The sequence below is a fragment of the Pedobacter sp. NEAU-ZC8 genome (assembly GCF_059278965.1).
In genome coordinates this window covers 1-57671 of the sequence record NZ_JCAJXC010000019.1, presented here as the reverse complement: position 1 = coordinate 57671, position 57671 = coordinate 1, and the positions used below count along the sequence as shown (strand labels likewise).

At 45.2% G+C, this 57671-nt stretch carries 52 protein-coding genes (1 of these 52 running past the window's edge); 27 read left to right on the top strand and 25 right to left on the bottom strand.

The window, feature by feature from the left end:
• A protein-coding gene (locus AC5WJX_RS14795) for a Do family serine endopeptidase (protein ID WP_440428480.1) crosses the window boundary here: on the bottom strand, positions 1-391 show its 5' end (the start). It extends 1133 nt beyond the left edge of the window; 391 of the gene's 1524 nt are visible here — the first part of the coding sequence; it begins with the start codon at positions 389-391; its stop codon lies beyond the left edge, outside the window.
• A 103-nt stretch (positions 392-494) separates the two neighbouring features.
• Here AC5WJX_RS14795 and dapF point away from each other — a divergent pair, with 103 nt between their 5' ends.
• Complete coding sequence (gene dapF, locus AC5WJX_RS14790) at positions 495-1304, top strand: diaminopimelate epimerase (protein ID WP_494485131.1); 810 nt, start codon at positions 495-497, stop codon at positions 1302-1304.
• A gap of 73 nt (positions 1305-1377) precedes the next feature.
• Here the strand turns inward: dapF and AC5WJX_RS14785 are convergent, their stop codons facing one another.
• The 5 genes from AC5WJX_RS14785 to AC5WJX_RS14765 all read right to left on the bottom strand — a co-directional run bounded on the left by AC5WJX_RS14785 (position 1378) and on the right by AC5WJX_RS14765 (position 8643).
• Positions 1378-3666, bottom strand: a complete 2289-nt coding sequence (locus AC5WJX_RS14785; protein ID WP_494485130.1) for a helix-turn-helix domain-containing protein — start codon at positions 3664-3666, stop codon at positions 1378-1380.
• Between the two features lie 88 nt (positions 3667-3754).
• Positions 3755-5539 (bottom strand): DUF4153 domain-containing protein, encoded by a 1785-nt coding sequence (locus AC5WJX_RS14780; RefSeq protein ID WP_494485129.1) that lies wholly within the window; start codon positions 5537-5539, stop codon positions 3755-3757.
• A gap of 35 nt (positions 5540-5574) precedes the next feature.
• Positions 5575-6270 (bottom strand): response regulator transcription factor, encoded by a 696-nt coding sequence (locus AC5WJX_RS14775; RefSeq protein WP_440428486.1) that lies wholly within the window; start codon positions 6268-6270, stop codon positions 5575-5577.
• 57 nt (positions 6271-6327) lie between these two features.
• Positions 6328-8154, bottom strand: coding sequence for a sensor histidine kinase (locus tag AC5WJX_RS14770; protein WP_494485128.1), 1827 nt, complete (start codon positions 8152-8154; stop codon positions 6328-6330).
• Between the two features lie 120 nt (positions 8155-8274).
• Positions 8275-8643: a DUF3127 domain-containing protein gene (locus AC5WJX_RS14765; RefSeq protein ID WP_440428488.1), complete on the bottom strand. Its 369-nt coding sequence runs from the start codon at positions 8641-8643 to the stop codon at positions 8275-8277.
• A gap of 71 nt (positions 8644-8714) precedes the next feature.
• Between AC5WJX_RS14765 and AC5WJX_RS14760 the strand changes: the two genes are divergently transcribed.
• The 10 genes from AC5WJX_RS14760 to AC5WJX_RS14715 all read left to right on the top strand — a co-directional run bounded on the left by AC5WJX_RS14760 (position 8715) and on the right by AC5WJX_RS14715 (position 18430).
• On the top strand, positions 8715-9902 hold the full coding sequence (locus AC5WJX_RS14760) for a THUMP domain-containing class I SAM-dependent RNA methyltransferase (RefSeq protein ID WP_494485127.1): 1188 nt from the start codon (positions 8715-8717) through the stop codon (positions 9900-9902).
• A gap of 15 nt (positions 9903-9917) precedes the next feature.
• Positions 9918-10571 (top strand): HD domain-containing protein, encoded by a 654-nt coding sequence (locus AC5WJX_RS14755; RefSeq protein ID WP_494485126.1) that lies wholly within the window; start codon positions 9918-9920, stop codon positions 10569-10571.
• A gap of 54 nt (positions 10572-10625) precedes the next feature.
• Positions 10626-11882, top strand: coding sequence for a putative DNA modification/repair radical SAM protein (locus AC5WJX_RS14750; protein ID WP_494485125.1), 1257 nt, complete (start codon positions 10626-10628; stop codon positions 11880-11882).
• Entirely contained in the window at positions 11882-12646 is a 765-nt protein-coding gene (locus AC5WJX_RS14745) for a TIGR03915 family putative DNA repair protein (protein WP_494485124.1), read from the top strand. The genes AC5WJX_RS14750 and AC5WJX_RS14745 overlap by 1 nt, the downstream gene beginning before the upstream one ends.
• A gap of 62 nt (positions 12647-12708) precedes the next feature.
• On the top strand, positions 12709-13734 hold the full coding sequence (locus tag AC5WJX_RS14740) for a sensor histidine kinase (protein ID WP_494485123.1): 1026 nt from the start codon (positions 12709-12711) through the stop codon (positions 13732-13734).
• A gap of 127 nt (positions 13735-13861) precedes the next feature.
• A complete protein-coding gene (locus AC5WJX_RS14735; protein ID WP_494485122.1) occupies positions 13862-14464 on the top strand; it encodes a hypothetical protein in 603 nt (200 codons plus the stop codon).
• Between the two features lie 222 nt (positions 14465-14686).
• Entirely contained in the window at positions 14687-15241 is a 555-nt protein-coding gene (locus AC5WJX_RS14730) for a dihydrofolate reductase family protein (protein ID WP_494485121.1), read from the top strand.
• 80 nt (positions 15242-15321) lie between these two features.
• Complete coding sequence (locus AC5WJX_RS14725) at positions 15322-16533, top strand: alpha/beta hydrolase-fold protein (RefSeq protein WP_494485120.1); 1212 nt, start codon at positions 15322-15324, stop codon at positions 16531-16533.
• Positions 16534-16763: 230 nt separating this feature from the next.
• The gene (locus tag AC5WJX_RS14720) at positions 16764-17405 is read left to right on the top strand and encodes a DUF47 domain-containing protein (RefSeq protein ID WP_440428497.1); all 642 of its coding nucleotides are present in this window, start codon (positions 16764-16766) and stop codon (positions 17403-17405) included.
• Between the two features lie 11 nt (positions 17406-17416).
• Positions 17417-18430, top strand: a complete 1014-nt coding sequence (locus AC5WJX_RS14715) for an inorganic phosphate transporter (protein WP_440428498.1) — start codon at positions 17417-17419, stop codon at positions 18428-18430.
• A gap of 23 nt (positions 18431-18453) precedes the next feature.
• Here AC5WJX_RS14715 and AC5WJX_RS14710 read toward each other — a convergent pair whose 3' ends face one another.
• Both AC5WJX_RS14710 and AC5WJX_RS14705 read right to left on the bottom strand, forming a co-directional pair.
• Complete coding sequence (locus AC5WJX_RS14710) at positions 18454-19110, bottom strand: energy transducer TonB (RefSeq protein WP_494485119.1); 657 nt, start codon at positions 19108-19110, stop codon at positions 18454-18456.
• Positions 19085-19666: an RNA polymerase sigma factor gene (locus AC5WJX_RS14705; protein ID WP_494485118.1), complete on the bottom strand. Its 582-nt coding sequence runs from the start codon at positions 19664-19666 to the stop codon at positions 19085-19087. The genes AC5WJX_RS14710 and AC5WJX_RS14705 overlap by 26 nt, the downstream gene beginning before the upstream one ends.
• A 110-nt stretch (positions 19667-19776) precedes the next feature.
• On the opposite strand from AC5WJX_RS14705, the gene AC5WJX_RS14700 reads away from it, so the two are divergent.
• Positions 19777-20526, top strand: coding sequence for a DUF4197 domain-containing protein (locus AC5WJX_RS14700; RefSeq protein ID WP_494485117.1), 750 nt, complete (start codon positions 19777-19779; stop codon positions 20524-20526).
• A 184-nt stretch (positions 20527-20710) separates the two neighbouring features.
• Positions 20711-20938, top strand: coding sequence for a hypothetical protein (locus AC5WJX_RS14695; RefSeq protein WP_494485116.1), 228 nt, complete (start codon positions 20711-20713; stop codon positions 20936-20938).
• A gap of 61 nt (positions 20939-20999) precedes the next feature.
• Here AC5WJX_RS14695 and AC5WJX_RS14690 read toward each other — a convergent pair whose 3' ends face one another.
• From AC5WJX_RS14690 to AC5WJX_RS14680, 3 genes are all read right to left on the bottom strand, one after another.
• On the bottom strand, positions 21000-21362 hold the full coding sequence (locus AC5WJX_RS14690; RefSeq protein ID WP_440428503.1) for a response regulator: 363 nt from the start codon (positions 21360-21362) through the stop codon (positions 21000-21002).
• Positions 21352-22905 carry a PAS domain-containing sensor histidine kinase gene (locus AC5WJX_RS14685; protein WP_494485115.1) on the bottom strand — a complete coding sequence of 518 codons (1554 nt, stop codon included), beginning with the start codon at positions 22903-22905 and terminating at the stop codon, positions 21352-21354. The genes AC5WJX_RS14690 and AC5WJX_RS14685 overlap by 11 nt, the downstream gene beginning before the upstream one ends.
• A gap of 106 nt (positions 22906-23011) precedes the next feature.
• Positions 23012-23896, bottom strand: coding sequence for a manganese catalase family protein (locus AC5WJX_RS14680; RefSeq protein ID WP_494485114.1), 885 nt, complete (start codon positions 23894-23896; stop codon positions 23012-23014).
• A 392-nt stretch (positions 23897-24288) separates the two neighbouring features.
• Here AC5WJX_RS14680 and AC5WJX_RS14675 point away from each other — a divergent pair, with 392 nt between their 5' ends.
• The 7 genes from AC5WJX_RS14675 to AC5WJX_RS14645 all read left to right on the top strand — a co-directional run bounded on the left by AC5WJX_RS14675 (position 24289) and on the right by AC5WJX_RS14645 (position 33820).
• A complete protein-coding gene (locus AC5WJX_RS14675) occupies positions 24289-27105 on the top strand; it encodes a TonB-dependent receptor (RefSeq protein WP_494485113.1) in 2817 nt (938 codons plus the stop codon).
• 62 nt (positions 27106-27167) lie between these two features.
• Positions 27168-28226 carry a phytase gene (locus AC5WJX_RS14670; protein ID WP_440428507.1) on the top strand — a complete coding sequence of 353 codons (1059 nt, stop codon included), beginning with the start codon at positions 27168-27170 and terminating at the stop codon, positions 28224-28226.
• Between the two features lie 89 nt (positions 28227-28315).
• The gene (locus tag AC5WJX_RS14665; RefSeq protein WP_494485112.1) at positions 28316-29527 is read left to right on the top strand and encodes a DEAD/DEAH box helicase; all 1212 of its coding nucleotides are present in this window, start codon (positions 28316-28318) and stop codon (positions 29525-29527) included.
• Positions 29528-29530: 3 nt separating this feature from the next.
• Positions 29531-30811, top strand: a complete 1281-nt coding sequence (locus AC5WJX_RS14660) for a replication-associated recombination protein A (protein WP_494485111.1) — start codon at positions 29531-29533, stop codon at positions 30809-30811.
• A gap of 2 nt (positions 30812-30813) precedes the next feature.
• Positions 30814-32289, top strand: coding sequence for a DUF5687 family protein (locus AC5WJX_RS14655; RefSeq protein WP_494485110.1), 1476 nt, complete (start codon positions 30814-30816; stop codon positions 32287-32289).
• The gene (locus AC5WJX_RS14650; protein ID WP_494485109.1) at positions 32289-32987 is read left to right on the top strand and encodes an ABC transporter ATP-binding protein; all 699 of its coding nucleotides are present in this window, start codon (positions 32289-32291) and stop codon (positions 32985-32987) included. Before AC5WJX_RS14655 ends, AC5WJX_RS14650 begins: the two co-directional genes overlap by 1 nt.
• 155 nt (positions 32988-33142) lie before the next feature.
• Entirely contained in the window at positions 33143-33820 is a 678-nt protein-coding gene (locus AC5WJX_RS14645) for a YiaD family glycine zipper/OmpA-like lipoprotein (RefSeq protein ID WP_440428511.1), read from the top strand.
• A gap of 125 nt (positions 33821-33945) precedes the next feature.
• Here the strand turns inward: AC5WJX_RS14645 and AC5WJX_RS14640 are convergent, their stop codons facing one another.
• On the bottom strand, positions 33946-34305 hold the full coding sequence (locus AC5WJX_RS14640; RefSeq protein WP_440428512.1) for a hypothetical protein: 360 nt from the start codon (positions 34303-34305) through the stop codon (positions 33946-33948).
• Between the two features lie 36 nt (positions 34306-34341).
• Here AC5WJX_RS14640 and AC5WJX_RS14635 point away from each other — a divergent pair, with 36 nt between their 5' ends.
• Positions 34342-35379, top strand: a complete 1038-nt coding sequence (locus AC5WJX_RS14635; RefSeq protein WP_494485108.1) for a Gfo/Idh/MocA family oxidoreductase — start codon at positions 34342-34344, stop codon at positions 35377-35379.
• 93 nt (positions 35380-35472) lie between these two features.
• Here the strand turns inward: AC5WJX_RS14635 and AC5WJX_RS14630 are convergent, their stop codons facing one another.
• Positions 35473-36483 carry an alpha/beta fold hydrolase gene (locus AC5WJX_RS14630; RefSeq protein WP_494485107.1) on the bottom strand — a complete coding sequence of 337 codons (1011 nt, stop codon included), beginning with the start codon at positions 36481-36483 and terminating at the stop codon, positions 35473-35475.
• A gap of 239 nt (positions 36484-36722) precedes the next feature.
• Positions 36723-39053, bottom strand: coding sequence for a TonB-dependent receptor (locus tag AC5WJX_RS14625; RefSeq protein ID WP_494485106.1), 2331 nt, complete (start codon positions 39051-39053; stop codon positions 36723-36725).
• A gap of 170 nt (positions 39054-39223) precedes the next feature.
• Between AC5WJX_RS14625 and AC5WJX_RS14620 the strand changes: the two genes are divergently transcribed.
• The 4 genes from AC5WJX_RS14620 to AC5WJX_RS14605 all read left to right on the top strand — a co-directional run bounded on the left by AC5WJX_RS14620 (position 39224) and on the right by AC5WJX_RS14605 (position 42164).
• Entirely contained in the window at positions 39224-39490 is a 267-nt protein-coding gene (locus tag AC5WJX_RS14620) for a hypothetical protein (protein ID WP_494485105.1), read from the top strand.
• A 147-nt stretch (positions 39491-39637) separates the two neighbouring features.
• A complete protein-coding gene (locus tag AC5WJX_RS14615; RefSeq protein WP_494485104.1) occupies positions 39638-40291 on the top strand; it encodes a TetR family transcriptional regulator C-terminal domain-containing protein in 654 nt (217 codons plus the stop codon).
• 7 nt (positions 40292-40298) lie between these two features.
• Positions 40299-41600 (top strand): ABC1 kinase family protein, encoded by a 1302-nt coding sequence (locus AC5WJX_RS14610; RefSeq protein WP_440428518.1) that lies wholly within the window; start codon positions 40299-40301, stop codon positions 41598-41600.
• Positions 41601-41768: 168 nt separating this feature from the next.
• Positions 41769-42164 carry a response regulator transcription factor gene (locus AC5WJX_RS14605; RefSeq protein WP_440428519.1) on the top strand — a complete coding sequence of 132 codons (396 nt, stop codon included), beginning with the start codon at positions 41769-41771 and terminating at the stop codon, positions 42162-42164.
• A 16-nt stretch (positions 42165-42180) separates the two neighbouring features.
• Here AC5WJX_RS14605 and ku read toward each other — a convergent pair whose 3' ends face one another.
• The 4 genes from ku to pdhA form a co-directional block, all read right to left on the bottom strand.
• Positions 42181-42945, bottom strand: a complete 765-nt coding sequence (gene ku, locus AC5WJX_RS14600) for a non-homologous end joining protein Ku (protein WP_494485103.1) — start codon at positions 42943-42945, stop codon at positions 42181-42183.
• A gap of 58 nt (positions 42946-43003) precedes the next feature.
• Positions 43004-44398: a histidine--tRNA ligase gene (gene hisS, locus AC5WJX_RS14595; RefSeq protein WP_494485102.1), complete on the bottom strand. Its 1395-nt coding sequence runs from the start codon at positions 44396-44398 to the stop codon at positions 43004-43006.
• Positions 44399-44471: 73 nt separating this feature from the next.
• A complete protein-coding gene (locus AC5WJX_RS14590) occupies positions 44472-46115 on the bottom strand; it encodes a pyruvate dehydrogenase complex dihydrolipoamide acetyltransferase (RefSeq protein WP_494485101.1) in 1644 nt (547 codons plus the stop codon).
• Between the two features lie 30 nt (positions 46116-46145).
• Positions 46146-47141, bottom strand: a complete 996-nt coding sequence (pdhA, locus tag AC5WJX_RS14585; protein ID WP_440428523.1) for a pyruvate dehydrogenase (acetyl-transferring) E1 component subunit alpha — start codon at positions 47139-47141, stop codon at positions 46146-46148.
• 236 nt (positions 47142-47377) lie between these two features.
• Between pdhA and AC5WJX_RS14580 the strand changes: the two genes are divergently transcribed.
• Positions 47378-47932, top strand: coding sequence for a C40 family peptidase (locus AC5WJX_RS14580; RefSeq protein WP_494485100.1), 555 nt, complete (start codon positions 47378-47380; stop codon positions 47930-47932).
• Between the two features lie 55 nt (positions 47933-47987).
• Here the strand turns inward: AC5WJX_RS14580 and AC5WJX_RS14575 are convergent, their stop codons facing one another.
• The 6 genes from AC5WJX_RS14575 to AC5WJX_RS14550 form a co-directional block, all read right to left on the bottom strand.
• Positions 47988-48173, bottom strand: coding sequence for a hypothetical protein (locus AC5WJX_RS14575; RefSeq protein WP_440428525.1), 186 nt, complete (start codon positions 48171-48173; stop codon positions 47988-47990).
• A gap of 52 nt (positions 48174-48225) precedes the next feature.
• Positions 48226-49158 carry a glycosyltransferase family 2 protein gene (locus AC5WJX_RS14570; RefSeq protein WP_494485099.1) on the bottom strand — a complete coding sequence of 311 codons (933 nt, stop codon included), beginning with the start codon at positions 49156-49158 and terminating at the stop codon, positions 48226-48228.
• Between the two features lie 366 nt (positions 49159-49524).
• Positions 49525-51669, bottom strand: coding sequence for a carboxy terminal-processing peptidase (locus tag AC5WJX_RS14565; protein ID WP_494485098.1), 2145 nt, complete (start codon positions 51667-51669; stop codon positions 49525-49527).
• Between the two features lie 106 nt (positions 51670-51775).
• Positions 51776-52450 (bottom strand): hypothetical protein, encoded by a 675-nt coding sequence (locus tag AC5WJX_RS14560; RefSeq protein ID WP_494485097.1) that lies wholly within the window; start codon positions 52448-52450, stop codon positions 51776-51778.
• 20 nt (positions 52451-52470) lie between these two features.
• Positions 52471-53313, bottom strand: coding sequence for an isoaspartyl peptidase/L-asparaginase (locus AC5WJX_RS14555; RefSeq protein WP_494485096.1), 843 nt, complete (start codon positions 53311-53313; stop codon positions 52471-52473).
• A 1-nt stretch (position 53314) separates the two neighbouring features.
• Positions 53315-54190, bottom strand: coding sequence for a cyanophycinase (locus tag AC5WJX_RS14550; RefSeq protein WP_494485095.1), 876 nt, complete (start codon positions 54188-54190; stop codon positions 53315-53317).
• Positions 54191-54457: 267 nt separating this feature from the next.
• Between AC5WJX_RS14550 and cphA the strand changes: the two genes are divergently transcribed.
• Complete coding sequence (gene cphA / locus AC5WJX_RS14545; protein ID WP_494485094.1) at positions 54458-57073, top strand: cyanophycin synthetase; 2616 nt, start codon at positions 54458-54460, stop codon at positions 57071-57073.
• 85 nt (positions 57074-57158) lie between these two features.
• On the opposite strand, the gene AC5WJX_RS14540 is transcribed toward cphA, so the two are convergent.
• A partial coding sequence (locus AC5WJX_RS14540; protein ID WP_494483672.1) for a group II intron maturase-specific domain-containing protein occupies positions 57159-57671 on the bottom strand: 513 nt, incomplete at its 5' end.

Here is a 57671-nt window from a genome sequence, read left to right as displayed (position 1 = left end):
TAGATGAGTTTTCCACCACGTGGTTGTTGGTCACGATATAACCATCCGGGGTCAGGATCACGCCTGAACCGGATGCCGCTCTAGGTGCGCTGCGCATTCCGCCGCCACCGCCAAAAAACTCTTCCATCATATCAAAAGGAGACTCCACTCTTCTTCCCGAGCTCGTAAATGTGGTCCGGATATGAACTACCGCCGGCGAAACCGCTGAAGCGGCCTGGATAAAATCTACAGATCCTGCCGACGATATCTTTATGGGGTTATTTGCAAACAGCACATTCTGCCTTTCAGCCAACGTCATTCCATCCGTATTGCGCTCTAAAAGTTTATAGGCGCCAATTGCTGAAGCACCACCAACAAGCGCAGCGATCAGTATTATTCCTATTTTTTTCATATATGTGTTTTAGTTAATTTTTATTATTTATCCTGACAGGTTCAAATTTAATACCATATAAACGATATTTGTGCCATCCTAACCTGTTTGGTTTTGTTAAAAAATGTTAAAGGAAAATCCGGAAATGAACAATATACCCTTTTTTAAATACCAGGGCGCTGGTAACGACTTCATTTTGATTGATAACAGAGGACTGGATTTCTCCTATTTAACTGAAAAACAGGTAAACATACTATGTAACAGGCGTTTCGGCATTGGTGCCGACGGCCTGATGCTGCTCCAGAACCATCCAGATTACGACTTCGAAATGCATTACTACAATGCAGACGGCCGTCTGGGAAGTATGTGCGGAAACGGCGGGCGCTGCATTGTCGCGTTTGCGAAAGCGCTTGGCATCATTGACGAGGAAACGAACTTTCTGGCAGTTGACGGTGCACATTATGCCAAAATTTCAGCGACAGGCAGCTGGGTAGAGCTACAAATGATTGATGTTCAAGACATCCAGCTTGATGAGAAAGCCTTTGTGCTTAATACAGGATCCCCGCATTACGTACTGGAAGTTAGCAACCTGGAACAACTTGATGTTTTCGCTGAAGGAAAAAAGATCCGCAACAATGACACCTATAAAGAAAAGGGCATCAATGTAAACTTCATTGAAGATAAAGGTGATCACTATTTCATCCGGACTTTTGAGCGTGGCGTTGAAGATGAAACCTATGCCTGTGGCACTGGCGTAACCGCTGTAGCACTTGCTAAAGCGCATGAAGCGAAAGCAACAGGTCACTTTTCCAAAGCTATCAAGGTTCTAGGCGGCGATATGCGTGTGGAGTATGACTACGATGGCAAATCGTTCAGCAACATTTTTCTATGTGGCCCTGCTGAGCAAGTATTCACCGGCCAGATTCAGATCTGAACTTAACCACTGGCGAGTGTATATCCTGATGCTGACGCTGCAATTCAACACTGTTAGACCTTGCTTACAAATGCTATTCTGATTCCGCCAGATGCGCCGCCAGGCCGATCTTGATTTCCCCAAAACTGTAATCCCTGCCTAAATGCTCGCGGATTGGGTTAAGCTGCATGGTTTTTAGCTCCCTGATCGCAGACATGATCTTGCTCAACTTCCTTTTATCCATCAGCCCCGTAGCAGGAATCTCCTGAGTAGCTACATAATGTGCTAAATGCGCTTCTACAGTGCCAGCAACAAGCTTGCGCTCCCTAGCAATCTCCGCAACCGACAATCCTTGCCTATGTAGCTGCAAGGTAAGCTCTTTGGTATCCACTTTTGGAACCTTCTCCTTAGGCTCCGCTTTCTTCTTTGTCGTTCTGCTTTTTGGCTTTGCCTTGACCTCGTTAAAGTCGAGCGTGTTATTCGGCATGTTGAAAACCTTCTGCAACTGAAACGCACGATCTGCCTCGTTCAACAGCTTGTTTACATCATCCTTTGTAAACTCCTGCTGCTCCATCGTCGCCTTCAATAAAGCTGTCGCCTTGCGGATAGACTTGAACTTCTCATAAAACAAGGCCTCCATCTCCAGCAATTCCGTCAGAAACGCCACCACCTGCTTGTCTTGTTTTACCAGCTCCATGCGCTCGAAGATGTTCTTAGACATCTGCTGCAACTGCGGATTGAAGTAGTTCTCCGCAGCCAAGGTACGTTCCAGCAGTAACCGCATACCTGCTTCAGTCCTATCCTGGTACAAACGCAAGATCTGCGACATGAACTTGTTCGCATGCTGCTTCAGCGCAGTAAGCTCCTTTAGCAGGGCTTGCGCCCATTTATGATGCTTCTGCTTGGCCGACTTACTCATGTCCTTTGTGTAAGAATGCACGTGCTCATACACGTAGTTGTCCAGCGCAGATAGATCGAAACACTTCAACAGGTAGTTCCTCAAGAAGTGCTCGCTTTCCGCTTTAACCTGTTCCCCTAAAGCATCCACCTGCTGTTTGCGACGCGAGAACAGATCTACATTCGGATCCTGACGGATACCTGAACCCGCAAGCAGGGAGGTTAAGATTAAGCCATCCAGCGACCGTAACCTCGACAGCGCTACATAGATCTGGCCAGGTGCAAAAGCACCACCAATATCAATAATGGCCTTATCGAAAGTTAAACCCTGACTCTTATGGATGGTTATCGCCCAGGCCAGCTTGATCGGGTATTGCGTAAACTTACCAATAACCTCTTCCTTGATTTCATTTGTGACTTTATCTGTGGTGTACCGGATGTTCTTCCAGGTATATTTCTCCAAGATGATCTTCTCATTTACCCCTTCTGTCTGCACCGTAATGGAATCCTTCTGCAGATCGGTAACTGTGGCAATCTTGCCATTGAAATATCGCTTCTCTGGTGTCGGGTCGTTTTTGATGAACATCACCTGAGCACCCACTTTAAGCTCCAAAACATGCTCTGCCGGGTAAGAAGATTCGCTGAACTCATCCTCCACCTCCGACTTATAAAACCAACTCGGAGCCTTCAGTGCTTCCAAACTGCTTCTGTTCATCAGATCAGCCTTTTGGTTATGCGTCGTTAAGGTGATGTATTTATCATTTAGATCCGGCACAAAGTTCTCGCGGTAGTAAGATTTCAGCAGGGCCATATCCTGCTCCGTTACGGAATTGTTCCGAAGGTTGTTCAGCAGACTGATGAAAACCTCATCTGCCTGCCGGTAGATCTTCTCCAGTTCAATGTACACTGGTGGATTTTGCTGTAAAGCTAAAGCATCAAAAAAGAAAGCGCTCTTGTAAAACTCCCCAAGCAGGTTCCATTCTGAAGATTTTACCACGGGCGGCAGCTGGTGCAGGTCGCCGATAAAAAGCACCTGTACACCCCCAAAGCTCTCGTTGCTCTTGCGCACATAGCGGAGCACCATTTCAATGGCATCCAGAAGATCTGCTCGAAGCATACTCACCTCATCAATGATCAAGAGTTCCAGATCCAGAAAGATCTTCCGCTTGGTCGCATTCATCTGCAGGTGACGGGTGATGGTTTTCGGCGTGTTGTATTGTTGATTGTAATGACTGTCGCCCGAAGATGGCTGCTTCGGCAGGTAAGTACCGAAGGGCAGTTGAAACAGCGAGTGTATCGTTACCCCGGCAGCATTGATGGCCGCAATACCTGTTGGCGCCACAATGACCGCCTTTTTATGTGTAACCTGGATCAGGTTCCTAAGAAAGGTTGTCTTACCTGTACCCGCCTTTCCTGTAAGAAAAATATGCCTTGAAGTATAGTTGATAAATTTGGCAGCAAGTTCAGCAGGATTCGAATCAGTCATGCACAAATTTACAAAACTAATCGGTCAACCGGCCAGAATTAAGAATACGTAAAGCAATATTAACTTCAATAACAGTGTTGCTTCCGAATTATTTAGTGCTTTTCAAACGAAGTAAAAAGACACCTTTGAAAGTTCCAGATTCACGTTCAGGATTGTCGCTAAAATCTATTGCTGTGACCAGAAAAACACCACTTACATACTTATTATCTATAGGAATCTCCATCCCATGCTGCGGCAGTTCATAACCCTGAATACCGGTTTTAATAAACTTGAGTTGTCCTGCAGCAAAGGCCGCATCAACACGATTTTTCACCACACTAACATCTATGGTATCTGTTATTTCCTGCATCTTAACCGAAAGCTTATAAGGCCCGAGCACTGCTACCTCTACTTGCAAGTCTTCAAGTTCAAACGTGATATCATTTCTGTACTCCGGTAGTGGAACCGCATAATCAAAGCCCCTCACCTGAAGCGGCCGTTGAGATGTCGCCCGGTAGACCTGGAAGTTTCCAGTGTTGGAATTATCCTTAACCTTTAGAATTGCCAGTGCCGTATCAATTTGCCTGGCTTTGACATCATACTTTAATTCGCTGCCTCCTACCCGTTGCTCAAAACGATCTTGCAACGGCTTTAGATCCCTTGAAGTAAAGGACTGCAGCGACATTATACCATGATTTTGCACCAGATACCTGATGATCTGTGGCTTTTCTTTCTGGGCAAAAGCATCATCCTGCTTCAGCATCTTTTCCAATCGTTTCGTCTGTGAATACTTCGAAACCATAAAAGCACTCTGCGGTCCATAAACAGCAAACAAAGCCAGAATACATAAGCTCACCGGTATAAATTTGATGTTCTGCTTTTTGCTGAACAAATTGTACCCCGTTACAATCGTGAGCCATAGCGCAAGAAGAATCAAAATGTACCTTGCCTCGGTTATTCCATAAACAGAGACCCGCTTCCATACTGCCAGCAGGAGTAGCACAACAAGGGGAACCATCATCACATAGAAGAACCTGGCGAAAATGCGCATCCAACCATTCCCTTCCTGGTCTTTAATCGGATAGATCAACAATAACGACAAGATTCCTGCGACAGCATAGCCTAGAATCAGTGTAGACACATAACCTTTGGGAAGCGACCAGCTCATGAGAATTTTCCCCTCGTAAGCCAGCAGAATAAGCAGGTAAACACTTAACAGCGGTATCAGTACATACTGTGTAAAGATCTTTAACCATTTAGGATATTCCTGCGGCACTTCGTTGATCGCCTTATAATCCTTGGGCACGCCAGATAAAAAGAATATGGTCATAAACCCGACCATCGTCAGGCACACAATATAGCCATACACATTGCCCGACATTTTCAAATCAAAGAGCGCATTGGTGGAACCAACAGCGATGTACAAGCCGATTGTAAGCACAACCGAAAAGATTCCGGCGGCTATGAGCTGCAGGAACAAGCGCTCATTATACGCCCAGAAACCATTAACATTACCCCGGCTAATGAAAGGCGCAAATGAAACCAACAGGTGAAAAGCAAAACCCAGTAACAGCATACGAAGTACATCCGCATCATATAATACCGGATTTAGCATCACATACAAGAAAATACAAATCAGAACTGCAGCTAGCCGTAGTCCCCACTTTCTCATTGACGAAAAACCATGGCTTTCTGCAAACAAATCAGCAGCAAGTAGCAGTGTCAAAGCAAAGTTGCAGCACGCCAGCAGCTTATCGATAAAACCTAATGATGGTTTCTCAATGCGCAAAATGCAAACACCAACGGCAACAATCGTAACCAGAACCTGTAACGGAAAGCGACGGAATACCGCCATAGTTTCATCCAAAAGGGATTGAAGAGAAGGTAGTTTCATGCTGAACATTTGCACTAAATGTACTTCTTCAGCTGTTAATTAACCAATAATTTATACCCCTTACCATGAACATTTAAAATCTCGACATTCGGATCCTCTTTCAAATACTTGCGCAGTTTGCTCAAAAACACATCCATACTGCGGCCATTGAAGTAATTATCATCATGCCAGATGCTCAATAAAGCCTGTTCGCGGGTCAACACCGAATTCTTGTTCAAACAAAGCAACTGCAATAACGCCGCTTCCTTGGTCGACAACTTTTGCTGCTGCCCATTGAAGTAGATCATCTGTGTCGTGAAATCGAAAGTGTACTTTCCTATTTCGAACTGCGTCTGTACAGGTCCACTAGGTTCAGGCTCTTTTGCTGCCACACGTTTCAGCAGCGCATTAATCCGCAGCAGCAGCTCTTCAATCCGGAAAGGTTTGGTGATGTAATCATCACCACCCAGATTATACGCCGAGGCCTTATCCTCCATCATGGCCTTTGCTGTCGCAAAGATGATCGGTACATGTTCATCAATCGCCCGGATCTCTTTACCCAGGGTAAAACCATCCTTTTTCGGCATCATCACATCCAGAATACAGAGGTCGAACTTATGTTTGTTGAACGCCCGTAAACCTTCATCTCCATCGGTAGTTAAAACCACATCAAATTTCCCCTTCAGCTGCAGATACTCCTGCAACAATATACCCAGGTTCGGATCGTCCTCTACTAATAAGATTTTTTTCATCGGTTTATATTCTAGTTAATGTGATGCATGCATAGACCTGGAAAACCCAGGAAGGTTTCATTTGATCAGCGGTAAAGTAATGATAAACACCGTACCCTTGTCTTTCTCGCTCTGCACTTTGATCGTACCACCTAGTTGCTTTACAATATCCTGAACATAGTTCAGTCCAAGACCAAAGCCTTTTACATCATGCAAATTTCCGGTGGGCACCCTGTAAAACTGATCAAAGATCCGCTTGGAATGTTCCCGGGTGATCCCGATACCCCTGTCGGCAACCTCTACAATCAGGTTTTTCTCCGTGTTTCTCGTGCGACAAGTTATTTGTGGCGCATCAGCGCTGTACTTGATGGCATTATCGATCAAGTTATACATGACGTTCGACAAATGCAGTTCATCGCCCATAATGGTTGACTCCGTAGCATCCAACTGCATGGTTAAGGTTGCACCATGTTTCTGAAGCTGCAAATGCATACTTTCAGTTACCGCAACCATCAGGTCATTCATGTCTACCGCATTCCTTTCCAGTTGCAGCTCATTTTTTTCCAGCCTTGCGATGCTCAACACCCGTTCGATATGGTTGCCCAATCGTACATTTTCATCATAGATAATGCCTGCAAGCCTGTTAATGCGACTGGTGTCTTCAACAACCTCAGGGTCTTTCAGTGCTTCACTGGCAATCATGATTGTCGCTACAGGCGTTTTAAACTCATGCGTCATGTTGTTGATGAAATCATTCTTCATCTCCGATACTTTTTTCTGCCGTAGGATAGTATACAAGGTATAGGAGAAAATAAAGATCAGCACCAACAAAAGGATACCTGAAGATGCCATCGTCACACGCATGGTGTTAAATATTGCCACATTCTTATCCGGGAAACTCAGGTACAACATACCGGGATCGCGGATAATATCATTAAACAAGGTCGTTTTGAAAGTATTTGCCGGCATTACCTCATCCATCGGATTAGAAGCCTTACTATAAAGTACCGAATCCTGTTTTGCCAGCTTCACCCAAAAGTCGTAATCCAGCGTAATATTTTTATTCAGCAGTTCCTTCCGGATCAAAGTATCCAGCACATCTTTGGAAATCCGCTGGGTTAGTGGCTCATTCACATTGTGCATCTCCTTTGCCGCCTCTTCCACCACATCCACATCATCGGTATTGTACAGCCAGGAAGTATCAGATTCCAGTTGCTTTAAACTCTCCTGGTACCTGCGCTCCGCAATAGCCTCTTCACTTCTAAACTTGGCAGCAAGTCCCGCATCCACACTCGGCAGGGAGATCTTGTATGGGCGCCCATCAACCTTGCTATACGCAAGATAGCGGATGCTGTCGGGCAGCTTACTTAGTCCCATGGTGAAGGTTTTCGCATTCTCATGCTTCATGCTGTTCCGCATCTTACCGTTTACCATGTTGAAGTTTTCATCCAGGCCGATACTCACATCAAAGTTCAGTGGTGTTTTCTCCTGGTCGCCAAGGGCGATGAACTCCGCTTCAGAAACAATGGTTGGATACAGGAACTCCGCGCGGATTACGCTATCCTGAAAGTTCAGGTCGGCCAGTATCCTTTTCTGCTGATTGAACCGGCGTTCACGTTCATCCTTCAGCTGCTGCTCCTTCAGTGCCGCAATGGCCTTAATCTGGTTTGCACGGTCCATACGGCGCTTGGTACGCCATTCTACGTCTTTTTTGTTGTAGTGCTTAAACGCGTACCGGCGCTGCACCTTGCTCACCACCTGACTGAGTGCCTGGTTCACATTCTGCTCAAACAGCTGAGAATTGAGGCTATACGCCTGTTTGATGTAATACAACTGCATTACAACAACACCCAGCAAAGCTGCTGTCATCAGTCCTGTGATAAACCAAAAATTCCTCTTCTTCATTATACTCAGGTAAAATTAACGAAGCCCTGTGGGAAAGATTTTAATTTAACATTTTTTAACAGCATAAAAAAAACCGGGACCCGCCCGGCTTTCGCATTAAATTGTTTCCTTAAAAAGCTCTTAGAAAGGCAAGTCGTCGTCATCACCTGGCTTGCTGCTCAGGTCAATCGGCGGTGCATAATCAGGTGTAGCACCTGCGCCTGCATTATTGCTTATAGTATTGATTCTCCAAACAACCATACTGTTGAAGTATGATGTTTTTCCAGTTTTATCTGTCCAGGCACGTCCGCGAAGGTTGAAAGAAACTTCAACTTCATCTCCTACTTTTAAGCCATCAAACAAAGAGGTTTTATCCTGCATTGCTTCAAATCTTAAATATTCCGGATAGGTCGGGTTTTCTGCATACTCCACAATCAGGTCACGTTTTTTGAACGTTTCACTGATTTGTTGTACTGCTCCGATCTCGTGCACTCTTCCTTTAATTTCCATAACAAATACGCTTTTATTCTTCTTGCAAGTTCAAATCTCTATAATTTTATTGATAACTTCGCACAATAATTATGCAAGTTTTCCACACCAAAAGTAAGGTTATTATAACCTGTAACAAGAGGCTAGCCAGCTACCTTGCCGATGAAGTTTCCGCATTGGGTTACACCATCATCAGGTCTTTTCCTACCGGCGTTGAGCTTAACATTACCCTCACGGAATGTATAAAACTCAATTTAAACCTTCGCTGCGCAAGCCAGATCCTGTACCAGCTGAAAAGCTTCAAGATCAACAGCCCCGAAGAACTCTACCGCGAAGTGGTCGACATGCCTTGGGAAGAGCTGATCGATTTCGCCGGATATTTCTCTGTTACCTCAAATGTGGATAACGAAACCATCACCACACCACTGTTCACCAACCTGAAAGTTAAGGACGCAATTGTTGACCGCATCAAAGAGAAAAAGGGTATCCGCCCGAATTCTGGTGCCGACGCCAACAAGACCGTAATTCACCTTTACTGGAAAGACGAAAACGCAGATATCTTCATTGACACCTCGGGTGAAACACTTGCCAAACACGGCTACCGTAAGATTCCTGGAAAAGCGCCCATGCTTGAAGCGCTTGCTGCAGGTGTAGTCATGAGCACCAAGTGGGATATGAAATCGCCTTTCATCAACCCCATGTGTGGATCTGGAACTTTAGCCATTGAAGCGGCATTACTGGCCACCAACCGTCGCCCGGGACTGTACCGCATGAACTATGGTTTCATGCATATCCTTGGCTATGATGAGCAGGTTTTCTTCGCAGAACGCCGCATACTTAAAGATCAGGTAGTTAAAAACCTAGACCTGACCATTGTTGCTTCTGATATTTCAGAAGATGCTGTTGATGTAAGTCGCAAAAACGCGAAAACTGCAGGAGTGGATACGCTGATCACTTTCGAGGTCTGCGACTTCGCCGAAACCCCAGTTCCACAGGATGCCAACGGCGTTGTGGTTTTCAACCCGGAATATGGCGAGCGTCTTGGAGTGCATTCACAGCTCGAGCTTACCTACAAACGCATTGGTGATTTCATGAAAAAAGAATGTAAAGGTTATACCGGCTACATCTTTACGGGCAATCCAGATCTTGCAAAGAAAATCGGACTTAAAGCTGCACGTAAACTTGAGTTTTACAATGGTAAATTAGATTGCCGTATGCTGGAGTACGAATTGTATAGCGGTAGCCGCAGACCAGAAGGCGAACGCCCGGTAAAAGACTAGAAACTTCAAAGAAGCATGCAAGAACAGGAGATCATTCAGCAAACTATTGATTTTGTAAAAAGAACACTGGCTGGTGCCGAAGCTGGCCACGACTGGTTTCATATTGAGCGTGTTTACAAAACTGCATCAACCATAAACGAATCTGCACAGGCCGATACCCTGGTGGTATCACTGGCGGCTTTGCTGCACGATATTGCCGACAGCAAGTTCAATAACGGCGATGAAGAGATCGGTCCACGGATCGCCGGTGAGTTTATGGCAAGCCTGAACCTCGCGCCTGAAATCATCCTGCATGTAAAACAGATCATCCTGAACATGAGCTATAAAGCAAGCCTGGGTACCGTGAGTTTCCACTCCAAAGAACTTGAGGTGGTACAGGATGCTGACCGCCTGGATGCTATTGGCGCCATCGGCATTGCCCGCGCTTTCACCTATGGCGGCTTCAAGAACCGCGTGCTCTATGATCCTGCCATTCCTCCGGTAGAAAACATGAGCAAAGAAGCTTATAAGAACACCACTGCACCGACCATAAACCATTTCTACGAAAAGCTATTGCTGCTAAAAGACTTGATGAGAACGGAAAAAGGCAAAGCAATGGCGCAACAAAGACATGACTTCATGCTCCAATACCTGGAACAATTTTACAAAGAGTGGGAAGGCAAACGCTAATATGCTAATATTTTTAGCCTGATATTTGCTATCTTTGTTAGTAAATATCATCCTATGTCTGAACGTATTAGAGAAAAGCTGAATATTCTTGCTGATGCAGCAAAATATGACGTTTCTTGTTCCTCCAGCGGCGGCACCCGTAAAAACGACAACAAAGGCCTTGGCAATAGCCATGCTTCCGGAATCTGCCATACCTACACCGAAGATGGCCGCTGTGTTTCCCTGCTAAAGATCCTGCTCACCAACCACTGCATTTTCGATTGTGCCTACTGCGTGTCCCGCAAAAGCAACGACATTCAACGTGCTGCCTTCACCGTAGAAGAAGTGGTAGAACTCACCATGAACTTCTACCGTCGTAACTTCATTGAAGGACTGTTCCTCAGCTCCGGTATCTTTAAGAATGCTGATTTTACGATGGAGCGATTATTACGTGTGGTTAAGAAACTCCGCCTGGAAGAGCGCTTTAACGGTTACATCCATTTGAAGACCATCCCGGGTGCCAGTGAAGACTTGATCCGTGAAGCGGGTATGTATGCCGACCGGATGAGCATCAACCTGGAAATGCCAACGGAAAGCGGACTTAAACTGCTCGCACCTGATAAATCACACCAGGAAGTGATCGATCCCCTGAATATGGTGCAAAAGCAGATCCTGCAGTTCAAGGAAGAAAAGAAGCTGATCAAAAGCGTTCCGAAGTTCGTACCTGCAGGCCAGAGTACACAGATGGTGATCGGAGCTACACCGGAAACAGATAAGGACATCATGCAAACCGCAGATACTTTCTACAAAAACTTTTCTTTAAAGCGCGTCTATTATTCCGGATACATCCCAATCAGTAACGATAACCGACTGCCGATGCTGGGCAGTCAGCCGCCATTAATTCGCGAAAACCGGCTCTACCAGACGGACTGGCTCATGCGCTTCTATGGCTTCAATGTCAACGAACTGCTGAATGATGCCAATCCACACCTGGACATTGATATTGATCCCAAGCTAAGCTGGGCACTGCGGAACCTGCATTACTTCCCGATAGACATCAATGTAGCAAACTACAAGATGATCCTGCGTGTACCAGGCATCGGCGTTGGCTCTGCCAAAAAGATTGTACAGGCGCGTAAGTTTGGCAAGCTGCGCATCGACCAGCTAAAGAAGATCGGAGTGTCCTACAACCGCGCAAGACACTTCATCAAATGTGCAGATACCCCCTATCAAATGAAGGATTATCAAAGTACCCAGATCAAGTCTTTCATCCTGGCCGAAAGTCAGAGTAAATACCTGAAACACGACACCAGCCAACTTATACTTTTTTAATGCAGACCTACCTCTTTGATGGCAGTATGGAAGGCCTGCTCAGCGCGGTCTTCGAGTGGTTCGAGCGCAAGCCCGGTGAAGTAAACCTGCGCAATGAACGGCTGTACCAACCAGGCGCATTTGAACAATGTATGCAGGTCCTGTCCAACGAGCAGCAGGCTGCCCGCGTATGGAAAAGCTTGCAGCAACGGCTGGATAAAGGCTGGGTTCGTCACCTCACCTGCGCCTACCTTTCCGAAAAACCTGAAACACATGAACACCTTTTCCAGCTGATCTGCTACCTGTTTCAAAACCCGCCAGGGGCCGAAAACAACTACGGCAATGAACATGTGCTTGAAGTGGCGCAGATGGCACGCAAGGTAGAACGGGAAAAGCATCGTATGGAAGCCTTCATCCGTTTTCAGCATGCCGCAGACGGGATCTTCTATTGCGGCATCGACCCTGATTTCAATGTACTGCCCCTGCTTGGTAAACACTTCCGCAACCGATATCAGGATCAGCAATGGATCATCTACGACCTGAAACGCCATTACGGGCTCTTTTTCGACCTGAACACGCTGGAAGAAATCACCATGCAACGGGCAGAAGAGCACAACCTGATGAACACTAAGTCGGATGTACTATCGGAGAAAGAAAACCTCTATGCCCTTTTATGGAAAGACTACTTCAAAAGCACCAACATTCCTGCCCGTAAGAACACCAAACTACACGTACAGCATGTACCGAAACGCTACTGGAAATACCTTACTGAAAAACAGGTATAATTTTGATGAAATCATCATGTCAGCTTAATTTGAAATTTAAATAATACTCGTAGCTTACACACATGAAGTTAAGCGTCCTCGTATTAATCACTGCTTCAGCAGTAGCCATCTCCATTGCTCTGGTAAACTTCCATTTTCAGGGTAGCCTTTATTACATGCTGGTATCTTTCGGGGTATCATTCATCACCAGCTTTATCGTATTCTACTACCTGTTAGAGAAGTATATCTACTCTAAGATCAAGCTGATCTATAAGCTTATCCATAACCTGAAACTTGGTAAGGATCTCAAAGATGCTTTGGGTGAATACGTAAGCAGCGACCCGATCAATGATGTGGAACATGAGGTTAAAGAATGGGCACGCGAGAAAAAGAAAGAGATCGATGTGCTTAAAAAACAAGAACAATTCAGGCGCGAGTTCCTTTCCAACGTATCACATGAATTTAAAACGCCATTGTTTGCCATTCAGGGTTATGTGGAAACCGCGTGTGACTGCCTGCATGATGACCCGGATACCGCGAAAAACTTCCTGAACAAGGCCGGCAAAAACGTAGAACGTTTAAGCTACCTCATCAATGACCTGGACTCCATTTCCAAGCTGGAAACTGGTGAGATCCCAATTAATTATGAGAAGTTCGACTTTGTACATCTTGCCCGTGAAATCATGGATGGCATGGAAGACAAAGCAAAAGCTAAAGGCATAGTGCTGTCTTTCAAAGAAAAATACACCACGCCGGCAATGGTCTGGGCAGACCGCGAGAAGATCCGTCAGGTTATGATCAACCTGATCCAGAACTCCTTAAAATATGGTAAAGAAAATGGCTCTACCGCCATCAAGATCTTTGAACTGCATGATCAATACCTTATTGAAGTGACGGATGATGGCATCGGCATCGACGAAAAACACCTGCCAAGGCTTTTTGAACGCTTCTACCGGGTAGACTCTCACCGCGCCCGTGAAGTAGGTGGCACAGGGCTTGGTCTGGCCATTGTGAAACATATTCTGGAGGCACATCAGCAAATCATCTCTGTACGAAGCACCCTGCTAATCGGGACCACATTTGCCTTTACTTTAGAAAAGAAGAGTTAGGTTGTCAAATTCTAAAAAGGTGCCCCTTGGCTAAAACCAACAAATTAGTTTGCTTGATCGAGCAGTCTCTTGGGACGTAAGTATGGCGGTACCGGATCTTGGAATACATATCATCAATCATTTAATCATGAGTCGAGTAAAATTCGCTTTTTTGCTACTCGTACTAACAATCTTTAGTTGCGAAAAAAAGGTTACCGAGGAGGAGTTTGAACAAGATGTTTTGAACGAGATATTTTTAAAGGTTGTTGATTCGACCTATAAGGATCGAAGACTTTATACAAGTTTCCCGGAAAGCGGGAAAGATGTTTTTGATCATAAGGGGAATTGGATTGGAAAAGACACCGTTGGCCAATATAGAAAAGATGTTGTTCATGAAAAAAGATTGGAAGCTTCAAAAAATGACACACTTAACCTCATCATTGCTATTGGAAAGGGCGGCTTGATCGACGACAAAACAGAATTACAACGTTTTAATAGTCGGAAGTTCACGTTTAAGCACCTTTCCGAATTACAACCAGCCGCTGAATATGAGAACTGGATTGCTAAGTACCCTAAGTTTGCAGGTGTTTTAGTGTTTTCTAATATAAAGTTTGATGTTACCAAAGAACATGGGTTCTTAAATGTAAGTTATTATTGTGGAGGAAAATGTGGTCTGGGCTACAAAATCACTATTAAAAAAATCGACCATAAATGGGTGATCAGCAAAGTTGAAGATACATGGATTTCGTGATCCGAAGCCGAAAGAAGGACTGACTCCCTACTGGAGACATAGAGACAAGCCATGTTGCTCGAGGAAGAAGGACATCAATAATCAAATAATCCAAAAATGAAATCAGTGGGTTGTTGCTTACTGGGAAGAAGCTGAGCTTGGTGAGGCTATTGAAGCAGAATAGTACGAAATGACTAGAGACAAAACGCTAAAAATCTTTCAACCTTTAGCTATTTTTATAATATGAGAAAGGTATCATTTTGTTTAAACATTAGTCTGGATGGCTATTGCGATCACACCATAGGCGAGCCTACTGAAGAGCTGATGGAATATTTTACTTGGATGATGGACGATGTGGATCTGCTTTTTTATGGCCGGGTCATGTATCAGCTCATGTTTCCTTACTGGGCCGATGTTGCAAAAGACCGCTCCGGCTCTGCTGCGGAAATCCGGTTTGCGGAAAGGCTTGTCTCCATTGACAAGGTGGTGGTGTCTCGATCTCTGGAAACCATGGACAGCAAGACTACAATCATCAGGGATGACCCAGCAGCTGAACTACAAAAACTGAAAGCGCAGCCCGGCAAAACGATTTCGGTTGATACCGTAAGCATGTTGCCCGAACTGATGACGGCGGGCCTGATCGATGAATTTCATTTAGTTGTGCACCCCGTTATAGCGGGCAGTGGAAGACATTTACTTAATGCCGGCAGCCTCCCCGAAAAATTTAAACTTGAACTGGTAGAAACGCGGACCTTCAAGAATGGCTGCATAGCACTTCACTACCGTAAGAAGGAATAATGTTAACTGATTAAAAGGTAAATATTCTGAAGTATAAAATATCTTAGCACCAGAAACGCAAAAATATCCAAATCAAATTAATGAAATCACTTTATTGTTCTGTCATCTTCCTGCTATTATCTTTTTACGTTCAAGCACAAGAAAATACTCGCTTCATTACTGGATTTTCAGATACCATACCTTCAAAGATCTTAAGACAGGATCGTGAAGTTCTGATACATATTCCTAAAAGCAATGGTGGAGCCAAAATAAAAGATCGAGGTAATTATCCTGTGATCTACCTGTTGGATGGTATCGAAAATTTTAATAGTGTCGTAAGTATTACCGAGCACATGGAAGAAACAAGCCTGTGTCCTCCAATGATTGTCGTTGGGATAGCGCAGTCCGACAGGTTAGCTGAATTAACAACCGGGTCTGATAAAGATTTTAAAGGGTTTGTTGGAAATGGAGAGAGGTTTATGTCTTTTATCGAAAATGAGCTTATACCTTACATTGATCAAACTTATCCTACCACAACATATAAAACCTTTATAGGCCATTCGGTAGGTGGCTTAACTGTGATGAATACGTTACTTCACAAACCGAATTTGTTTAATGCATATATTTCCCTGGATGGTGCCTTGTGGTGGAATAAGGCGAAAGTTGTAGAAGAGGCAAAAACCATGTTACCTACTCACAATTATAAAGGAAAAACGCTGTATATGGCTATGGCAAATCGATTGGAAAGAGGAATGGATACGCTGACTGTCCAGAAAGATACAAGTGAAAATACAGACCTTATCCGGGCGAATTTAAGGTTCATAAAAGAACTCCAAAAAGCAAATCAAAATCAACTACGTTACAGATTCAGGTTTTACGAAGATGATAACCACCCCTCTGTCAGGTTTATCGGGGAATATGATGCACTTAGATACATTTTTGATTTCTATAAACTTAGAATATACGACAGTGAAATGGCAGATCCGAACTTCAGTCTGGATTCGTTGTTAGTGGCGCACTATAACAATGTTTCTATGCAGATGGGTTATACCATAAAACCTGCTGAACGCCAAGTGAATAGTTTAGGTTACCAGATGATCGCTACCAAACAGTTTAAAAAAGCAGAATCGTTATTCAAACTCAATGTTGCAAACCATCCCAACAACGGGGATTGGTATGACTCTTTAGGAGATTTTTATGTTGCTGTCGGCAATAAACCCAAGGCTATAAATGCTTTTAGAACAGCTTTAAAGCTGAAAAATATTCCGGAGAGCAAAGCAAAATTGGAAAAGCTACTTAGTGAAAAGAAGTAACTTTGATTATAGGCTTAACAGAAGATTACACCAAATCTCCCGATCCTAATTCCCGGAAGCCGAACTTTGACAACCTACCTGTAGCCTACCACGAATGTACCCCTAGCGTCACATTACCCAATCTGCCTTCAATATTCTTCTTTTCATATTACATTATTGTGAAGTGTTAACATTAACTTAACATTGCATGGCTACTTTTGCAAGGTATTCAAGTTTCCAAAACACATACAATGAACAACCTTTTTAAGTTCTTTACCCCAAAAGACAAAAAATTCCAACCCCTCTTCGAGCAGGCTGGCAGCAACATCCTTCGGATCTCAGAAGCTTTACTACTTGCATTAAGCACCACTGATCTTGAAAAAAGAAAAGAACACATTAAAGAGATAGAACGCCTTGAGCACGTTGGCGATGACATTACCCACTCTATCTTTCTTGAACTAAGCAAGAACTTTATCACGCCTTTTGACAGGGAAGATATCCACGCACTAGCCAGTGCAGTTGATGATATCGCAGATTATATCCACGCATCTGCAAGCAACATCGAACTATACGCGATCACCAATATTGGCGATGCCATGATTAAACTTGCAGAACTGCTGGTTGAAATGTGTACTGACCTTGAAAAGGCGATCAAAGAATTGAGAAGCTTTAAAAACATCAGGGTTATTGCTGATGCCTGTGTAAGGATCAACAGCGGCGAAAATCAGGCAGACTACGTTTGTAACCTGGCGATTGCACGTTTATTTGAGTTTGAAACCAATGCCATTGAACTGATCAAGCAAAAAGAAGTGCTGCAGACCCTGGAACTGGCAACAGATAAATGTGAGGATGCAGCAAATGTGCTGGAATCCATTTTGGTTAAAAACGCTTAAAACAAAGTAAAATGATAACTACCTTATTGGTTGTAGTAATTGTACTTGCTATTGCGTTCGACTATATCAATGGTTTCCATGATGCAGCAAACTCGATAGCAACCATTGTATCTACCAAGGTACTCTCCCCCTTCCAGGCTGTGCTCTGGGCTGCCGTGTTCAACATGGCTGCTTACTTCGTTTTCACAGACCATAAAGTTGCAAATACCATTGCTAAAACCGTTTTTGAAGAGTTTATTACCCTGGAAGTGATCTTATCCGGATTGCTTGCTGCAATTGCCTGGAATCTTTTTACCTGGTGGTTCGGCGTACCATCAAGTTCTTCGCACACGCTGATCGGTGGTTTTGCCGGCGCAGGTATGGCGAAAGCACTAACCATGGGTAGCAGCGCCTTTGCTGCGGTAAACTTTGCACCGATCTTAAAAGTAGTTGCCTTTATCGTGCTTGCCCCGGTAATTGGTATGATCATCTCCGTGCTGATCTCCATCATCATCATGCACATCTCCAAAAATGCAAGGCCCTCTACCGCTGAAAAGTGGTTTAAAAGACTGCAGCTGATTTCCTCCGCGGCATTGAGCTTTACACACGGTGGTAACGATGCGCAGAAAGTAATGGGTATTATCTATGTGGCCATGATCTCTGCCAATGCTTTATCTCCTGGCGATGCCATGCCAGAATGGATCCCGATAAGCTGTTATGCAGCCATTGGTTTAGGTACCATGAGTGGCGGCTGGAAGATCGTGAAAACCATGGGTTCTAAAATCACCAAGGTAAATGCTTTTGAAGGTGTTGCAGCAGAATCTGCAGGTGCCGTGACCTTAGGTATCACCGAACATTTCGGTATCCCGGTTTCCACGACCCACACCATTACCGGCTCGATCGTCGGTGTAGGTTTACTGAAAAGGGTGTCAGCCGTACGTTGGGGTGTAACCGTAAGCCTTCTATGGGCATGGGTACTAACCATCCCGGTTTCCGCAACCCTTGCAGGTTTAACCTATGCCTTTGTACACTACGTGATCTTATAATGAAAAAACCTGCCGAGGCAGGTTTAAAAATCAATATTCAACTTCATTACAAAAGCTGGATCAGGCGGGGTTTCCCAGTTCGGTCCAGCTTTTAACAGTCTAAGGGCTTCCGCATCGTAAACTTTCCCCAGGCTCTTGTAAACCATGATATTCTCCGGCCTGCCATCTTTACCAATCGTAAAAGACAACTCTACGGACTTACCAATCGTCTCTTTTTTCGTCAGCTGATTGTTTTCTTTCAAATAGCTGAAATAGCCTGGCCAACCAACCGTTGGTTTAGCCTTATCCATGGCATGTGCCGGATCCAGGTTCACTTCAACTACTGCCGGTGCTTTTGCCTTTTGATTGTTGTTATACTTCATCCAGAAGATGATACCCCCCAGGATGAAGATCAACGCTGCGGTAGCAGCAATACTCAGGCGCTGCCCGGTAATCACTGATTCTTTTTTACTTTCTTCATGGCCAGCAATGCGGGTTTCAAGCTGCTTTTGCAACAACGATAAGGACTGCCTGGATCGCTTTGGCGACTGGCTCAATCCAGCCAAGGCCTGCGCAACAAAAGGATCTTCCAGGGCTTCACGTTCCACCCGGTACATCATCTTGTCATCAAGCTTACCATCCAGGTAATCTTCAAGCACATCAATATCTAACCAGTTACTGTCCTCCACTATTTTTTTCAATACAGATTTTTAAATTTCTTTTGCCATTCTGGATGTAGCTTTTAACCTTTTGCAGGTCGTATCCCGTAATAGCTGCCACTTCTTTGTAGTTCTTCTCCTGCAGGTAAAACAGGTCTACACTGATCCTTTGTTCCGGGGGAAGGGTTTCCATGCACATTTCCATGGTACTTAGCTGCGTTTCCTTAGCATTATCCATATCAAGATGCACAAAATCACTGTTTTCCACAAGTCCTTCCTCCAAAGAGACCACATTATTTTTGCTCAACTTCCGCAGCGCCATTAAACAATGGTTCCGGGTAAGCACATGCAACCAGCTTTTGAAGTTCTGAATCTGGTGCAGCTTAACTTTCAGCACGAGCTCCTCGAAGATCTGCATCACCGCATCCTCGCTTTGCTCCTCATCCTTGAAGTAATTCAGGCAAACACCATATACCAGGTGCATGTAGCGATTGTACAGCACACCAAGCAATTCCAGGTCGCCCGTTTGCTGGTACCTGGATATTAATTCAGCATCTTCCAGCTGTTTTAATTTGGTGTTATCTTTTATAAACTTCAAAGCGTCATCTTATAAAATCAAGTATAAAGAAAATTTCTCATTCCTCTTAGGAGAATCAACGACAAACCGCCCGAAAAAATTACTGGCTGAAAATTTGCAATTTTGCCGGTATGAAAAAATCATCTTTAAGAAATGCTGTGATGCTGACCATTGCCTCCTGCTTTCTATTTATCAGCAGCTGCGATGTGCAATCACAAGCCCAACTGGGAAATATTCTGAAGCAGGCAGGTGCCACAGGCACCCCGAGCACGCTTGAGATCGCCTCAGGCATCAAACAAGCACTGGAAATCGGAACTTCAAACGGAGCAGACAAGCTATCCGCGAAAGACGGCTTCCTTGGGAATATGGCCGTAAAGATCCTTTTCCCACCTGAAGCGCAGAAAGTTGAAACCGCCCTTCGTGGTGTGGGTTTGGGCAGCGTGGCTGACAATGTAATCACCAGCTTAAACCGTGCTGCGGAAGATGCGGCAAAAGAAGCCAAGCCGATCTTTCTTGCCGCCATTAAACAGATGACCATTACAGATGCTACAAACATCCTGTTGGGCAAACAAGATGCTGCCACAGACTACTTCAAACGTGTTACCACCGCACAGCTGATGACGAGGTTCAGCCCGATCATAGGCTCCAGCCTCAATAAAGTAGGTGCAACAAAATACTGGACCGAGGCCGCGAACAGCTATAACAAGATCCCATTGGTAAAACCCGTTAATGCAGATCTTACAGCGTATGTAACTCAAAAAGCAATTGACGGCATGTTTGTACAGGTTGCCCAGGAAGAACTACAGATTCGCCAGAACATCAACGCACGCTCTACTACCCTGCTTAAAAAAGTGTTCGGTTACGCAGATAAAAACAAGTAATTAAGTGGCATAAATCGAGGTAGCACTTTCGGTTCCTGGTCGCCTCTTCGCCGCCTATTGTTCGCCTTTTCTTCGCCTATGCTTCGGCTCCAGGTGAAGAAAAGGCGCTAGGGAGGCGCTGAATAGCCGAATCAGGTCTTTTTGATATCCTGATTTTTTAGTATTTTCAGAAAATTAACTGCTTATGTTATTGACGTTCATCAATCTGGGAGCAACAGAAATATGGCTCCTGATACTCTTCATTTTCTCTACGGTAGTCTTTGCTGCCTACAAAGTATTAAGAAACGAACGTGGAATTTCCATGATCTTTTGGCTGGTTGGGATCTTTGGTGTTCCACCAATCTTTGCAATGATCTATCTGCTGAAGACCTACGCATTCGGCAGCAGCTTAGCAAGAACTGGCGAACAATAAACGAATATTTAGATCATATGATTGTTAAGGGCTGCTTTCAGGAAAAAGCAGCCCTTAACAATTAACTCAGATGCCCCTGAATTTTGGTAACCAGGTCATTCACATCGAATGGCTTAGCAATGAAAGCTGTAGCACCTGCTTCGGCGGCTATTTTATTTCCTTCAGTGCTGGCGGAGATCACAATAACCGGCAGCTCCTTTGTTCTGGCATTCTGGCGAAGTGTTTTCAGCACCTGGTCACCCGAAAGTACCGGCATCCATAGATCCAGCAGCACCAGATCGGGCTGTTTCTTTTCAATCAGGTTGTAAATATTCAAGCTATTCTGTTCAGGAATGACGTCAAAGCCGGCATCTTCCAAGATCAGGCCGAGCATGTCCAAAATGCCTTCATTATCATCACAAACTAGTATTGTCTTATTCGTCATTTCCCTTTTGATTTAATGGCAACGTAAAACTGAATGTTGAGCCTTTTCCTTTTTCACTATCCACCCATAATGAACCTCCATGATTCTTCACGATCTGGTCACATAGGTATAATCCGATTCCCATTCCAGGAAAACGTTGCTGGATCTCTCCAACGCGGAAAAACCGTTCAAAGATCCGCTTTTGATTTTCATAACTGATCCCCATTCCAGAATCCATCACGGACACTTTAATGTAGTCGCTTACCAAGGATAAATAGACCACCACTTCCGGAGATTCAGGCGCGTATTTAATTGCGTTAGAGAGCAAATTTGTTATTACTTGAACAATATGCGGTTCATCACCATTATACGTTATGCCAATTTTTCCCTTAATAACAATTTTCGGGCCTACAGAAGCAAGCTGCATGGCTTCGACAGTTTCTGCCACCATCTTATCAAAGTCAAAATAGGCCCTATGTACTTCGATGTTACCCGTTTGAATCCTGGAAACATCCAATAACTCAGCAATCAGGTTATTCAATCGGTCGATGTAGCTGGCAGTTTTAGTGACAATAGACCTGTACTTTTCACTTGCATTTTCGGGCATTAAGCGTTCTAATACCTGTACATACCCTTTTATGGTTGTAAGCGGTGTTTTCAGCTCGTGACTGGCGATAGAAAGAAAATCGTCCTTTCTCCGTTCTATCTCCCGGCGCTCCGTGATATCTTCAATCGCAAGCAGGATCCGATCTTTATAATTTCCCTGCAACTCCACCCGGTAGGCGTTCAGCAGCATTAGCTTCTTGCCGATGTATGGAAAGTCATGTTCCACCTCAAAATTCTCCACTGGATTGCTGGTTGGTAAAATGCTTACCAATAATTCTTTAAGTTTAGGGATATCCCACTGCCCATTACCAAGATCATAAAGGTGCTTTCCAACGGTATCTTCAATATTTACTTTGAATGTTCTCAAAAAATGATCATTGGCACTTAATACGTTGAATTTCTGGTCGAGTACAATTAAGCTTTCCCGAACGGTCTGGATAATACTTGCCAAATAATCTTCACTATCTTTCAAGCTTTGCGTACGCTCTTCGATACGCTTTTCCATCAGGTCCTGCTGCATCTTAAGCTCCTGCTCCGCTTTTTTGCGAAGGGTGATGTCATTCTGCACCCCTATGAAATGGGTTACTGTACCTTTTTCATCCCGGATGGCCGACATATAAAGCTCGTTCCAGAAAAGTTCTCCGTTTTTACGGTAGTTGCGAATTTCTACACAGCAGTCCTGACCATTCTGAACCGCGTCCCGCAATACAAACCTCATTTCCTGATTACGATCGTCTTTCTGCAAAAAGCGACAGTTATGGCCAATGATCTCAGATCTCAGGTACCCAGTCATTTTTTCGAATGCAGCATTGCAGTAAATAATGGGATTATCCGGCTGTAGGTTATCGGTCAGGATGATACCGGAAATTGAAGCATCGATAGCCTTTGAAATAAGTTCAAAGTCCTTTTTGGTGTCTTGGTGGCTAAAAGAGAACTCACCGTTGTTGATATTGTCCAATGGTAATGTTTATTGAAAATCTGAGATTCAAAGTAAGTTATTATTCCGCTAACAACAAAAAAGCCGCCAAGGTTCTCCTGGCGGCTCAATTATAGGATGATGATCGTTAAGGAAGTAAGGTATCTTTGATATTTTCGATGATGCCTTTATCCATGCCACCTGTCATTTGTTGCTCTTGAGCAAAACCTTTAACATCCGGTGGGCCTAGTTGAGGCTCGCCACCAAATGGCTCAGCAGGCACGTATCTGAACTGACCTTTTCCATCAATCGATGGTCCACTAGCCCAGCGCGCATCGGGAGCAACAGTCGGTTTTTCGATGTTTGTAGATACAAAGGCATAGTCGAAGGCCTCGACATGATCTGCCATCGGGAAGGTGTTTGGAATTGGAAGGTTTACACCTACACCACCCAGGTCTTCCAATACTGCCAGCCACTGGTTCTGGTGCATGGCATCACGGGTAATCAGGAAGGACAGCATATCTTTCATACCAGGATCGTCGGTTAAGCCGTATAATCGGGTAGCCAGCACACGGCCAGTAGATTCCGCCATCACGTTTGCATACATATCTGCAGCGATATTTCCACTACCTACAACCCATGAACCGTTGAATGGAACGCCGTTCGCATCAACAGCCATGGCCGCAAGTCCTGAAGACAGCACGTGTCTTGGATCCATCCCACCTAGAATATTGCTCACCAATGGGTTTTCTCCGGCAATTTTATCTCTCAACTCGTGCGTTGCACCTTCAAGGTTCAGGGCAACAGCAGTACACAGCATTTCAATGTGCGCAATTTCCTCGGTACCAGTATCCAGTAGCATGTCGCGGTATTTGTTTGGACCACGGTTTCCCCATGCCTGGAAAAGATATTGCAGACAGACTCTGATCTCTCCTTCAATACCGCCAATGGCTTGTTGCAGGAGCTTAGCAAATGCGGGGTTTGGTTTTTCTACGCGTACCTGGTACTGTAGCTTGTTGTCATGATAGAACATAGTTAATTCGTTTTTGGTTGTTTAAAATAGGTTGACGGAGATTTCAACAAGTCAGCTTCCGCCGAGGTTTCAGAAACCAAAACTTCAGGTAGTAAGAGAAGAAAAGAAGGGTATATTTAATCGTACAAAGAGCAGCCAAGAAGGTAGAATACCCAAGCAGCTACATGGATCCCTGCAACTTAACGAAGCACACCCTCTGAGCCCTACATACATGATTAAAATTACACCCGGAGTTTGTAGGCATTAATCCTAAGGTCGGTTTGCTGATCTCCTTTGTTACAATAATCTTATGTAATTGTAATCCGCAGATTGCTTTATTGCTGATTGATAATCTTAGCTTAACATCGTTGTAATACTTGCTTGATAGTTTCGCCTCATCAAACAGCAAGTACATGATAAGACGATTACTACTACTTCTATTTATTTCCGTTTTGGGCTTAAGCGCCTCTGCACAAAAAACAGGGATTATTTCTGGTAAGGTCACCAGTCTGGAAGGCAATATCTCAATGCCAGGAGCAACCATCCGACTGTTAAATGCCGGAAATAAATACACCGTATCCAATCAGATCGGCGATTTTGAATTCCTGAATGTACAAGCTGGCACCTACCAGATTGAAGTAATGTATATTGGCTATGGGTCGCAACGGAAAGAGGTTGTTGTTGATGCTGGCAGAAATACCAGTGTCAATCTTGTATTGGGCAGTACCGCAGAAAACCTTCATGACGTGGTGATCCGCGGCGACCGTGGCCTTGGCCAGGCACGGGCACTGAACCAGCAGAAAACAAACCGTAACATCAGCAATGTCATATCATCCGATCAAGTTGGAAGGTTCCCGGATGCTAACATAGGCGACGCATTAAAGCGTGTGCCGGGCATCACCATGCAAAACGATCAGGGGGAAGCACGAAATATCATCATCCGCGGATTAGCACCTGCACTGAACTCCGTTACCCTAAACGGCGATCGCATACCATCCGCCGAAGGCGACAACAGGAATGTGCAAATGGACCTGATCCCATCTGATATGATCGCAACGATCGAAGTGAATAAAACACTGACCCCGGATATGGACGCCGATGCAATTGGTGGCTCAGTAAACCTGATTACCCGGGCAACACCGAATGCTGAGCGCATCTCCGCAACACTTGCAGGAGGCTATGGCCCCATTCGTAAAAGCGGCATTGTGACCGGCGGACTTGTTTACGGCAACCGTTTCCTCAACAACAAACTTGGTGTGGTGGCCAGTGGATCCTATAACAACAATGACTTTGGATCGGATAACATCGAAGCCGTTTGGGTGAAAGATGAATTCAATAACACTTATGTGCAGGAATCTGATATCAGAAAATATGATGTGCAACGGATTCGCAGGAGTGCCGCCCTGGCTTTAGACTTCAAGTTTAACGAGAACAACACCATCTTTGCCAATGCCATATACAACTGGAGGGATGACCGCGAGAACCGGTTCAGAACGACCTATGACAACCTTGTACCGACTTATAATGGAGAGACCATTACTGGCTTTACGGGGGACATTAAGCGGGAAACCAAAGGCGGCATTGCAAACAGCCGGAATAGAAGCCGCAGGCTGGAAGATCAGCGCGTGCAAAACTATGCTTTAAGAGGTGAGCACCTGCTGAATGCCAAGCTGGATCTGGACTGGTCCGTAAACTATGCTACCGCCAGGGAATTCAGGCCAAATGAACGATATATTGAGTTTGAACAAGAGAATGCAAGCATGTCTGAGGACCTCAGTAACTTGCGGAAACCATTGGTATTTCATACCGGTAATGCCTTGAACTTATTTGAGCAATCTGCACTTTCGGAAAACAGAGACCATACAGAAGAAACTGAACTTGGTGGGAAGTTAAACATCAGGATTCCTTTTTCAGTGATTTCAGGTCAAAAAGGAAGATTGAGAACTGGTCTGCGCGCCAGGATCAAAGATAAATCCAGGAACAACATCTTCTATTCTTATGAACCTGAGGATGAGCGTACCCTTTCCGAAGTACCGGGGAACTATTATAGCGGCCAGGGTTTCAATCCTGGAAGCAAGTTCGTACCTGGTGCATTTGCATCCGCAAGCTACCTTGGCAACCTGAACCTGTACGACCCCGAGCTATTTACACCTGAACTTGATCCTTCGGAATTTCTCTCGCAAAACTATAAGGCCAAAGAGCACATCTATGCAGGTTACATCAGGTGGGACCAGGATTTCAATGATAAACTGTCTATGATTGTCGGCGCAAGGATTGAAAATACACGCATCAACTACACCGGGAACCGTGTACTGGATGAAGAAGAACTGGAAGCTGAAATCAACACCAAAAACAGCTATACGAATGTGATGCCCGGGCTTTCTTTCAAGTACGATGCAACCAATGACCTGGTACTTCGGGCAGCATTTACCACCGCACTTGCCCGCCCCGATTATTATGCGCTTGCACCTTTCGTGAATAACAATGCTGCAGATACGGAAATCTCGGCAGGTAACCCGGCCTTGAAGGCGACCTATGCATACAACTTTGACTTCATGGTGGAGAACTACTTCAAGTCGGTCGGTCTGGTCTCTGCAGGTGCATTTTACAAGAACCTGAATAACTTCATCTACACCTATAGCAACAACCAGTACACTGCTGCAAACTTCGCTGGCGACTTCCCTGATCAGGCAAACCCAATCCCTTCTGCTGAAAGCTGGACCTTTATCCAGTCCAGAAACGGCGATAACGTTGATGTATATGGGTTTGAATTCGCTTTCCAAAGACAGCTGGACTTTTTACCAGGAAAATTTCTGAAGGGTTTTGGTATCTATGCAAATTATACCTACACCAAATCCAAGGCAAAAGGAATTGCAGATGAGGGAGGCACGGAACGATTGAATGTTACTTTACCTGGTACTGCACCACACATGCTCAATGGCTCCCTGTTTTGGGAAAACAAGAAGTTTTCTGCCAGGATATCTGCTAACTATACCTCAAGTTACCTCGATGAACTTGGGTCTGAGGAGTTCAACGACAGCTATTATGACAAGCAGTTCTTTCTTGACCTGAATGCTTCATACAAGATCCAAAAGCACATCCGGATTTTCGCTGAAGCCAACAACATCACCAATCAGCCCTTGCGTTACTACCAGGGATCCACTGCACTAACGAAACAACTTGAATACTATCAGGCACGTTATAACCTGGGACTTAAATTCGATTTCTAGGCTGCAAGACAGAAAACCCGCAGAACCCAGGCCTAAACTAATGCCCTCCGGGCGCCAAGATTATGATACAAAGAACAACAATATTATACCTCGCGATCCTTGCTGCACTAAGTTCATGCAGTAGCAGCAAACTGGCTTCCATTCAACCCAATGCCTTAAAACCTGTGGTGGTCACCCAGCCGACACCACATGATACGGATGACCCTGCAATCTGGATCAATCCAGCAGACGCCAGCCAAAGCCTGATTGTGGGAACAGATAAAGACAGTGATGGCGGACTTTACCTCTACAATCTTAAAGGAGAAATCATCAACAAATCAGAACCACTGAAAAGGCCAAATAATGTTGACATCGCTTATCAATTTCAGCTCGGCAACCGAACTTTAGATATCGCAGTGACGACGGAACGGGAAACAAATAAGATCCGCATCTTCTCCTTACCGGACCTGAAGCCAATTGACAACGGCGGGATCCCTGTATTTGAAGGCGAAACGGAGCGTGATCCAATGGGCCTCTCTATTTATACCAGGCCCTCAGATAAGGCGATATTTGTGATTGTGGGACGTAAGACCGGCCCATCCGGCAGCTATCTGTGGCAGTATAAACTGGAAGAAAGCAAAGGCGCAGCGACGGCTACGGTGGTTAGAAAGTTTGGCAGCTTTAGCGAAAAAAAAGAGATCGAAGCGATTGCTGTAGATAATGAACTTGGTTACATCTATTATTCAGATGAACAGGCTGGCGTAAAAAAATACTATGCGGATCCTGATAAGAAGGACGATGCGGAGCTGGCTTTCTTTGGACAGAACGACTTCAAGGCAGACCATGAAGGTATTGCAATCTATAAGAGTTCAGCAACGACAGGTTACCTGTTGATTTCGAATCAACAAAAGAACACCTTCATGGTTTATGCTCGTGAAGGCAGTGATGGTGATGCGAATAAGCATACGCTATTGGCCGAAATCCCGGTTTCTACCATTGAATGTGATGGTGCCGATGTGACTAGTGTAAACCTGGGCGGACAATTCCAAAAGGGCATGTTTGTAGCCATGAGCAATGGTATGACTTTTCATTTGTATGACTGGAGACCTATACAGGCTTTGATCGATCAGGCTGGTAAATAGCTTGTTGCTGCTCCCGTAACTAGTTTAAGATACATCTGGATTTTAAATTAATAAAGGTTACTTTTATAGGAGTAATAACAAAAAGTATATTGGATTTTAAAGATTTTAATTTTAACCCTGATCTATATGAGGGTTTATCGGCGATGGGCTTTCGAAATGCCACGCCAATACAGGAGCAGGCCATTCCTTTAATTCTGGCAGACAAAGACCTGATTGCCTGCGCGCAGACGGGTACAGGTAAAACCGGCGCCTATCTACTGCCGGTGATGAACAAGATCAGTTTACAGGAAAACCGTCATAATAACACCTTGATTCTGGCTCCGACCAGGGAACTTGCACAGCAGATCGATTTGCAGGTGGAAGCCTTGTCTTATTTCACCAACATCAGCTCACTGACCGTATATGGTGGTGGGGACGGTATCGCCTATGAGCAGCAAAAACGCTCAATGCGTGAGGGTGTAGACATCATCATTGCCACTCCAGGCCGGTTGATCTCCCACCTTTCCTCCGGATTACTGAAGCTGGATCAGCTACAACACCTGATCCTGGATGAGGCAGACCGCATGTTGGATATGGGCTTCTATGATGATATCATGAAGATCATCAGTTTCCTGCCGGAAAAGAGACAAACCATACTTTTCTCGGCAACCATGCCGCCAAAGATCAGAACACTTGCTGCAAAGCTGTTGCATAAACCTGAACAGGTGAGCATCGCCATTTCACAACCCGCAGCAGGTATTAACCAACAGGCGTATTTTATTCACGATAGTCAGAAGGTAAAGCTTTTGACGGAAATCATGAACCCGGAGGTTTACCCAAGTGTACTCATTTTTGCTTCGACCAAGGAGAAAGTTAAGAATTTGGGTAAGGTGCTGCGAGGATTGAGGTTTAAAGCGGAAGCTTTCCACTCTGATCTGGATCAGAAAGAACGTGAAGCAATATTATCAGAGTTTAAAAATAAACGTGTACCTGTACTGATCGGTACGGATGTACTGTCGAGGGGAATTGATGTGGAAGGTATTTCACTGGTGATCAATTTCGACGTACCACATGACCCGGAAGATTATGTACACCGGATTGGTCGTACAGCTCGTGCAGCAACTACCGGGACGGCCATCACGCTGGTAAATGATAAGGACAAGCGTAAGTTTGCCAATATTGAAAAGCTGATTGATAAGGCGATTAACCGTATTCCACTGCCTGGGCATTTTGGCCCTGTAACGGAAAGTGAGACCGCCGAAAAACCGGCGCACAATAAGCCAAGGCGTAAGTTCTTTAAGAAGAAACCGCAAGCGAAATAGCCTATGCCGAACCTAGCTCCTTTAGCAGAGCGCATGCGCCCACAGAATCTGGATGAATATGTTGGCCAGAAACACCTGGTGGGTCAGGATGCGGTACTGAGAAAAGCCATTCAAAGCGGCCAGCTGCCTTCGATGATCTTTTGGGGCCCTCCGGGTGTGGGTAAAACCACTCTGGCCTATATCATTTCGAAAACACTGGACCGCCCTTTTTTTAACCTCAGTGCGATTAACTCCGGGGTAAAGGATATCCGTGAGGTGATAGACCGTGCTACGGCACTGAAAGATAGCCTGCTAGGCCTGCCCATCCTGTTTATTGATGAGATTCACCGCTTTTCTAAGTCACAACAGGATAGTCTGCTGGGTGCTGTAGAACGTGGATTGGTTACGCTGATCGGCGCAACAACGGAGAACCCTTCTTTTGAAGTTATCTCGGCTTTACTTTCCCGAAGTCAGGTTTACATATTGAAGTCGCTGGATGAAGCGGAGCTGAAAGGCCTGCTGGAAACCGCCATTGCCGAGGATGTGGTGCTTAAGCAGAAGAACATCACCTTAAAGGAACATGAAGCGTTAATCAGGCTCTCTGGCGGCGACGCCAGGAAACTGCTGAACGTGCTTGAAATAGCCATAAACGGCATCGGCGGCGACAACATTGTGCTGACCAATGAAAGTGTGCTTGCACATGCGCAGCAGAACCTGGCCATGTATGATAAAGCGGGTGAACAGCATTACGACATCATTTCCGCTTTCATCAAATCCATCCGGGGCTCGGACCCGAATGCCGCCGTTTACTGGCTGGCGCGTATGATTGAAGGTGGTGAAGATCCGCTGTTCATCGCCCGAAGGCTCGTGATCCTGGCTGCAGAAGATATCGGCAACGCCAATCCAAATGCCTTATTATTGGCGAACAACTGCTTCCAGGCGGTAAATGTGATAGGATTTCCGGAATCCAGGATCATCCTTTCCCAGGCGGTGACCTATATGGCATCATCTGCGAAAAGCAATGCGGCTTACGAAGCCATTAACAAAGCGCAGCAGCTGGTGCGGGAAACTGGCAATTTGCCAGTACCGCTGCACATCCGCAATGCGCCAACGAAGCTCATGAAGAACATTGGCTATGGTAAAGATTACCAGTATTCACATGGCTTTGAAGGGAATTTCTCCGAACAGGAGTATATGCCCGAGCAGATCAGTGGCACCAAGCTGTTTGATCCGGGTAAAAACCCTGCAGAGGAAAAGCTACGGGAAAAACTGCGCCAGAATTGGAAGAAGAAATATAACTATTAAATATGCTGAATACATTTTTAAGTCACCAGTGGAAGGGCTTTTTCCGGGCCAGAGGTAAAGGAACGAGCATCGCTGTCCAGATCATTATGGGCTTGCTGATCCTCTACCTACTGCTTTGTGCATTAGCGGTCGGCTTCTTTATGGATAAGCTTATCCACCAGCTTTATCCCGACCGCGCGGTGATGGATGTATTCAACGGCTTGATCCTATACTATTTTGCACTTGAATTTTTATCCAGGATGCAAATACAGGAGCTGCCTACACTGGCCATTGTGCCTTATCTGCATTTGAAAATTCCGAAGCGTAAGCTGGTGAACTTCTTAAACATACGGGCTATTTTCTCTGCCTTTAACATCTTCCCGCTGTTCCTGTTCTTCCCCTTCATACTGATGAACGTGATGGGAACATACGGTGGTTTTGCGGCCATGATGTACATGCTTGCAGTGGTATCCCTTTCGATTTTCAATAACTACCTGGCGCTATATGTAAAGCGACTTTCCATATCGAACACCCGCTTTGTCGTTATCGGATTCTTAGTGCTGATTATACTGGGTTTACTGGAGTATTTTAAAGTGTTCTCCATTGCTGCAGTTTCCGATCAGATCTTCAGCGCTGTGGCGAAACAACCACTCATTGCCTTGGTGTTCCCTTTGGCTGCGGTTGGGGTCTTTATTATGAACGCGAACTACCTGCGCAAGAACCTGTACATGGAAGAACTGCGTTCGGGCGAAGAAAAGAAGACCAGCACAGACTACCCTTTCCTGGATCGCTTTGGTGCTGCTGGTCAGCTTGCGGCCCTGGAGATTAAACTGATATTGCGCAATAAACGCAGCAAATCTACGGTATCTAAAGGCTTGCTATTCATCTTCTATGGATTGCTTTTCTACAAGCAAAAGGAACTCGATCAGAACAACTTTGGTCTGATGCTTTTCGCCGCAGTGTTCATGACGGGCAATATGGTGCTGCTATATGGGCAGTTTATGTTTGGCTGGCAAAGTGCTGAATTCGATGGCTTGCTGAGCAATAAGGTGCGCGTACAGACCTTTTTCCGGGCGAAGCTGCTACTGTTTACCTTGGCTTCTACGGTATTAACAGCGGTGGTGAGCTTGTATGGCTTCATCAGTTGGAAGATCCTGGTGGTACAGTTCGCGGCTTATTTCTTCAGCATTGGGATTGCTCCAATTGTGGTAATGTACATGGCCACGTTTAACTACAAGGCCATTGATATGAAAAGCGGCTCCAGCTTCAATTGGCAGGGTGTAGGTGCCACCTCCATGTTGATGAGCCTGCCGGTATTCCTAATACCATACCTCTTCTACGTGCCATTTAACCTGATGGGAAAGCCTTACTGGGGCCTCGCGGCATTGGGTATTGCAGGTTTAATTTGCTTTTTAAGCCGCAGCTTCTGGATAGACGTATTAGTGAATGCATTTAACAAGAGAAAATATAAAATCGCCGAAGGCTTCAGAGAAAAATAATGATTGTAGAAATTAAGAACCTAAAGAAGATCTACGCGGAACGTACCGTGGTGAATATTCCGCAACTGCAAATTAATGAAGGTGAAACCATCGGCTTGGTGGGGAACAATGGCGCAGGTAAAACCACGCTGTTCCGCATGCTGTTGGACCTGATCCGGCCGGATGAAGGTGGTATCTTCTCTAAAGGCGAGAATGTAGCTAAAACGGACGATTGGAAGAACTATACCGCATCTTTCCTGGATGAGAACTTCCTGATCGATTACCTGACACCGGAGGAGTATTTTATCTTTATTGGCAGTCTGCACAACATGACACGTGCTGATGTAGAGCAGTACCTATTGCGGTATGTGGAGTTTTTCAATGGCGAGATTCTGAACAGCGGCAAGTACATCCGTGACTTCTCTAAAGGCAACCAGAACAAGGTGGGCATTGCAGCGGCATTGATGCAGAACCCTGAACTGCTGATTCTCGATGAGCCATTCGCCAACTTAGACCCGACCACACAAATACGGTTAAAATCCCTGGTAAAAGGCTTAAGGACAACACATCAGGTTACGACGATCATTTCAAGTCATGACCTCAACCACGTGACCGATGTATGCGACAGGATCATCCTGCTGGAAAAAGGCATCGTGATTAAGGATATACAAACCACAGAAAATACGTTACAGGAGCTGGAAACCTACTTCTCGGAGTAATACTGTTTAGAAAACAGGGCAACTTACACAGTTGCTCTACACACTTTTTCTCACCTTAATTCTTGGTACTGCAATATTCTTGTTAGTTAACAATAAAAACTAATAAGCATATCTTGGCATCAGGTTTGATTTAGCCCCGGTTCAAAACATACATTATGATTATCTCAAAATTTAAAACAGCAACATTAAGTATAGCATTGGCTATCGGTGCAATGGCATTCCAGTCATGCGATAGTTTAACTAAAACACAAAAAGGTGCGGGTATCGGTGCAGCAACAGGCGGCGTAATTGGTGCCATCATTGGTAAAAAAGCAGGTAACACTGCAGTAGGTGCCGTATTGGGTGGTGCTATTGGTGGTACCGCAGGTGGTTTCATTGGTAAAAGAATGGATAAGCAAGCTGCTGAGATCGAGCAGACCTTACCAAATGCAGAGGTAATCCGTGAAGGTGAAGGTATCATTGTAAAGTTCGACAGCGGTATTTTGTTCGACTTCGACAGCAGCAACCTGAAGGAAGCTTCTAAAGACAACATCAAAAAGCTTGCAGCTTCATTAAATCAATATCCAGGTACAGACATTAAAGTTATCGGTCATACTGATAGCCGTGGTACAGAAGCTTATAACATGAGTTTATCTGAGCGCAGAGCAGCAGCGGTAAAAGCTTATGCGGTAGCTCAGGGCGTGCCAGCATCAAGGTTATCTACCGTAGGTAAAGGTTTTTCAGAGCCTATTGGTGACAACGCTACTGAAGCAGGAAGAGCAACCAACCGTAGGGTTGAGATTGTAATTGTTGCAAATGATGACTTGAAGAAAGAAGCTAAAGCACAAAGCTAAGTGAGTTTACATTGAGCATTATCAGCCCTTCCTAAGGGAAAGCGACCAAAAAATAAAAAGGCCTCCTGCGATGCAGGAGGCCTTTTTATTTGAATAAGATTCTTGTATGATAAGGTTCTTCGCCTTTAGGCGTTGAATTCATCGCCGTAGATTTCCTCGAAATAGGTAACTGCCAATGATTTCAGCAGTAGCTCCTGCTCCATCATGGCAAATGCAGGCACTGGTTTTATTAGCTTCCAGTGCGGCCAGCCATCCTGATCGAGTCCTTCGAGTTCGTAAAAGCCCATTTCACTTAAAAGCCTGCAGGTGGCGATATGCATCAGCTCTTCCTTTTGGCGCTTGCTGTATTTTCCGGGGCCTTTTCCCAACTCCTGTACCCCGATTAGAAACAGGATAACCTTCAAGTCCGGCTCATCAGAATCAAATTCCTTAGCGATCTTTTGCTGCAAAATCTTCCATTTTGCATGAATTTCTGAAGGTTTCATACTGCAAAGATACGCTTATATGCTTACTTTTAAACTATGGAGAAGATCATCAACACTGGCCTGCTGGCTTATGGAATGTCTGGAAAGCTGTTTCACGCACCTTTCCTGTCCGTACACCCGGGCTTTAATTTAAGCGCAGTTACCGAACGTAATGAGAAGAAAGCACATAAAGATTACCCGGAAATAAACAGCTACGACAGCATTGATGAACTGCTAAATGATCCTGAAATAGAACTGGTGGTGGTGAATACACCAAACTTCACGCACTACGATTATACCAGACAGGCACTGCTGAAAGGCAAACATGTGCTGGTCGAGAAGCCCTTTGCTGCTACGGTTGAAGAAGCACAAGCCTTATTCGACCTTTCCCGGGAAACCGGCAAGCAGGTGTTTGTGTACCAGAACAGGCGCTGGGATAGTGACTACCTTGCGGTAAAGCAGGTTATTGACAGCGGTGTATTGGGTAAAATTGCCGAGGTTCACATCCGCTTTGATCGCTACCGCAATACGATCGGCCCTAAAACCTTTAAAGAAGAGCTGGTACCCGCAACCGGGCTCCAGTATGATCTTGGTGCGCACTTGTTAGATCAGGCGATCAACCTGTTTGGTAAGCCTTTAAGCTTCTACAAGGTATTGGGCATGAACCGTAAAGACACCAAGGTAGACGATTACTTCCACTTCCATCTGCAATACCCGGATAGCCTGCAGGTATTTGTATGCTCCACAATGCTTGCTCCTGATCCACAGGCAGCGTTTGTAGTACATGCCGAGCAGGGCAGCCTAGTGAAGTACCGTGCGGATATCCAGGAGGCGCAACTGCTGAAAGCCATTCGTCCGGGCAGTGAAGGCTATGGCGAGGAGCCAGAGGAGCTTGCGGCGACCTTAACCCGCATGAACCCGGACGGCAGTAAAAAGGAAGAGCGGCTGGTTTCGGAGAAGGGCAGTTATATGCCGCTCTTTGAAGGCGTTTACCAAGCCATCCGGAACAATAAGCCCTACCCGGTAACGGAAGAACAGGTCATCACGCAGCTCCGTATATTAGAAGCTCCGGCAGGGTTCCAGGAGTTTAACTAAGCATATTTTGTCGTGTGAGCACACCAGTGGCAGGTTTACCGAAGGCCTAAACCTCTCCTAAAGGGCTTATCGCTTTTCAAGCGTTAGGCTTAATTAAAGGTTTTCAAGCAGCGTCGCGGCAAAAGCTTTGGGTATTTCGAGGTGTGGTATGTGACCGCAGTTCTCAAACTCGATCAGCTTAGCACCGGGAATCTCGGCAGCAGCCTTTTTACCCAGCACCTTGTATTGTCCATGCTGCGCCTGCTGCTCTAGCGTTAAACTGGCTTTCCCTACAATGGTTTTATCTTCCAGGCCGATGAACAACACCGTTGGCACTTTCAGGTTCTTAAACTCGTACACTACGGGCTGCTCAAAGATCATGGTATAGGTCATGGCTGCTACTTTTGCGTACCGTGGGAATTCCTTGCTGTAACTTACACCTCCCGCAATGCGCACCAGCTCGTCGTACTCAGCCTTCCATTTGGTAAAGTACGAACCCTGGTAGTACTTGCGTACGCTTTCTGGCGTGGCTTTAAGCTCTGTTTGATACTGCTTTTCCGTGTTGGTGTAGGGGATGAAGGTCCTGTAGTCTTCCAGGCCGATCGGATCTTCCAGCAGCAGCTTTTCTGTACGTTCTGGAAACATGAGCGCGTAGCGCGTGGCCAGCATACCACCCATAGAATGACCAAGAATCACCGACTTAGAGATGTTCAAACTTTCCAGCAGCGCCTTGCTCCAACTGGCCAGCTGATGAAAGCTGTAGTGAATGTAAGCTTTAGAAGATTTACCAAAGCCAATCTGATCGGGCACAACTACCCGGTAGCCATTAGCGGTTAATGTCTTTATGACATCCGTCCAGTAGTAGCCAGCAAAGTTCTTTCCATGAAAAAGGATCACAGTTCTGCCGTTGGCATTCTTCGTTGGCTGCACATCCATGTAGGCCATCTTGAGTTGCTGTCCTTCAGTGGAGATCGGGAAGAATTTAACCGGATGGGCATAGTTTACGTTTTCCAGGTTTATGGATATGGAGTCTTTCTGTGCAAACAATGCCGTGGTCGTTAAAATTAACAGGCTTAGGGTAATCAGCTTTTTAAACATGAGTGGTGCTATCTGAATGAAGTACATATTCTATTACGAAAGTTCAAGTGCAAAATTCATACCTGCATCAAGGCTATACGACAATTGATGCTGTACCATTGAGGCTTGGCACCTTACCGGCCAGGACTTCCAGTCGCAAAGGCTACGGGCAACAAAAAGCCCCTCTAACATTAAGCTGAGGGGCTTCTTGATCCGCTATGTTACTGATCGCAATATGCTTTAAAGTCTACATCAAATCAGGGGAGTCAATCCAAGCTGAAAAGTAATTACTTCCCTGTGGTAATGTTAAATGGCAGCCTAAAACCGAAAGTAATGTTTCTTCCGGCATTGTAAATACCGAAGGTAGGATCTTCTTCACTAAGCCTTCCCGGTTTAAAGCGGCTCAAGTGATCATAGTAGGCTTTATTCAATAGGTTCCTTCCAGCTACGTAGATCGTTAATTCCTGCTTCTTGTTTAGCTTCAACGTGGTACCAACAGCGGCATTCAGCAGCGTGTATCCAGAGGTGCTGGTTTCAAAGGCATCTACTTTAGACTGCTTGAAGAAGTTATCCAATCCTACCGAGATGTACGAGTGTACTGTACCAGGGATTTTCGGCTCGTAACGGAACTCATTACGTAAGGTCGCTGCGGGAATGAATGGGAGCGATTGTTTAGTGCTACGGTTCGTTGCGCGCGTAAAAGCAAAGGCATTTTCGAAGTGAATGAAGCTCACCGGGTGCAAGGTAAGTGAAGCTTCGATACCTCTTAGCAAAGCGTCGTTCTGCACAAAGTTGAAAACCGGGTAATCCGTGCCGTCCACATCAATGAACTCCCCGTTGGAGTTGTAGTAAATATAATTGTTGATGGAGTTCAAAAACCCGCCAACACTAGCACTTAGGTACTCATCTGAATATTCAAAAGAAGCATCAAACTGGTTACTCCGCTCCTGCTTTAAGTCCGGATTACCGATTTCGTAACGAAAAGCACCTTCATGTACCCCGTTAGAGGATAACTCCGCGATATTCGGCCCGCGGAAAGCAGTACCTGCATTCGCTTTGAAGCTCAAAGCCTCATTAAACTCGTGGGTATACCCCAGTGCTGCACTCAAGTTGGTGAATTCGTTGTTAATGGCTGCAAAAGACACTTCCTGCCCTTCAAAAGCGTAGGAGTTCAACTTGCGGTAATCCACACGTGCACCAATGTTAAACGTATTTTTATCCCAGGTTTTCTTTACAAAGCCGAAAGCACCGTAAGCCTGACTATCGAAGTCTGGGATCAGTTGTTCTTCAGCACTGGTGTTTAAGCTATGGATGAACTCACCGGAGATGCCAAGAACAGATGCCCAGCCATTAATTTCCTTAAAGGTGTATTTGAAGTCGTAGCTGTAGGCGTAGTTGTTCAGGTAAAGGGCGGCGCCCTCGCCTGCACTTTCCAGCTCGCGGCGTTGGTTCTGCTGATAACCGATGGTGGATCTTAAGCTACCATTGTTAAACAGAATGTTACTGTTCAGCGCAAGTTTATAGTGACGCACATCCTGCTTTGGAAAAGCAAGGCTACGATCGTGGTTTTCCGCCTTTGTAGGTACCAGTCCGTCTTCATTGACTAAAAACCCCTCCTCATTACGTGCAGGTTCATAAAACCCGATGTTATTTCTGAAACTTGAAGCATCCAGATGCGCATAACCCCAATTTTTGTTCAGGCCAATCTGCCCTTCAAAGCTGGTTTCATTGAATCCGGAGTTCGGTACATATTCTGTAGGAGTTTTATAAGAATAGGCATTGCGGTAAGATCCGCGGGCACGATAAACCAGTCCGTTGCTATTACCCTGCAGCATCAGCGATGTTCCGCTTAGACCATTGTTGGTCGCGTAATTACTCAAGAACTCCCCTCTCAACGTACCATCAGGTGCTGGCAATGCGTCCAGAATGTTGATCACGCCACCCAATGCATCCGAACCGTACATCAAGCTGGCAGGTCCACGCAGGATCTCCACCCGTTCCGCACTGTACTGGTCGATCTCAATACCATGCTCATCGCCCCATTGCTGCCCCTGCTGTTTCACCCCGTTGCTCAAGGTCACCACCCGGTTGGCACTTAAACCACGGATCACAGGCTTGGAAATCGCTGGACCTGTAGTGATCTGTGACACACCTGGCACCTTAGAAAGTGCGTCAATGATGTTGGTAGAAGGATTGTAAAGCAATTCCTCCTTCGTTACCGTGGCAATAGAAGTACTGTTCTGACGGTTGTCAGAGCTGAAGGCCGATCCGGTGATCACGATCTCTTTGCCTTCAATCACACTTTCCTCCATTTCGAACACCACAGCGGCTGATTTGCTGAAGTCAACACTTTCCGTCAGGGTTTTATAGCCGATGTACCGGATCTGGATCAGGAACCGTCCCCGGGTTGGGGCACTGCTAATGGAGAACTCGCCATTCGCATCTGTGATGACTGATATCCGAAGATCTGGGATGGAAACACTTGCGCCAGGTAAACCGGCTTTCGACCTGGCATCGATGACTTTGCCGCTAAAGGTGATGGTTTCTGCTGCAAAAAGGGTAGTCGCGCTCAACGTAAAAAGGAGCACAACCATATAGAAGTATATACGCTTGATCATATTTGTAAAATGAAATTAATGGCCATAGAGGCCCTGAAAACTTAACTGGGGAGGTGTTAAGCTACAGGCGGACCCCGTAAGGAGGTGCTGATTAATTCCGAGTACAAACCCGCTTCCACAGGCTGATTTTTGATAAACAACCCAGGGCTATCATAGAAGCTGAAGAAGTTATGGGAAATTACATAAGTCTTTTCGAAGTGCGCCGCACAAACCAGACACTGCTCCGCATGGGTGCTAAGGTGTTGCTTATGGCTGCAGATCGTTTCACCCTCGCACTGATACTTAATCTGCTGGTGATGATGGAAAGATGCCCATGGAGTAAGCGCAAGAAAGAACACCCACAGCATAGCTGTAGCCAACATTCTCTCGATATAGCTGCGTTTCTGGTTCACCTGCATGCAAAATTAAACAAAAAGCCTTTTCTAATGATGCCCTAACGTAACAATAACGATGATGGGGCAGGTTTCCCTATAGTAATCAAGATAACGGGTCATTTATTACGCAAGCATGATGATCTACAAGGAATTTAACCGGGTTTTACAAACCAAGATGCCGAAATTTACGTTAATAAAAATAAAATCCTCATGGTTACAGCGGAGCAAATCAGAACAGCTTATATCGACTATGTTCTTACACATGGTGAAAAGCCTAAATCCATATACAGTTTTGTAAAAGGCCTGGACATTCAGGAATCAGAGTTTTACAACCACTATGCCTCCTTTGAGAGCATAGAGAAGAACACCTGGGCAGAGCTGGTCGCAGAAACCATTGATGCCGTGCAGCAGCAGGAAGTCTGGGCGGAATACTCCTCCCGGGACAAAATGCTTTCCTTCTTCTACAGCCTTACCGAACTGCTGAAAAGCCAGCGCAGCTTCATTGTGTACAGCCTGAAACAGAATGGCACCAATCACTACACCCCTGCACCTTTGTCGGCAGCCAGGGAGTTGTTCGAGCAGTTTGCCGAAAACGTACTCGGTGAAGGGCTGGAAAGCGGTGAACTTGCAGAGCGTAAGTTCTTCACTAAACGCTACAAGGATGCGCTTTGGGCACAGTTCGTATTCATAACCAAGTTCTGGATCAATGACGACAGTACTGGCTTTGAAAAAACCGATGAAGCGATTGAGAAAGGTATCAACGTGACGTTCGACCTGTTTCAACGTTCTCCGATCGACAACCTGTTCGAATATGGAAAGTTCCTTTCCCGCAATGGCGCCTTCAAAGAAAAAATGAGATTCTAAAAACCTGATGAGAGAACAAGACAGTATTCCTACTACCAAAACCCAACGTTCTGCTAAATTCGTAAAAACCGGCTTCCAGATTGGTGGTAACTACATCAAACACTATTCTAAAAAGCTTTTCAATCCAGACCTCGACCGGGAACAACTCAATGAGGATAACGCAACGGACATATACAAATCCTTAAGCGAGCTTAAAGGCAGCGCCCTGAAGATCGCACAGATGCTTAGCATGGATAAAAACGTGCTGCCGCGCTCGTATGTAGACAAGTTTACGCAGTCGCAGTACAACGCACCTCCCCTTTCCGGACCGCTGATCGTGCGTACCTTCACGAAACAGCTGGGCAAATCCCCAGAGAAGATCTTCGACAAGTTCAACGCCTCATCTACGCATGCGGCCTCCATCGGGCAAGTGCACGAAGCTATGCTCAATGGAAAGAAGCTGGCCGTGAAGATCCAGTACCCGGGTGTTGCAGACAGCATCTCTTCAGACTTAAAGCTGGTGAAACCTTTTGCGTTCCGCTTGCTGGGCATGAGCGAGAAAGAACTGAACATCTATGTCGCCGAGGTGGAAGAACGACTTTTGGAAGAGACAGACTATGAGCTGGAGGTCCGCAGGTCCATCCAGTTTTCTGAAGCATGCAAAAACCTGAACAACGTCGTGTTCCCAACCTATTACCCAGAGTATTCAGGCAAGCGCATCATCACGATGGACTGGATCAAAGGGAAGCATTTGAAAGAGTTTCTGAAAACAAACCCTTCACAGGAATTAAGAAATAAGATTGGACAAGCCTTATGGGATTTCTACAACTTCCAGCAGCATGAACTACGTGCTGTCCATGCCGATCCCCACCCCGGCAATTTCCTGATCACAGAAGATGAAAAGCTCGGGGTGATAGACTTTGGCTGTATTAAAGAACTGCCAGACGACTTCTATGAGCCCTTCTTCTCACTGGTATCAGCAGGGATCCTTCAAGATAAAGCGAAAACGATAGATGCCTTCCGTAAGCTGGACATGATCTTTAAGACGGATACACCAGCACAGGTGGAGTTCTATTACAAAGCCTACAAGGAGATGATCAGTCTGTTTGCCCGGCCATACCTGGATGAGGTATTCGACTTCAGTAAGCCCGAGTTCTTTGATCAGCTGTATGCCTATGGAGAGAAGATCGCGAAAATGCCGGAGTTTAAACAGCCCCGCGGCGTGAAACACTTCATCTATGTGAACCGCACCAACTTCGGACTGTACACGATACTGCAGGAATTAAAGGCCACTGTGAACACAGGCACTTACAAACCTCATGTAAAATAAAAGGTACAATCGCCACAATTGTACCTTTTATTAAACCTAAAAACTACTAATAAGACGTTGTACAACATAAAAGGTTTCAATTCGCTGGAAAAATAAATTTCAGGTACTTTTTTTGGTGAGTAGATGCCTGAAACCTTGATATATTTGTAAATAAATACTGATTCTGCCTTGAAGAAAAGCGCTACCAATTATAAGAACATTCTAGTTATTGAAGACAATCATGCGATCCTGGATGTGATTACGCTGATTCTGCAAAGTGAGGCATATAAAGTAAGTGGCCTCAGCAAGAGTGCAAACTTTATGGATCATATCGATGAGTTTAATCCAGATCTGCTGATCCTGGATATCATGCTGCCGGATGCTGATGGCCGTGTACTTTTACAGGAACTGCGCTTGAACGAGCGTACCCGCCATATCCCTGTGCTGATGATCTCTGCCAGGTACACCAAGGAAAACCTGCAAAACGTGGAGTTCAAACCAGATGCCTTTGTTGCCAAACCTTTCGACATCGACGATCTGCTCGACCAGATTGAAGGCTTACTTGCAGGCGAAAAGTACCTGTAATTCCCTTAAAGAACCTTTAGGCCTTCTTCGACAAGCTCTGCATCAACTGGCTATACAAATCAGAACCTGATTCTTCCCTTGGCTTAAGCTTTTTCACTGTAGCCCGCTTACCTTTTGCTTTCGCTTTAATGATGCGCAACAGCTCCTTGGTATATTCGTCTTTGAAGGCTTCAATGTTAAACGGAGAGGTATATTGCTTTATAAGCGCCAGGCCGACATCCAATTCTTTCTTGTTGATCGTGTCTAGTGAAGGCACTTTGATCTCCTCAGCGGAGCGGATTTCCTCTGCAAAACGAATCTTAGTCACCGTAAGCACATTATTCAACGGATGGATCACACAGAGATTTTCGGTATTACGAAGTACAAAACGTGCCACACCAGCCTTGCCCGATTTCTGAAGTGCTTTCAGCAGCAGTGCATAGGCTTTTTTGCCCTGCGTTTCAGGTTCTGCAAAATAAGAAGTTTCATAGTAGATGGGATTGATCTCATCTATGCTGACAAAGTTCTCCAGCTCGATCATTTTGGTCTTCTCGGGACTTGCTTCTTCAAAGTCGTGTTTATCCAGGATTACATACTTATCGTCCAGCTTATACCCCTTCACGATCTTGTCGAAGTCCACCACCTTCTGCGTGTTCTCATTGATCCGCTGGAACTTGATGTGGGAGTGATCTTTGGAGTCTAGCATATCCAGATCAAGGCCGCTGTTCTGCACGGCAGAGTATAGCTTGATCGGTATGTTAACCAATCCAAATCCAATCGAACCTTTCCATATTGATCTCATCGCATCCTGCTTTTAGTAGCATGATAACAACGGGCTAAAGGGAATTGTTTATTTCAAATTAAAGGCCCTTGTCCTGCAGCATATCAATGATGGCATCAATGCCAAGCTTTTCCTGTACACCACTCTTCATATCTTTCAGGGTTAACAAACCGCTTTCCATCTCTTCACTACCGATCAGGATCACATAAGGGATGTTTTTGTCATCGGCATAAGACATCTGCTTTTTCAGCTTCGCTGATGATGGATATAGCTCTGCAGAGATCTCCGCCTGGCGCAAAGCCTGCAAAAGGGGCAATGCATAAGCCTCAGCTGCAGCATCAAAATTGCTGATCAGCACTTTGGTTCCTGCACTGGCAGATTCCGGGAAAAGGTTCAGTTCCAACAGCACATCATAAATTCGGTCGGCGCCAAAAGAAACCCCAACACCAGTTAAACCTCTGAGGCCAAACATGCCGGTAAGGTCGTCATAACGGCCACCACCACCAATGCTACCCATAGCCACTTCATTGGTCTTCACCTCGAAGATGCACCCCGTGTAATAGTTTAAGCCTCTGGCAAGGGTTATATCAAGCTCCAGCTTGATCTCTGCGCGCAGATCGGCACCTGCCAGTGAAGCCACATAGTTGAATACGGTCTCAATCTCCGCGATGCCTTTCAAACCGGCTTCAGAACCCGAAAGAACAGCTTTCAACTGGTTGATCTTTTCGTCGTTACTGCCTTCCAGTAAGATCACGGGTTTAAGCACGTCGATATCTGCTTCCGTAAAGCCTTTTGAAAGCAGTTCTTTAGTTACACCTTCAAAGCCGATCTTGTCCAGCTTATCAATAGCAACCGTCATATCGATGATCAGATCCGGCTTACCGATGATCTCAGCAATGCCAGTCAGGATCTTGCGATTATTAATTTTGATACTGAAATCCCTTAGCCCCAAGTTGCTCAAAGCTTCCTGATAGATCAGGATGAACTCTGCTTCATTCAGCAGGCTGTCTGATCCTACCACGTCCACATCACACTGGTAGAACTCACGGTAACGTCCTTTCTGCGGACGGTCCGCACGCCATACCGGCTGCACCTGGAAACGTTTAAAAGGCAGCGTAATCTCATTCTGGTGCATTACCACGTAACGCGCAAAAGGAACCGTAAGGTCATACCTTAACGCTTTTTCGCTGATCGTAGAGATCATCGCATTGGAGTTCTTGCTGCTCAGCAGCTCAGGATCCACCTTTGCCAGGTAGTCACCACTATTCAGGATCTTGAAGATCAGTTTATCGCCCTCATCGCCGTACTTGCCGGTAAGCGTGCTCAGATTCTCCATGGATGGGGTTTGAATCTCCGCATAACCATACTTCCGGAACACCTTTTTAATGGTATCATAGATGTAATTACGCTTAACCATTTCAACAGGAGAGAAGTCGCGGGTACCTTTAGCTAATGAGGGCTTGATGTTTGACATAGCCGCAAAAGTACAAAAAGTAAAAGGCATAAAAAAAGCTGCCGAAGCAGCTTTTAAGTATTTAGTAGGGTTGTTAAACCAATAATCTAACAGGTTCTTCCAATAAAGCCTTAACGGTTTGAAGGAAGGCAGCACCAGTAGCGCCATCTACCACACGGTGGTCACAGCTTAACGTTACTTTCATCACGTTACCTGGAACAACTGCGCCGTTTTTAACAACAGGCACTTGTGAGATACCACCGATAGCAAGGATACAAGCATCAGGCGGGTTGATGATGGCTGTAAATTCATCAATACCAAACATACCTAAGTTAGAGATGGTAAATGTTGAACCTTCCCAATCTGCAGGCTGTAATTTCTTCGCTTTTGCACGTTGTGCGAAATCTTTAACCTCTGCAGAGATGCGTGATAAAGATTTGCCATCTGCAAAACGAACAACTGGTACCAACAGGCCGTCTTCAACAGCTACTGCAACACCGATGTTCACATGCTCATTGTAACGGATCTTATCACCTAACCATGAAGAGTTAACCGCAGGGTGTTGTTTTAAAGCAACAGCAACTGCTTTTAATACCAGGTCATTGAAAGAAACTTTTGCAGCAGCAAACTCATTGATCTTGGTACGGGCAGCAATTGCGCTGTCCATATCGATAGACATGGTTAAGTAGAAGTGTGGTGCAGTGAACAAGCTTTCAGAAAGACGTTTGGCAATAACCTTACGCATCTGTGTAACTGGTTTTTCTGTGAACTTCTCTTCACCAACGTATTGAGGAAGTGGAGCCGCAGCTTTTTCGCTTTCTTTAGCCGGAGCCGATGCAGGTGCCGAAGCAGCAGCAGCAGCTGGTTTAAAGTTCTCGATATCTTTTTTAATGATCCTTCCACCGTCAGCAGAACCTGCAACCTGTGAAAGATCAATTCCTTTTTCTTTTGCAATGCGTTTAGCAAGTGGAGATGCTTTAACACGGCCGCCTTCAGTCGAAGCCGCTTCAGTGCTTGCAGCAGGTTCAGCCGCTTCAGCTTTGTTCTCTGCAGGTGCTGCAGATTCTTGAGCTGCAGCTGCAGGTGCATCACCCTGGTTCAGAATGCCGCTGATGTCAGTGCCTTCCGGACCAACAATAGCAATAATGCCATTTACTTTAGCAGCCTGGCCTTTTTCAACGCCAATATGTAGTAAAGTTCCAGAGGCATAACCCATAACTTCCATTGTAGCCTTATCGGTTTCAACATCAGCAAGGATATCATCATCTTTAACTTTATCACCAACTTTTTTATGCCATTCCGCAATAACACCTTCGGTCATGGTATCGCTCAACAATGGCATTCTTACCACTGTTACGCCCATTTTCTCCAGGTCAGCATCGGTAACGGCAGGTGCAGATGCAGCAGCAGGTGCCGCAGTGGCAGCCTCTTCTGACTTACTTTCCGCAGCCGGAGCAGCAGGTGCAGCTTCATTATCCAGTAAAGCTTTGTAGTCTTCACCTTCTTTTCCTACTACTGCGATTACCGCATCAATAGGAACTGCTGCGCCTTCTTCAACACCAATATATAAAACAGTTCCATCCCAATATGATTCAAGATCCATGGTCGCCTTATCGGTTTCCACTTCGGCCATAACATCGCCGCTTTTAATTTTATCGCCAACTTTTACATGCCACTTCGCCATCACCCCTTCGGTCATGGTGTCGCTCATTTTGGGCATTCTAACTACTTCAGCCATTCTATATTATAAAATTGAAAACTGTTTAAATTAATCTGTTACGTAAGGATAGTCCGACTGAACATAAACGTCAGTGTATAGTTCAGAAGCTTCTGGCCATGGAGACTCTTCAGCAAATTTCACCGAATCATCAACAATCTCTTTCACTTTCTCTTCTATACTTTCGATCCAAGCCTGGTCAGCATACTTCTCTTTAAGAATAACTTCACGTACCAGTTCAATTGGATCTTTAGTTTTATAATCTTCTAATTCTTCTTTTGTACGGTATTTAGCCGGGTCAGACATGGAGTGACCGCGGTAACGGTAAGTACGCATCTCCAAGAATGTTGGACCTTCACCGTTACGGGCACGTTGAGCAGCTTCGTCCATTGCATTGTGTACTGCAACTGGATCCATACCATCAACTGGTGCGCATGGCATGTCAAAACCTAAACCGATTTTATAGATATCAGTCATGTTTGTGGTACGTTGTACGGAAGTACCCATAGCATAACCATTGTTTTCGCAAACAAAGATCACTGGTAATTTCCATAACATCGCCATGTTGAATGCCTCATTCAAAGCACCCTGACGAACAGCGCCGTCACCCATGTAGCAAACATTAACATTTTTTGTTCCTTTATATTTCTCTGCAAATGCAATACCGGCACCTAATGGAATTTGACCACCAACGATACCATGGCCACCATAGAAGTTATGTTCTTTGCTGAACATGTGCATGGAACCACCTTTTCCTTTAGAACAACCAGTAGCTTTACCATACATTTCGGCCATGATACTTCTTGCACTTACACCTTTAGCCAACGCATGTGCGTGGTCACGGTAAGCAGTAATCATAGAATCTTCAGGTGTTAAGGCAGAAATAGCACCCGCAACTACGGCTTCCTGTCCAATATATAGGTGGCAGAATCCACGGATCTTTTGTTGTCCGTAAAGTTGCCCTGTTTTTTCTTCGAATTTGCGCATCAGCAACATCGACTCAAACCACTTCAGATAGGTATCTTTATTAATTTCTACTGCACTCATTTTTGGGGTCTTGATTGTTTTTTACGAGAGCAAATCTACTTTTTTATTATAATATATCGAAAGAAATGCTGTAAATTACACACTAAGGTTACAAGACACGATATCCACAATCGAGAATTATTTATTCACATTTGGATTAACTAAGTTTAATACATAGTTTTGGAACTCAAACAATAAGCCATATAACTGGTGTACGTTTAAGTGTAAGTACCTTTTACCCAAACTTATAGTATAACATGATTAAAAAGTTTTTGTTTTCTACCCTGATTGCGCTGTGCAGCATATCCGCAGTAAACGCTCAATCAAAAGCAAAAGAAACCAATAAATTAGAAGACCCGGATAACCTGGCATCCCAATACTTCTCTCAGGTAATGGGCGTTGCAGTAGACGCAACATCAAACTTAAAGCTTTACAAATTTATATATGAATGGATTGGTACCCCTTACCGTTTTGGTGGTAACACCGAGAAAGGTATAGACTGTTCCGCATTTACCAAGGCCATCTACGATAAAGTATTTAATACTACCATCCTTCGTAATTCCAGAGACATCTTCAGCATGGTAAATCCATTGCCTAGAGACGAGCTTAAAGAAGGTGATCTGGTATTTTTCAAAATCAAAAGCAGAAGCATTACCCACATCGGGATCTATCTTGGCGATAACCGCTTCGCACATGCTTCCTCTTCAAGAGGTGTGGTAATCAGTAACCTGAATGAACCTTATTACTCCCGCTACTTCTATAAAGGTGGCAGGATCCTGGACTCTGTAAAGGACGAGTTGATCGAAGAATAAGCACACTAGATATTTTAGAAGCCGGTTGTTAAAACAGCCGGCTTTTTTTATGTGCTTAAGCTTCGTCTTTAGTATTCTTTACCAATCCGATACCGGAGAAAAAGAAGATGATGCCGATCACACCGTAAACAATCAGCTGACGGGTAGCAGGATCGTTCTGCGTATAGCCATAGCCAGCATAAATTAACCCAATGATTCCAAGAATGGTAAGGATTGTTCCAAAGGTGCGCTTTACGTTCATAACTTATATTTTCCAGGAATATGCAATATCTATGCCGAGCTGAAAAAAGGAACTAAGTCCTGAATTTCCCAGGCCTACTCTTCTTTAACAAGATCCAGAGTAGCTGAACAACTACCAAAATTTTATGCTTACTCGAATGCGTATAATTGAAATTGAGATCCTTTAGTAAGGAAAAGGCGGTATTAGGCGCTCCACGCCTAAGCGCTGCATTTACAGCATACCAAGTATTCATCGATATTTTTGATGCTACCAAGGAAATTAGATCCTTATCCATCAGTCTTTCTTTGATCGCATTTAACCCTAAAACCGTGTCTTCGTTTATGCGCCCTCCAGAACCAGTTAATCCATCTGGCGATAAGCGGTAAGCAAAGGTTCGACGATTAGCATACCAGACCTTCAAGCTAGAGTTCAAAAGATCAAAAACCCAGAAGAAGTCTGCTACCTGCCCAAACTTTGGATCTGGAAATATTCCATCAATTTTACTTCTTCTAACATAAAAGCCATCCAGGCATATCTTCTGATGAAGTGCAATCCCCAGGTTGTCATATTGAATGCCCTCCTTCAAAGCGCTCCTACCGTATGCAATCGAGTTACTCGTGGTTTTTTCAAGATTAATCTCTCCGCTTTCTTCACATATCCAATGATCGGTAAAGAACAAATCACATTTATATTCAAACTGCGCAGGGAAATCCGAATGATTGCCCGTCAAATAATCATCATCATGTAACAACAGAATCCATTCCATCCTGGAAGCTTTTAATAATCTTGTGACGTTAGTAGCCAAAGAACCTTTACCTTCAGGACGCAAATACCGGAGCGGTAATCGCGACGCAAATTGCCCATACACCATCCTGGTTTCCTCGTCTCCTCCATCATCTCCAACAACCACTTCATCAACTTTTACCATTGATTCAATGATAGACGCTAAATTGCTTCTAAGAAGTGCAGGACGTTTATACGTCGGAATCAATATGGATAAGGACATTTCTTGTTGCTTAGCATTTATGAACAGACGATTAACATAAAGCTACCTGAATAATCAAACATTGCAGCTGCAAAAACAACTTTATTTTCAAAACCAACTAAGGTCAAAACTAAGGGCCGATATCAAGGAAATAAACTGCAGCTAAACTCAGGTAAAACAAGTAACACATACGGAGAAAACAGAAAGCAGGTGCACATCAGCACCACATCAAATACACAGCGCATGTGCGTCTGATGTGCGTCTGATGTGCGTCTGATGTGCGTTTGATGTGCGTTTGGTGTGCGTTTGACCCCGAGCTGGGCCGGACACAAAAAAACGGCTCTACCAATTCAGGTAGAGCCGTTAAAATTTGTCTTTGCTGGCGTATTATGCCTTCTTCATCTCGATCATGTCGACAATAACTTTCATGCTTTCATCTTCGATAAAATCGTAGGTCTCTTCCTTCTTTACCTTCTCACCCTTCTTAAGTGCTGGTAAACCTCTTGAGGTACGGATCAGGTTAGTGCGCTCCAGTGATTTAGCTTCAAGGCTATCTCGTTCGGCTTTCAGCTTGGCCTGGTTCAGCGTTATTGCGGTTTCTTTATCACGCTTTTGCATATCGGCGATGTCCTGCACCAACAGCTTGTAGTCTGTTGATTTTTCCATGCGTGCTTTATGACGGTTTACCAGTTCGGTTTTAACCGTAGACAGGTCGGCTACCGGAGTAAAGTTAGATTGTGGTATTACATCCCAAGGCAATGCAGATGGCTCGGTATCCTCACCAATCTTGTCCAGTGGGTAAATCGACGGGAACACGACGTCTGGCATCACCCCTTTATGCTGCGTGCTGCTACCATTTACGCGGTAGAATTTCGCCATGGTCAGGTTTATCTGTCCAAGTTGTGGAGCTTCTTTAGGTGCCTCACCCTTAACCACTGCAGTCTTATTGATCAGGCTGGCAAGACGTTGCAACATAGAAGGATTTAACAGCTTGTTCAGATCTATGGACGACTGCACTGTGCCTTTACCATAAGTCTGGGTACCAATGACCACACCGCGGCCATAATCCTGGATGGCACCTGCAAAGATTTCCGATGCAGACGCGCTCAGGCGGTCTACCATAACGGCAAAAGGTCCATCCCATGCCACACCTGGATTGGTGTCTTCAGACACATCAATACGCCCTTTAAGATCCTTAACCTGCACCACCGGTCCACGATCAATGAAAAGACCAGTAAGGTCTATGGCTTCCACCAAGGAGCCACCACCATTTGCACGAAGGTCCATCATGATGGCATCAACCTTATCGCGGTTCTTCAAAGTATCGATCAGTAAACGTACATCACGGGTTGTACTTTTATAATTCTTTTCACCAGCACTAGCTGCTTTAAAATCAGCATAGAAAGCAGGTACGGTGATCAGGCCAATTTTATAAGCTTTTCCATTCTGCTGGATAGTTTTTACCGACTTCTTAGCCGATTGGTCTTCCAGAATGATTTTCTCCCTTACGAGCGAGATAATTACCGGTTTTGAAGACAAGTCCTGTCCCGCAGGAATAACCTTCAGACGAACGGTGGTTCCTTTAGGGCCTTTGATTTTAGCAACAGAGTTGTCAATCCTCCAGCCAATGATGTCTTCAAACTCCCCGTTTCCTTGTGCAACTGCAACAATACGATCGCCACTATTTAGCTGCTTACTTTTGAAAGCAGGGCCGCCAGGGATAATCTCTGAGATTTTTACCACCTCGTTTTCCAACATCAATCGTGCACCAATACCATCAAATGAACGCGCCATATCTTCATTAAAGGCGGTAGCGTTGGTTGGATTAAAGTAATTGGTGTGTGGGTCGATACTTTCCGTAAAAGCATCCATTAAGGTCTGAAACACGTCCTGATTGTTCACTTTAGCAACCTGTGACTTCAGGTTCTGGTACCTCTTGGTAAGTGTTTCCACGTTTTTCGCTTCCTCGGTACCTGCAATTTGCAGATTGATCAGTTCATATTTTAGGCGCTTTTGCCAAACTTCATTTAATGCAGTACGTGTAGCTGCCCAAGGCATCTTCTCGCGGTCATAAACGTATTTGTCATTTCCATTGATGTCAAACTTATTCTTCACGTTCTGCAGGGAGAAAGTCACCCATTCATTATATCGTTTCAGGTAAACGTTGAAGATGTAGAAAGGTGCACTCAGGTCGCCGTTTCTCAGATCATCATCCAGGCTGTTCCTGAACTGTTCAAAATCCTTGATGTCAGAAGCCAAAAAGTAATATTTGGAAGGGTCTAATGCTTTGACATAGCGGTCTAATATCAGCGATGAAATGGAATCGTTGAGCTTTATCTTCTTGTAGTTGTAATTTTCGATAAGCGTCACCACCTCTCTGGCAACCAGACTTTGCTGCTCATCAGGCTTTATATTTGCGATCCCATCTACCAGCTGTTGCGGCTTGGGAGCGGCACTACAGGCCAGCACTGCAGCGGTAAAAGTGACCAGTAAGATTCTTCTAAGCATCTGTTTAAATATTTTAAATTCCATTTGGGTTAATAGGTATCCAATATGATACCAAATTCTTTAATAAACAAAAAAGAGACAGTAATAATACGTCTCTTTTCTGTAAAAGTTATTTAAGTAAAATTCAACATTATTTTTTAGGGTTCTGACCATCAGCAATAGCCTTTCGGGCGTCACTGATCTGGCCGTTGAAATCCGTGTAGTTATTGGACTTCGCGAGGGTTTCAGCACGGTTTACATCATAATTAGCCAGGTTAAATTCCTGCTTTTTGATCTTCACCTGTGCAAGTCCAAGCAGGGAGGCGATGTAAGCATTTTGGTTGCTAAGGCGCTGTGCCAGAATACCCTGCTGTGTCGAAAACCACAGGGCCTCTGTAAGTTTGTCTGCCGCAAGGTAAATTTTGGCAAGCTGCTGGTAAGCGTCCATCTCGCCCGAGATGCTGCCCAGTTTAGAATAATTCATTAAAGCGCCTTCCAGTACTAATTTCTCCGCTTTTGTGTAGTTATTCATCAGCATGTGCACGTTGCTCAAGCGCAATAAGGTAAGGCAGTATTGCGGCATTCTTCTAGACATGCTGAAGCCTGTAGCCGCTTTATCGTACAAAGCAAGTGCGATTTTAAGATCCCCTTTGCGCTCATTCTGATCGGCTTCATAGAAGTAATCATCTGCATTCAGCGTAGCGGGGTTGTAATAGGTGATGTTTATGGGGCCACCAGGTACCGGGCGGGAAACGGTGATATCGGGTATCTGTGCCTTGACATTTACAGCAAGGAACAGCAGAATAATCAAGGAGATTTTTTGCATATCACAAAGATAGCAACAATTTAGTTAAACACCTGTAAACGACCATCAAAAGCCGCCCATACCATATATGGGTGGGAGTCTGTATGGTACATATCCCCATTGCTGCTGATTGCGATCACGCCGGCAAAGCCTTCGATCTGCTTCAGCTCTTCAAAGGATCTGTCGGTGGCCTGCTGTAGTGACATGCCATCGGTGACGCGGGTGACGATCTTCATAGCGAGTCCAACGTTCACGATGTCCTCTCCGACACCTGTGCAGGAAACACCCGAAAACTGGTTTGCATAATTCCCGGCTACAGTAGCAGAATCGCTAACCCGGCCAGGAAGTTCAAATCCTTTACCGCCGGTAGAGGTTGCCGCCGCAATGTTACCCTGGGCATCCATGGCCACACAGCCAACGGTACCTTTGTTATTCTGCTGGTTGCGCTTCTCCTCAAACTCCTGCTGCCTTTGCGGCGTTATGGGGTTATAATGTTCAAAGCCTTGCTGACGGGCGAAAGCCAATGCACCTGGCCCGCTTAACACCCGGTCTTCCTTTTCCATCAGCTTCAGCGCAACCTGAACCGGATTTTTAACGTCCTCTATATTGATTACTCCGCTAAAGCGCAGCGATTTCCCATCCATGATGGAAGCGCTCATCCGCAATTTGCCGTCGCTCTGTATCTGCCCGCCAGTACCGGCATTGAACAGTTCATGATCTTCGAGCAAGCCTACTACATAGGTGACCGTTTCCAGCGCCGTATGACTTTGCAGGTATTCATGACCTGAGGTTACAATTTCTGAAAGCGCTTTTTGCTTGGCAATCTTGGTTTCTTCGCTGGAGCTCGACTCACTGAAGAAGCCGCCGTGAATAATCAGTTTCATATCAGGATTCTGGTATTGCTTTAAGGTGATGGATTTTCAGCTGGTGCGTTTTCAGATCATAAACATCACCATCGCACATCACGTGCACGATCATGTTGTTGATTGAAACCGGTTGGCCCATCTGTACATCCGTTAGATTTGTGTCAGACATTTTACGGCCATCTACCAGAATAACCATGCCAGAGCCGATCGCTTCCATCCGTGTACCCTTACTAATGAACAATCCAGTATCTTCCCCTAGTCCGATACCCAAAATACCCGGATTACTTGCCGCAGCATAGAGTAATCGTCCTATCCGTCCACGTTGCACAAAGTGGGTATCTACGATCACACCATCGATAAAACCCAGTCCACCGGTAATCTTTACCTCCCCTTTCAGCAAGGCGTCTTTGCTGCTGCCCTGATAGATCATGTTTTTTGAGCTTGCCGCAGCCCCCGCAGAAGTGCCGGCAATTACCACCTGCTCCTGCTGGTACTTCTCGAGCAATACCTCATGAAATGCTGTACCGCCAAAAATAGAAGATAAACGAAGTTGATCGCCGCCAGTAAAGACGATCACTTCTGCTGCACGCAGGCGATCGGTATATTGCTTGTCATTAGCCTGCTCGCGACTGGAGATATTGAGCACGCCAACATTGTAAACATCAAGATGTGCGAAAGCTTTCACATACTCTTCGCCTACCCGGTCGGGAATCAGGGAAGCTGTGGTAATAATCTCAAATCTTGATAAATTATCTTTGATAGATTCGGTCGTAATTCGCTTTAAGATGCCCCGCTCGAAGAAGTTCATGTTATCGGCCTGACCAAACGTTGTTTCGGTAAAACTTCCTGTATTAATTGCGCCGCCAATTATTATTAATTTACCTTTTGGAGCCATTTAGATACTTTTTATTAGAACAAAGTTCAAATATATGGCTAATGAGGCTAAAAATCAGGTTTTTATACAAAAATTTCAGGTAAAAACCATATTTCATGCTGCGAAACGATAAAAATTTTAGAAAATGTATAAGGCACTTTACAGAAGTATACAAAAACCAAAGCAGCATCTATATAGTTTATAATTGACCAAACAATTCTGTTAATATGCTATTTTTACTGCCTGCAGCGCAGCTTAAAAGCGACCAAACCTTAACAACAATTTCAAATGAAAATATTAGGCATACAAGTGCTGCGAGGACCAAACATCTGGTCCATTACCCGTAAGAAACTCATCCAGATGCGTCTGGATCTGGAGGAGCTGGAACAACAGCCCAGCAATCTTATTCCGGGCTTTGCGGAGCGCATCCAGGCGCTTCTGCCAAGCTTATACACCCATCGTTGCTCCATTGGTGAACCTGGCGGTTTATTTAAGCGTATTGAAGAAGGTACCTGGATGGGCCATGTCATCGAACACATTGCACTGGAGATACAAACGCTGGCCGGTATGGATACAGGCTTTGGCAGAACGCGGCAGACAAAAACGGAGGGCATTTACAATGTGGTATTCAGCTATCTGGAAGAGAAAGCTGGTGTTTACGCCGCTGAAGCTTCCGTAAAGATTGCCGAGGCGCTGATTAGTGGCGAGCCTTACGATCTGGAACAGGACATCCGCCGCTTGCGTGAACTGCGCGAGCAGGAGCGCCTTGGACCTAGTACAGGATCTATTGTTGATGAAGCCATCTCCCGGAAAATACCATGGATCAGACTGAACAAAAGTTCGCTGGTGCAGCTGGGTTACGGTAAAAATCAGGTACGCTTCCGCGCAACGATGACCGAAAGGACCAACAGCATTGCTGTAGATATTGCCTGCAACAAGGAAGAAACTAAACGTTTATTACAGGATGCTGCCATTCCGGTAGCTAAGGGCGTGACGATTTCAGACCCTGAAGGTGTGAGAGATGCCGTTCGCCACGTTGGTTTCCCGCTGGTGTTTAAACCGCTTGATGGCAATCACGGTAAAGGTGCCACCATTAATGTGCAGACTATGGAAGAGGCTGTTGCTGCTTTTGAGTATGCACAGAGATATTCCAGAAGGGTTATCATTGAGCGATTTATTACCGGCTACGACTTTCGTATCCTGGTTATCGACCATAAGATGGTGGCAGCAGCATTGCGGGTGCCAGCCCATGTAACTGGTAATGGTCTAAACACGGTACAGGAACTGATCGATATCGAAAACCAGGATCCTAGAAGAGGTTATGGACATGAGAACGTGCTGACTGAAATCACCGTAGACCGCGATACCCTGGACCTGCTGGCTAAAAATAATTATACACTGGATTCCGTAATTCCAAATGGCGAAACGGTTTACCTGAAGTCTACTGCAAATTTAAGTACAGGCGGAACTTCCATCGATGTGACCGACCTGGTGCACCCGGAAAACGTTTTCACCTGCGAACGGATCTCCAGAGTTATTGGTCTGGATATTTGCGGGATAGACATTATGGCGCCGAACCTTACCCATCCTTTTTCGGAAAATGGCGGGGTAGTGCTCGAGGTTAACGCAGCACCGGGTTTCCGGATGCACCTGGCCCCTAGTGAAGGTTTACCGCGCAACGTTGCCGCACCGGTGATCGACATGCTTTATCCGCCGGGGAAATCTGCACGTATCCCTATTATTGCGATTACTGGAACTAATGGAAAGACCACCACAACCCGTCTGATTGCACATATTGTAAAAAGCAATGGTACACGCGTTGGTTTTACGACCTCTGATGGGGTATATGTACAAAACAACCTCCTCATGGAAGGGGATACAACAGGGCCAATCAGCGCGGAATTCATCCTTCGCGATCCAACGGTCGAGTTCGCTGTTTTGGAGACCGCCAGAGGCGGAATTTTACGTTCCGGACTCGGTTTTAACAGCTGTGACATCGGCATTGTCACCAACATTCAGGAAGATCACCTCGGTATTGCAGACATCCATAACCTGGACGACCTGACACGCGTTAAATCCGTGGTCATTGGTGCAGTGAAAAGAAGTGGTTGGGGCGTATTGAATGCAGATAACAAGTATTGCATCAGAATTGCGAACAAAGCGGATTGCAAGGTCGCTTACTTTTCGATGAATGAAGATAATCCGGTGATTAAGGAGCACTGCAAGAAAGGCGGCACCGCAGCCATCTACGAGAATGGCTACATCACGATCAAAAAAGGCGACTGGAAGATCCGGGTGATCAAGGTGACACACGTGCCTTTGACCTTTGGTGGAAGTTTGGAGTTCATGATAGAAAACGTGCTTGCAGCCACGCTGGCAACTTTCCTATATGGCTATAAAATTGAAGACATCCGGGTATCGCTGGAGACTTTCATTCCTTCTGCCGCACAGACACCGGGACGGATGAACATCTTTAACTTTAAGGAGTTTAAGATCCTGATCGACTTTGCACACAATCCGGACGGCTTCAACGGCATCAAGGGTTATTTAAGTACCATTGAGGCTACGGAGCATATTGGTGTGATCTCGGGCACCGGCGACAGGCGCGATGAGGACATCATTGAAACGGCAAAGATCTCTGCCGAGATGTTCGATAAGATCATCATTTGCCAGGAAAAGTACCTCCGTGGCAGAACGCAGCAGGAACTTATCGATCTGCTTTTACAGGGGATAAGAGCAGTTAAGCCAGATATGAAGGTGATCATCAACAACAGTGGTGATGATTGTCTGCGCTATCTGGTAACGACCGCGCAGCCTGGCACCTTTATTACCATATTAAGCAACACGATAGACGATGCCATTACGAAAGTGGCAGAGTACCGCGATAAAGAAGCGGGTGTTTAATTCCTTATCGAGTAGGAAGGTAATCATTATTTGATTACCTGTCCCCTCACACCACCGTACGTGCCGTTCGGCATACGGCGGTTCATTAAACATAAACAGCTTTAGGGGTTACTATTTCTTTTAGACATAGTAGCCCCTGTTTCTTTAGAAATGCATTGTTAAGAGTCCGGGTCAGTATCGGGCTGTGTACGGTTCGCCAATGGCCTTTTCGGGTATTTCCCCATTGATAAGCCTGATCAGGGTGAACCCCAAGTTTCTCGAGTTGCTTAACGCGGGTCTTTACCTGCTTCCATTGTATCCAATAACATAGCCTGACTCGACTGCGGACCCACTCATCAAGTTCTCTGAATACAGTATGAGCTTCGCTCAGCTTGAAGTAGTTCCCCCAACCCTGGTTCAGCTGCCTGATTTGCATCATCCGATCCTCGATCGGGTAAGGTTTTCTGCGGCAGGTAATCTCCCTGATTTTATCCTTGTAAGTGCTAATGCTTTTACGGTGTACCGTAATGCCTTTGCTACCTTTCTTGTGATAAAAGGTAAAGCCCAGTAGTCTGGTTTGCCATGGACGGGTAACCACGCTCTTTTCCACGTTTACTTT

Coding starts and splice junctions, on each gene's coding strand:
- dapF (WP_494485131.1), top strand. CDS start 495: ATGTTAAAGGAAAATCCGGAAATGAACAATATACCCTTTTTTAAATAC.
- AC5WJX_RS14785 (WP_494485130.1), bottom strand. CDS start 3,666: ATGACTGATTCGAATCCTGCTGAACTTGCTGCCAAATTTATCAACTAT.
- AC5WJX_RS14780 (WP_494485129.1), bottom strand. CDS start 5,539: ATGAAACTACCTTCTCTTCAATCCCTTTTGGATGAAACTATGGCGGTA.
- AC5WJX_RS14775 (WP_440428486.1), bottom strand. CDS start 6,270: ATGAAAAAAATCTTATTAGTAGAGGACGATCCGAACCTGGGTATATTG.
- AC5WJX_RS14770 (WP_494485128.1), bottom strand. CDS start 8,154: ATGAAGAAGAGGAATTTTTGGTTTATCACAGGACTGATGACAGCAGCT.
- AC5WJX_RS14765 (WP_440428488.1), bottom strand. CDS start 8,643: ATGGAAATTAAAGGAAGAGTGCACGAGATCGGAGCAGTACAACAAATC.
- AC5WJX_RS14760 (WP_494485127.1), top strand. CDS start 8,715: ATGCAAGTTTTCCACACCAAAAGTAAGGTTATTATAACCTGTAACAAG.
- AC5WJX_RS14755 (WP_494485126.1), top strand. CDS start 9,918: ATGCAAGAACAGGAGATCATTCAGCAAACTATTGATTTTGTAAAAAGA.
- AC5WJX_RS14750 (WP_494485125.1), top strand. CDS start 10,626: ATGTCTGAACGTATTAGAGAAAAGCTGAATATTCTTGCTGATGCAGCA.
- AC5WJX_RS14745 (WP_494485124.1), top strand. CDS start 11,882: ATGCAGACCTACCTCTTTGATGGCAGTATGGAAGGCCTGCTCAGCGCG.
- AC5WJX_RS14740 (WP_494485123.1), top strand. CDS start 12,709: ATGAAGTTAAGCGTCCTCGTATTAATCACTGCTTCAGCAGTAGCCATC.
- AC5WJX_RS14735 (WP_494485122.1), top strand. CDS start 13,862: ATGAGTCGAGTAAAATTCGCTTTTTTGCTACTCGTACTAACAATCTTT.
- AC5WJX_RS14730 (WP_494485121.1), top strand. CDS start 14,687: ATGAGAAAGGTATCATTTTGTTTAAACATTAGTCTGGATGGCTATTGC.
- AC5WJX_RS14725 (WP_494485120.1), top strand. CDS start 15,322: ATGAAATCACTTTATTGTTCTGTCATCTTCCTGCTATTATCTTTTTAC.
- AC5WJX_RS14720 (WP_440428497.1), top strand. CDS start 16,764: ATGAACAACCTTTTTAAGTTCTTTACCCCAAAAGACAAAAAATTCCAA.
- AC5WJX_RS14715 (WP_440428498.1), top strand. CDS start 17,417: ATGATAACTACCTTATTGGTTGTAGTAATTGTACTTGCTATTGCGTTC.
- AC5WJX_RS14700 (WP_494485117.1), top strand. CDS start 19,777: ATGAAAAAATCATCTTTAAGAAATGCTGTGATGCTGACCATTGCCTCC.
- AC5WJX_RS14695 (WP_494485116.1), top strand. CDS start 20,711: ATGTTATTGACGTTCATCAATCTGGGAGCAACAGAAATATGGCTCCTG.
- AC5WJX_RS14690 (WP_440428503.1), bottom strand. CDS start 21,362: ATGACGAATAAGACAATACTAGTTTGTGATGATAATGAAGGCATTTTG.
- AC5WJX_RS14680 (WP_494485114.1), bottom strand. CDS start 23,896: ATGTTCTATCATGACAACAAGCTACAGTACCAGGTACGCGTAGAAAAA.
- AC5WJX_RS14675 (WP_494485113.1), top strand. CDS start 24,289: ATGATAAGACGATTACTACTACTTCTATTTATTTCCGTTTTGGGCTTA.
- AC5WJX_RS14670 (WP_440428507.1), top strand. CDS start 27,168: ATGATACAAAGAACAACAATATTATACCTCGCGATCCTTGCTGCACTA.
- AC5WJX_RS14660 (WP_494485111.1), top strand. CDS start 29,531: ATGCCGAACCTAGCTCCTTTAGCAGAGCGCATGCGCCCACAGAATCTG.
- AC5WJX_RS14655 (WP_494485110.1), top strand. CDS start 30,814: ATGCTGAATACATTTTTAAGTCACCAGTGGAAGGGCTTTTTCCGGGCC.
- AC5WJX_RS14650 (WP_494485109.1), top strand. CDS start 32,289: ATGATTGTAGAAATTAAGAACCTAAAGAAGATCTACGCGGAACGTACC.
- AC5WJX_RS14645 (WP_440428511.1), top strand. CDS start 33,143: ATGATTATCTCAAAATTTAAAACAGCAACATTAAGTATAGCATTGGCT.
- AC5WJX_RS14640 (WP_440428512.1), bottom strand. CDS start 34,305: ATGAAACCTTCAGAAATTCATGCAAAATGGAAGATTTTGCAGCAAAAG.
- AC5WJX_RS14635 (WP_494485108.1), top strand. CDS start 34,342: ATGGAGAAGATCATCAACACTGGCCTGCTGGCTTATGGAATGTCTGGA.
- AC5WJX_RS14630 (WP_494485107.1), bottom strand. CDS start 36,483: ATGTACTTCATTCAGATAGCACCACTCATGTTTAAAAAGCTGATTACC.
- AC5WJX_RS14625 (WP_494485106.1), bottom strand. CDS start 39,053: ATGATCAAGCGTATATACTTCTATATGGTTGTGCTCCTTTTTACGTTG.
- AC5WJX_RS14620 (WP_494485105.1), top strand. CDS start 39,224: ATGGGAAATTACATAAGTCTTTTCGAAGTGCGCCGCACAAACCAGACA.
- AC5WJX_RS14615 (WP_494485104.1), top strand. CDS start 39,638: ATGGTTACAGCGGAGCAAATCAGAACAGCTTATATCGACTATGTTCTT.
- AC5WJX_RS14610 (WP_440428518.1), top strand. CDS start 40,299: ATGAGAGAACAAGACAGTATTCCTACTACCAAAACCCAACGTTCTGCT.
- ku (WP_494485103.1), bottom strand. CDS start 42,945: ATGAGATCAATATGGAAAGGTTCGATTGGATTTGGATTGGTTAACATA.
- hisS (WP_494485102.1), bottom strand. CDS start 44,398: ATGTCAAACATCAAGCCCTCATTAGCTAAAGGTACCCGCGACTTCTCT.
- AC5WJX_RS14590 (WP_494485101.1), bottom strand. CDS start 46,115: ATGGCTGAAGTAGTTAGAATGCCCAAAATGAGCGACACCATGACCGAA.
- pdhA (WP_440428523.1), bottom strand. CDS start 47,141: ATGAGTGCAGTAGAAATTAATAAAGATACCTATCTGAAGTGGTTTGAG.
- AC5WJX_RS14580 (WP_494485100.1), top strand. CDS start 47,378: ATGATTAAAAAGTTTTTGTTTTCTACCCTGATTGCGCTGTGCAGCATA.
- AC5WJX_RS14575 (WP_440428525.1), bottom strand. CDS start 48,173: ATGAACGTAAAGCGCACCTTTGGAACAATCCTTACCATTCTTGGAATC.
- AC5WJX_RS14570 (WP_494485099.1), bottom strand. CDS start 49,158: ATGTCCTTATCCATATTGATTCCGACGTATAAACGTCCTGCACTTCTT.
- AC5WJX_RS14565 (WP_494485098.1), bottom strand. CDS start 51,669: ATGGAATTTAAAATATTTAAACAGATGCTTAGAAGAATCTTACTGGTC.
- AC5WJX_RS14560 (WP_494485097.1), bottom strand. CDS start 52,450: ATGCAAAAAATCTCCTTGATTATTCTGCTGTTCCTTGCTGTAAATGTC.
- AC5WJX_RS14555 (WP_494485096.1), bottom strand. CDS start 53,313: ATGAAACTGATTATTCACGGCGGCTTCTTCAGTGAGTCGAGCTCCAGC.
- AC5WJX_RS14550 (WP_494485095.1), bottom strand. CDS start 54,190: ATGGCTCCAAAAGGTAAATTAATAATAATTGGCGGCGCAATTAATACA.
- cphA (WP_494485094.1), top strand. CDS start 54,458: ATGAAAATATTAGGCATACAAGTGCTGCGAGGACCAAACATCTGGTCC.